Origin of the sequence: Nocardia veterana NBRC 100344 (assembly GCF_000308855.1) — a bacterium.
In the GTDB taxonomy this organism is placed as follows: Bacteria; Actinomycetota; Actinomycetes; order Mycobacteriales; family Mycobacteriaceae; genus Nocardia; species Nocardia veterana.
On the sequence record NZ_BAGM01000203.1, the window covers coordinates 1 to 52,826 of the forward strand.

49 protein-coding genes and 2 pseudogenes are annotated in these 52,826 nt (G+C 66.3%); 22 read left to right on the forward strand and 29 right to left on the reverse strand.

What is annotated here, in order from left to right; all coding sequences use genetic code 11:
- Window positions 1–308 (reverse strand): biotin/lipoyl-containing protein (locus ON37_RS28060; protein ID WP_305082373.1); only part of this gene is annotated, 308 nt, incomplete at its 3' end.
- A 411-nt stretch (window positions 309–719) separates the two neighbouring features.
- Here ON37_RS28060 and ON37_RS28065 point away from each other — a divergent pair.
- The gene (locus ON37_RS28065; protein WP_040723771.1) at window positions 720–1,070 is read left to right on the forward strand and encodes a hypothetical protein; all 351 of its coding nucleotides are present in this window, start codon (window positions 720–722) and stop codon (window positions 1,068–1,070) included.
- A 94-nt stretch (window positions 1,071–1,164) separates the two neighbouring features.
- Here ON37_RS28065 and ON37_RS28070 read toward each other — a convergent pair whose 3' ends face one another.
- Both ON37_RS28070 and ON37_RS28075 read right to left on the reverse strand, forming a co-directional pair.
- Window positions 1,165–2,673, reverse strand: a complete 1,509-nt coding sequence (locus tag ON37_RS28070; protein ID WP_040723772.1) for a leucyl aminopeptidase — start codon at window positions 2,671–2,673, stop codon at window positions 1,165–1,167.
- A 116-nt stretch (window positions 2,674–2,789) separates the two neighbouring features.
- The gene (locus ON37_RS28075) at window positions 2,790–3,452 is read right to left on the reverse strand and encodes a phosphate signaling complex PhoU family protein (RefSeq protein WP_040723773.1); all 663 of its coding nucleotides are present in this window, start codon (window positions 3,450–3,452) and stop codon (window positions 2,790–2,792) included.
- 126 nt (window positions 3,453–3,578) lie between these two features.
- Between ON37_RS28075 and ON37_RS28080 the strand changes: the two genes are divergently transcribed.
- The 3 genes from ON37_RS28080 (at window position 3,579) to ON37_RS28090 (ending at window position 5,979) form a co-directional block, all read left to right on the forward strand.
- Window positions 3,579–4,670 carry a ParA family protein gene (locus ON37_RS28080; RefSeq protein WP_306306519.1) on the forward strand — a complete coding sequence of 364 codons (1,092 nt, stop codon included), beginning with the start codon at window positions 3,579–3,581 and terminating at the stop codon, window positions 4,668–4,670.
- A gap of 102 nt (window positions 4,671–4,772) precedes the next feature.
- Window positions 4,773–5,597, forward strand: a complete 825-nt coding sequence (locus ON37_RS28085) for a class I SAM-dependent methyltransferase (protein ID WP_040723774.1) — start codon at window positions 4,773–4,775, stop codon at window positions 5,595–5,597.
- Between the two features lie 91 nt (window positions 5,598–5,688).
- Window positions 5,689–5,979, forward strand: coding sequence for a hypothetical protein (locus tag ON37_RS28090; RefSeq protein ID WP_040723775.1), 291 nt, complete (start codon window positions 5,689–5,691; stop codon window positions 5,977–5,979).
- A gap of 113 nt (window positions 5,980–6,092) precedes the next feature.
- Here the strand turns inward: ON37_RS28090 and ON37_RS28095 are convergent, their stop codons facing one another.
- From ON37_RS28095 to ON37_RS31305, 4 genes are all read right to left on the reverse strand, one after another.
- Window positions 6,093–6,632 carry a dihydrofolate reductase family protein gene (locus ON37_RS28095; RefSeq protein ID WP_040723777.1) on the reverse strand — a complete coding sequence of 180 codons (540 nt, stop codon included), beginning with the start codon at window positions 6,630–6,632 and terminating at the stop codon, window positions 6,093–6,095.
- A 2-nt stretch (window positions 6,633–6,634) separates the two neighbouring features.
- Window positions 6,635–7,552 (reverse strand): helix-turn-helix domain-containing protein, encoded by a 918-nt coding sequence (locus tag ON37_RS28100; protein ID WP_245553545.1) that lies wholly within the window; start codon window positions 7,550–7,552, stop codon window positions 6,635–6,637.
- 62 nt (window positions 7,553–7,614) lie between these two features.
- Window positions 7,615–8,808 (reverse strand): glycoside hydrolase family 19 protein, encoded by a 1,194-nt coding sequence (locus ON37_RS31300; RefSeq protein WP_051032214.1) that lies wholly within the window; start codon window positions 8,806–8,808, stop codon window positions 7,615–7,617.
- A gap of 56 nt (window positions 8,809–8,864) precedes the next feature.
- Window positions 8,865–9,317, reverse strand: a complete 453-nt coding sequence (locus tag ON37_RS31305) for a DUF1707 SHOCT-like domain-containing protein (RefSeq protein ID WP_245553546.1) — start codon at window positions 9,315–9,317, stop codon at window positions 8,865–8,867.
- Window positions 9,318–9,604: 287 nt separating this feature from the next.
- On the opposite strand from ON37_RS31305, the gene ON37_RS28115 reads away from it, so the two are divergent.
- Complete coding sequence (locus tag ON37_RS28115; protein ID WP_040723812.1) at window positions 9,605–10,657, forward strand: mechanosensitive ion channel family protein; 1,053 nt, start codon at window positions 9,605–9,607, stop codon at window positions 10,655–10,657.
- 47 nt (window positions 10,658–10,704) lie between these two features.
- Window positions 10,705–11,559 carry a TIGR03621 family F420-dependent LLM class oxidoreductase gene (locus ON37_RS28120; protein WP_040723779.1) on the forward strand — a complete coding sequence of 285 codons (855 nt, stop codon included), beginning with the start codon at window positions 10,705–10,707 and terminating at the stop codon, window positions 11,557–11,559.
- Window positions 11,560–11,579: 20 nt separating this feature from the next.
- On the opposite strand, the gene ON37_RS28125 is transcribed toward ON37_RS28120, so the two are convergent.
- Entirely contained in the window at window positions 11,580–12,323 is a 744-nt protein-coding gene (locus ON37_RS28125) for an SGNH/GDSL hydrolase family protein (RefSeq protein ID WP_040723813.1), read from the reverse strand.
- Between the two features lie 117 nt (window positions 12,324–12,440).
- On the reverse strand, window positions 12,441–13,097 hold the full coding sequence (locus tag ON37_RS28130; RefSeq protein ID WP_040723780.1) for an antibiotic biosynthesis monooxygenase family protein: 657 nt from the start codon (window positions 13,095–13,097) through the stop codon (window positions 12,441–12,443).
- Window positions 13,098–13,289: 192 nt separating this feature from the next.
- On the opposite strand from ON37_RS28130, the gene ON37_RS28135 reads away from it, so the two are divergent.
- From ON37_RS28135 to ON37_RS28145, 3 genes are all read left to right on the forward strand, one after another.
- Window positions 13,290–15,218, forward strand: a complete 1,929-nt coding sequence (locus ON37_RS28135; RefSeq protein WP_040723781.1) for a UvrD-helicase domain-containing protein — start codon at window positions 13,290–13,292, stop codon at window positions 15,216–15,218.
- A 131-nt stretch (window positions 15,219–15,349) separates the two neighbouring features.
- A complete protein-coding gene (locus tag ON37_RS28140) occupies window positions 15,350–16,141 on the forward strand; it encodes a hypothetical protein (RefSeq protein ID WP_157171646.1) in 792 nt (263 codons plus the stop codon).
- A gap of 110 nt (window positions 16,142–16,251) precedes the next feature.
- Entirely contained in the window at window positions 16,252–16,773 is a 522-nt protein-coding gene (locus ON37_RS28145; protein ID WP_157171647.1) for an alpha/beta-hydrolase N-terminal domain-containing protein, read from the forward strand.
- A 51-nt stretch (window positions 16,774–16,824) separates the two neighbouring features.
- Here ON37_RS28145 and ON37_RS28150 read toward each other — a convergent pair whose 3' ends face one another.
- Window positions 16,825–18,939 (reverse strand): oxidoreductase, encoded by a 2,115-nt coding sequence (locus tag ON37_RS28150; protein WP_040723783.1) that lies wholly within the window; start codon window positions 18,937–18,939, stop codon window positions 16,825–16,827.
- Between the two features lie 94 nt (window positions 18,940–19,033).
- On the reverse strand, window positions 19,034–19,543 hold the full coding sequence (locus ON37_RS28155) for a gluconokinase (protein ID WP_040723784.1): 510 nt from the start codon (window positions 19,541–19,543) through the stop codon (window positions 19,034–19,036).
- 379 nt (window positions 19,544–19,922) lie between these two features.
- Here ON37_RS28155 and ON37_RS28160 point away from each other — a divergent pair, with 379 nt between their 5' ends.
- Together ON37_RS28160 and ON37_RS28165 are read left to right on the forward strand one after the other, a co-directional pair.
- The gene (locus ON37_RS28160) at window positions 19,923–21,095 is read left to right on the forward strand and encodes an aminoglycoside phosphotransferase family protein (RefSeq protein ID WP_040723786.1); all 1,173 of its coding nucleotides are present in this window, start codon (window positions 19,923–19,925) and stop codon (window positions 21,093–21,095) included.
- Between the two features lie 193 nt (window positions 21,096–21,288).
- Window positions 21,289–22,566 (forward strand): cytochrome P450 family protein, encoded by a 1,278-nt coding sequence (locus ON37_RS28165; RefSeq protein ID WP_040723787.1) that lies wholly within the window; start codon window positions 21,289–21,291, stop codon window positions 22,564–22,566.
- Window positions 22,567–22,703: 137 nt separating this feature from the next.
- On the opposite strand, the gene ON37_RS28170 is transcribed toward ON37_RS28165, so the two are convergent.
- Window positions 22,704–23,096 (reverse strand): hypothetical protein, encoded by a 393-nt coding sequence (locus ON37_RS28170; RefSeq protein ID WP_157171648.1) that lies wholly within the window; start codon window positions 23,094–23,096, stop codon window positions 22,704–22,706.
- Here ON37_RS28170 and ON37_RS33290 point away from each other — a divergent pair.
- A complete protein-coding gene (locus ON37_RS33290; protein WP_157171649.1) occupies window positions 23,089–23,331 on the forward strand; it encodes a hypothetical protein in 243 nt (80 codons plus the stop codon). The two genes, ON37_RS28170 and ON37_RS33290, sit on opposite strands and share 8 nt — an antisense overlap.
- A 64-nt stretch (window positions 23,332–23,395) precedes the next feature.
- Here the strand turns inward: ON37_RS33290 and ON37_RS28175 are convergent, their stop codons facing one another.
- Both ON37_RS28175 and ON37_RS28180 read right to left on the reverse strand, forming a co-directional pair.
- Entirely contained in the window at window positions 23,396–26,668 is a 3,273-nt protein-coding gene (locus ON37_RS28175; protein WP_040723816.1) for an arabinosyltransferase domain-containing protein, read from the reverse strand.
- Window positions 26,669–26,856: 188 nt separating this feature from the next.
- A complete protein-coding gene (locus ON37_RS28180) occupies window positions 26,857–27,669 on the reverse strand; it encodes a PIG-L family deacetylase (protein ID WP_040723790.1) in 813 nt (270 codons plus the stop codon).
- Window positions 27,670–28,118: 449 nt separating this feature from the next.
- On the opposite strand from ON37_RS28180, the gene ON37_RS31310 reads away from it, so the two are divergent.
- Window positions 28,119–28,949 carry a CE1 family esterase gene (locus tag ON37_RS31310; RefSeq protein ID WP_157171650.1) on the forward strand — a complete coding sequence of 277 codons (831 nt, stop codon included), beginning with the start codon at window positions 28,119–28,121 and terminating at the stop codon, window positions 28,947–28,949.
- Window positions 28,950–29,343: 394 nt separating this feature from the next.
- Here the strand turns inward: ON37_RS31310 and ON37_RS33295 are convergent, their stop codons facing one another.
- From ON37_RS33295 to ON37_RS28200, 4 genes are read right to left on the reverse strand one after another with little or no spacing between them, the layout of a single operon-like run.
- Window positions 29,344–29,874 carry a hypothetical protein gene (locus ON37_RS33295; RefSeq protein ID WP_157171651.1) on the reverse strand — a complete coding sequence of 177 codons (531 nt, stop codon included), beginning with the start codon at window positions 29,872–29,874 and terminating at the stop codon, window positions 29,344–29,346.
- The gene (locus tag ON37_RS28190; protein ID WP_245553547.1) at window positions 29,874–31,166 is read right to left on the reverse strand and encodes a hypothetical protein; all 1,293 of its coding nucleotides are present in this window, start codon (window positions 31,164–31,166) and stop codon (window positions 29,874–29,876) included. Before ON37_RS28190 ends, ON37_RS33295 begins: the two co-directional genes overlap by 1 nt.
- Window positions 31,167–31,469, reverse strand: a complete 303-nt coding sequence (locus tag ON37_RS28195; RefSeq protein ID WP_040723791.1) for a WXG100 family type VII secretion target — start codon at window positions 31,467–31,469, stop codon at window positions 31,167–31,169.
- Between the two features lie 4 nt (window positions 31,470–31,473).
- Window positions 31,474–31,818 (reverse strand): WXG100 family type VII secretion target, encoded by a 345-nt coding sequence (locus tag ON37_RS28200; RefSeq protein WP_245553548.1) that lies wholly within the window; start codon window positions 31,816–31,818, stop codon window positions 31,474–31,476.
- Between the two features lie 286 nt (window positions 31,819–32,104).
- On the opposite strand from ON37_RS28200, the gene ON37_RS28205 reads away from it, so the two are divergent.
- Window positions 32,105–32,683 carry a hypothetical protein gene (locus tag ON37_RS28205; RefSeq protein ID WP_157171652.1) on the forward strand — a complete coding sequence of 193 codons (579 nt, stop codon included), beginning with the start codon at window positions 32,105–32,107 and terminating at the stop codon, window positions 32,681–32,683.
- Between the two features lie 75 nt (window positions 32,684–32,758).
- Here ON37_RS28205 and ON37_RS28210 read toward each other — a convergent pair whose 3' ends face one another.
- Together ON37_RS28210 and ON37_RS28215 are read right to left on the reverse strand one after the other, a co-directional pair.
- Window positions 32,759–33,625 (reverse strand): NAD(P)H-binding protein, encoded by an 867-nt coding sequence (locus tag ON37_RS28210; RefSeq protein ID WP_040723795.1) that lies wholly within the window; start codon window positions 33,623–33,625, stop codon window positions 32,759–32,761.
- Entirely contained in the window at window positions 33,622–34,086 is a 465-nt protein-coding gene (locus ON37_RS28215; RefSeq protein ID WP_217999969.1) for a nuclear transport factor 2 family protein, read from the reverse strand. Before ON37_RS28215 ends, ON37_RS28210 begins: the two co-directional genes overlap by 4 nt.
- Window positions 34,087–34,189: 103 nt before the next feature.
- On the opposite strand from ON37_RS28215, the gene ON37_RS28220 reads away from it, so the two are divergent.
- Entirely contained in the window at window positions 34,190–35,059 is an 870-nt protein-coding gene (locus tag ON37_RS28220) for a helix-turn-helix transcriptional regulator (RefSeq protein ID WP_040723821.1), read from the forward strand.
- On the opposite strand, the gene ON37_RS28225 is transcribed toward ON37_RS28220, so the two are convergent.
- Window positions 35,036–35,656 carry a LysE family translocator gene (locus ON37_RS28225; RefSeq protein ID WP_051032220.1) on the reverse strand — a complete coding sequence of 207 codons (621 nt, stop codon included), beginning with the start codon at window positions 35,654–35,656 and terminating at the stop codon, window positions 35,036–35,038. The two genes, ON37_RS28220 and ON37_RS28225, sit on opposite strands and share 24 nt — an antisense overlap.
- A 123-nt stretch (window positions 35,657–35,779) precedes the next feature.
- Here ON37_RS28225 and ON37_RS28230 point away from each other — a divergent pair, with 123 nt between their 5' ends.
- On the forward strand, window positions 35,780–36,604 hold the full coding sequence (locus ON37_RS28230; protein ID WP_040723796.1) for an MBL fold metallo-hydrolase: 825 nt from the start codon (window positions 35,780–35,782) through the stop codon (window positions 36,602–36,604).
- A gap of 36 nt (window positions 36,605–36,640) precedes the next feature.
- Here ON37_RS28230 and ON37_RS28235 read toward each other — a convergent pair whose 3' ends face one another.
- The 8 genes and pseudogenes from ON37_RS28235 to ON37_RS33310 all read right to left on the reverse strand — a co-directional run bounded on the left by ON37_RS28235 (window position 36,641) and on the right by ON37_RS33310 (window position 42,289).
- Window positions 36,641–36,871 carry a hypothetical protein gene (locus tag ON37_RS28235; RefSeq protein ID WP_040723798.1) on the reverse strand — a complete coding sequence of 77 codons (231 nt, stop codon included), beginning with the start codon at window positions 36,869–36,871 and terminating at the stop codon, window positions 36,641–36,643.
- A gap of 110 nt (window positions 36,872–36,981) precedes the next feature.
- On the reverse strand, window positions 36,982–37,368 hold the full coding sequence (locus tag ON37_RS28240; protein WP_040723799.1) for a hypothetical protein: 387 nt from the start codon (window positions 37,366–37,368) through the stop codon (window positions 36,982–36,984).
- Entirely contained in the window at window positions 37,353–39,227 is a 1,875-nt protein-coding gene (locus ON37_RS28245; protein ID WP_373282093.1) for a hypothetical protein, read from the reverse strand. Before ON37_RS28245 ends, ON37_RS28240 begins: the two co-directional genes overlap by 16 nt.
- A gap of 123 nt (window positions 39,228–39,350) precedes the next feature.
- Window positions 39,351–39,767: pseudogene (locus tag ON37_RS34785) on the reverse strand (AAA family ATPase); the annotation flags it as partial.
- Window positions 39,768–39,974: 207 nt separating this feature from the next.
- Window positions 39,975–40,550 (reverse strand): DUF4352 domain-containing protein, encoded by a 576-nt coding sequence (locus ON37_RS28250; protein WP_040723800.1) that lies wholly within the window; start codon window positions 40,548–40,550, stop codon window positions 39,975–39,977.
- A gap of 133 nt (window positions 40,551–40,683) precedes the next feature.
- Window positions 40,684–41,121, reverse strand: coding sequence for a DUF4189 domain-containing protein (locus ON37_RS33300; RefSeq protein ID WP_157171653.1), 438 nt, complete (start codon window positions 41,119–41,121; stop codon window positions 40,684–40,686).
- Between the two features lie 121 nt (window positions 41,122–41,242).
- Window positions 41,243–41,905 carry a DUF8020 domain-containing protein gene (locus ON37_RS33305; protein WP_040723802.1) on the reverse strand — a complete coding sequence of 221 codons (663 nt, stop codon included), beginning with the start codon at window positions 41,903–41,905 and terminating at the stop codon, window positions 41,243–41,245.
- 69 nt (window positions 41,906–41,974) lie between these two features.
- The gene (locus tag ON37_RS33310) at window positions 41,975–42,289 is read right to left on the reverse strand and encodes a hypothetical protein (RefSeq protein ID WP_157171654.1); all 315 of its coding nucleotides are present in this window, start codon (window positions 42,287–42,289) and stop codon (window positions 41,975–41,977) included.
- A 170-nt stretch (window positions 42,290–42,459) separates the two neighbouring features.
- On the opposite strand from ON37_RS33310, the gene ON37_RS28270 reads away from it, so the two are divergent.
- The 6 genes and pseudogenes from ON37_RS28270 to ON37_RS33315 form a co-directional block, all read left to right on the forward strand.
- Window positions 42,460–44,487, forward strand: a complete 2,028-nt coding sequence (locus ON37_RS28270; protein ID WP_051032222.1) for an N-6 DNA methylase — start codon at window positions 42,460–42,462, stop codon at window positions 44,485–44,487.
- Window positions 44,484–46,478, forward strand: a complete 1,995-nt coding sequence (locus ON37_RS28275) for a type I restriction-modification system subunit M (protein ID WP_040723804.1) — start codon at window positions 44,484–44,486, stop codon at window positions 46,476–46,478. The genes ON37_RS28270 and ON37_RS28275 overlap by 4 nt, the downstream gene beginning before the upstream one ends.
- Entirely contained in the window at window positions 46,475–47,749 is a 1,275-nt protein-coding gene (locus ON37_RS32185; protein WP_083893355.1) for a restriction endonuclease subunit S, read from the forward strand. The genes ON37_RS28275 and ON37_RS32185 overlap by 4 nt, the downstream gene beginning before the upstream one ends.
- Window positions 47,750–47,753: 4 nt before the next feature.
- Window positions 47,754–50,921, forward strand: coding sequence for a type I restriction endonuclease subunit R (locus tag ON37_RS28280; RefSeq protein WP_040723806.1), 3,168 nt, complete (start codon window positions 47,754–47,756; stop codon window positions 50,919–50,921).
- A gap of 28 nt (window positions 50,922–50,949) precedes the next feature.
- Window positions 50,950–52,530: a serine/threonine-protein kinase gene (locus ON37_RS28285; protein WP_040723807.1), complete on the forward strand. Its 1,581-nt coding sequence runs from the start codon at window positions 50,950–50,952 to the stop codon at window positions 52,528–52,530.
- Window positions 52,523–52,826, forward strand: a pseudogene (locus ON37_RS33315) (hypothetical protein); the annotation flags it as partial. The gene ON37_RS28285 and the pseudogene ON37_RS33315, both read left to right, overlap by 8 nt.

A 52,826-nucleotide genomic window follows, 5' to 3' on the forward strand; every position in this document is an offset into this window, starting at 1 on the left:
GCCGATTCGGCCGGGGCCTGCTGCGCGGGCGCCTCCTGCGCCGGGGCCGGCGTGGATGCGGGCGCCTCGCCCGCGTCGCCGATCACGCCCAGTTCGCCGCCGACCTCGACGACGTCGTCCTCCTGGGCCACGATCTTGGTGAGCACACCGGCTGCGGGGGACGGGATTTCGGTGTCGACCTTGTCGGTGGACACTTCGAGCAGGGGCTCGTCGACCTCGACCGTGTCTCCTTCCTGCTTCAGCCACCTGGTCACAGTGCCCTCGGTGACGCTCTCACCAAGAGCTGGCATCTGGACGGAGAAGGCCATGTCCGTTGACTCCTCTAACTGCTCGACGGGTTCACAACAGTTCGTCTCTCGGCGGGGGAACGCCGCGGGTCGCGGCGAGCACCCGATTGCCACCGAACATTCCTGTGGCACCGGAGATCCGTGCGGTTCTTGTTCCGGTTCTCCATCCTTGCACTCGCCGTTGCGATACGTACCACAGGGCGGGCCGTCCGCGGCGCCGTGGCGATTTCACAGCATCGTTCCGACGGCGGAGAGCTGCCTCGATAACGATCTCGGCTATCGGCGTGTCTGGTTCGACACTCCGCGCCGAACGAGCGGGTGCGGAGCGCCTCGGTCCCCGAAGCTGGGCATCCGCCCGAAATGCCCGACAGCTGGCACTATCGATACGTCGGGAGTGCGCACACCCGACATCCGGACAGGAGGTAGGTGGCCGTGGGGTTGCTCGATCGTTTCCGCGGCGGCCGCCCGGGCAGGCGCGCCGACGCCGCCGATATCGGTTATCTGGCCGAGTGGACGCGCTCGCACGTCGGCGTGGAAGCGTATATCGAACCCAAAACGACAGTGACCGATGTCACAGCGGTTCTTATCGCCGCCGATGGGGAATGGACCCGCCGGGTCGTGGGTGAACGCGGCGCGCGGCAATTGTCGAGCCGACTCGGTATCCCGGTGTACGACGTCGGCCGCACCGGCTATCCGCAACGCATGCGCGACTACGACGCGCGTAAGCGCATCGAGCGTAAGCGTGCGCTGGAAGCGGAGTTGCGCGACCTCTCACCGGAGTAGGCGGCAGCCGCCACTGCCTCGGGCGCCGTGGGGATCGGACGCTCCGGCCGGCCGCGCGGGTCGCGGCCGGTCGGAGCGAATCCTGTTGCGCTGCTTACTCGCCCGCGATGTCGGTGAGCACCGCGACCAGCGTCCGCACCGGAACGCCGGTGCCGCCCTTGCCGATGTAGCCGAACGGGCCACCGGTGTTGTAGGCCGGGCCCGCGACATCCAGGTGCGCCCACTGCACCCCCTCGGGCACGAACTCCTTGAGGTAGGTGCCCGCGACGAGCATGCCGCCCCAGCGGTGCGGGGACACGTTGGCCATATCGGCGACCTTCGAGTTCAGATCCGCGCGCAGTTCGCTGGGCAGCGGCATCGGCCAGCCGTTCTCGCCGACCTCTTGCGAGATCCGGGCGACCCGGTCGCGGAACTCCTCGGTACCCATCACGCCGGGGGTCCGCGTGCCCAGTGCCACCATCTGGGCGCCGGTCAGCGTCGCGACGTCGATCAGATAGTCCGGCTCGTCCTCGCCGGCGCGCACGATGGCGTCGGCCAGAATCAGGCGGCCTTCGGCGTCGGTGTTGATGACCTCGATGGTCGTGCCGCCGTACTGGGTCAGCACGTCACCGGGCCGCTGCGCCGTCGCCGACGGCATGTTCTCCGCCATCGGAACGGTGGCGACGACCGTGATCGGCAGGCCGAGCCGGGCCGCCACCAGCGTGGTCGCGATGACCGCCGCGGCGCCACCCATATCGGAGGTCATGTTCTCCATATTCGCCGCCGGCTTGATCGAGATGCCGCCGGTGTCGAAGGTGATGCCCTTACCGATCAGGGCGACCTTCTTCTCACCGCCGGCGTACGTGATGCGGATCAGTCGCGGCGGCCGCGAGGACCCCTGCCCGACGCCGATGATGCCGCCGAAGCCGGCCTCGGCGAGTTGCTTCTCGTCGAGGATTTCCACCTCGAGCCCGGCCGCACGAGCCAGTTCGGCTGCGCGGTCCGCGAATTCGGCCGGGTACAGCGCGTTCGGGGGAGTGTTGACGAAATCGCGTGCGGTGGCGACCGCTTCGGCGACGGCCTGTGCGCGAAACAGTTCCTCCTCGCCCACATCGGGGGACGGGACCAGGAATTCGACCCGCTGCACCGGCTGGTCACCGGGCTTCGGCGCGGACTTGTCGGATTTGAAGGCGGTGAAGGTGTACGCGCCCAGATAGAAGCCTTCGGCGGCGGCGCCCAGATCGAGTCCGGACAGCGTCGTGACCGCGGTGCCCGAACCGGCGAGCGAGCGGGCGGCGGCACCTGCGGATTTGCGGATCTGTTCCGGATCGAGTGCGTCCGGAGCGCCCAGGCCGACCGCGAGCACACTCGTCGCGCCCAGCCCGTCCGGCGCGGGGATCCGGGTCAGCTCCTCGGCCTTGCCCTTGGCCCCCACGGCCAGCAGCGCCGCCAGCAACCGATCACGGGTGTCGCTGTCGAGCACTCCGTCGAAGATGTCGGCAGCGGCGATCTCCGGCCCGTCGTCGGTGGACAGAAGTCCGATCACGAGGACATCGGTGTCGGGGCCGATGCTCTCGGTACGTGCCAGTTCCGGGCCGAGTGAACGATCTGCAACAGCTGTCATGCGCCCAGGTTACTGGGTGCAGCCGCGGTCCTTCCCGGGTGCTCGCGGCGCGGGACGGGACCGTCCGGTGCGGTGCCGCGCCGGCGCGTCCGGTGGGCGGCGGCCCGCCGATCCGGCTACTCCTCGTCGGTCTGCGCGGACAGCGGCACGCCGGTGTGGAAGAACCGGATCAGGCGTCCGATGCGGACGCAATGTGCCGCACAGCGCTCGAAATGGTGTGCCAGCAGCGCTGTTTCGACGGCCATCGCATTGCCGTACTCCCAGTCCGGCTCGGCGACCGCGCGTAGCAGCTGCTGGTGGATCCGATCGACCGCCGGGTCCGGCGGGATCAGGGTGGTATCGGGTTGCACCTGCTGTGCGGTGATCACGGCGATGGCGGCGCCGGTGAGGCCGACGAGGGCGGCGGCCATCGCCGACAGCTGCCGGGTGATCGCGGCCGGTGCCACCGGGTCGGGGAACTTGCGCACCACACCGTCGGCGACCCGGCTCAGTCCGCCCGCGATGCCCGACAGATCTTCCGCGATCTGGATGGCGGTCACCACATTTCGCAGATCGCGGGCGACCGGTGCCTCCAAGGCGAGCAGGATCACCGACCGGTCCTCACATCTGGCATGCTCGGCCTGGATCTGTTCCTCGAGTGCGAAGACCTCGTAGGCGGCGGTCAGATCGGCGTTCTCGATCGCCACCGCGGCCCGCTCGGCCGCCTCGTGTGCCAGCTGCGCCATATGGGCGAGCTCATCGGTGAGCGCCGCGAGCTCGGAGGAGAATTTCGTTCGCACCCTGGTATCTTCGCCGCCCGGCCCGCCGAACGTGCAATATCGCAGGAAAACTCGTCCGATATCCGGCCGGCCCGGTGGTGTCGTGCAGTCCCACACCGAGTGTCGATCACTAGTCTGTACCGAACCGTGCCGACGGTTGTGCGATTGGAGGGTCTCGGGCTGGTGGAGTTGCGAAGCGAGGCACTGTCCGAACAGCGCACGAGTCCGGCGGCGGGCTCGCTCGGCGCGGCGCGGCCGCTGATCTCCGATGCCGCTGCGGCCGAGGACGATGGTTTCGACTGGCTGGGCCGGGCCCGTGCCGGACGCGTACTGCACTTGGAACGGCCGCAACGGATCTGGGAGCGAGATCGGACGCCCGGCCGCTCGCGTCCGTATGTGGTGGCCACCTTCAACCTGAAGGGGGGTGTCGGAAAGACGACCACCACGGCGGCCCTGGCCGAGATTCTGTCGGCGGAGTTCGACAAGCGCGTGCTGCTGATCGATCTGGATCCGCAGGCGAATCTCACGGCCATGATGGTCGGCGAAAACCGGGCCGTGGAACTGGATTCCGTCGACCGCACGCTCGCCGCCATCTTCGCTGCCGCGCTGGCCGGTGCGCCCGCACCCGATGTGCGGGCGCTGATCCAGCGGGAGGTGTCGGCCATGCGCACGGTGACCACGGTCGATCTGCTGCCCGCCTCCCCGAAACTGATTGCGCTGCAGGACGAGATGCCGTCGCTGCGGCACTGTGAGCCGACCGCGGTCCTGGCCGAGGCGTTGTCGGGCGTGCTCGCGGACTACGACTACGTGTTCGTCGACTGTCCGCCGAATCTGGGCCCGATCACCCAGAACGGATTACGACTGTCCGATGGGTACGTCATCCCGACCATCCCGGACATCATGTCCACCTACGGTATTCCGCCGGTGCAGGCGCATCTGCGCCACCTCGCCGCGCGGTGGGGCGCGCCGCTGGAGGAACTCGGCGTCGTGGTGACCAAATATCGGCGCTCGTCGGCGGTGCACCGCAGCACGCTGGAGATTCTGCAGGCGAATCGCACGCTGCCGCGCCTGTTCCCGACCCGTATCCCGGATTCCAACCAGATCGCCGCCGCGGCCGCCTTCACCGATTTCGGCAGTCTGCGCCGGAAGTACGGCACGGGCGGGCAGTTCCTGGCGCTGCGGGAATTGACCGCGGATTTCCTCGCCACCACCCGCATCACGCTGGCCTGGGGTCGTTGAGCAGACGAGCCGATAATGCCCATGATGTCAACTTTGCATTGACGAGTCGATAGTTGTCAACCAGTGGTTGACGATACGGTGTGTCGGTTCTACCGTGGGCGCATGGCTTCCTCCGAACCGTCTCCCCGGATCGTCACCCCCGAACAGCGCCGCGCGACCGGAGCGTCCTTCGGCGTCGATGCCGCCCGTTACGACCGCACTCGCCCGCGTTACCCGCAGGCCATGATCGACCGGATCGTGGCGGCGAGTCCGGGGCCGGCGTTCCTGAACGTCGGCTGCGGCACCGGGATCGAGGCGCGGCAGTTCCGGGCGGCCGGCTGCGCCGTGCTCGGGGTCGAACCCGACGTGCGAATGGCCGACTTCGCGCGTCGCGACGGGGTCGACGTCGAGGTGGCGCGGTTCGAGGAGTGGGATACGGCGGGCCGCCGCTTCGATGCGGTGGTGTCCGGGACGGCCTGGCATTGGCTGGATCCCGCGGCCGGCGCCGCGAAGGCCGCCGAGTCCTTGCGTCCGGGCGGACGATTGGCGCTGTTCTGGCATGTCTTTCATCTGCCGCCCGCCGTGGTCGCGGCCTTCGCGGAGGTCTACAACCGGCTGCTGCCGGATTCGCCGTTCCGCGTACCCGCCGGCGCCGTGCAGGCAATGGAACATTACGAGCCGATATTCACCAACTCGGGCAACGGGATTCGGGACACCGGCGAGTTCGGGGCGGTGCAGCGGTGGCACTACGACTGGGAGCATCGCTACACCCGCGCCGAGTGGCTGGATCAGATGCCCACGCAGGGCACGTTGACCCAGGCTCCGGTGGAGATCGTCGCCGAGGTCCTCGCCGGTGTCGGCGCCGCCATCGACGAGATGGGCGGGAGTTTCACGATGCCGTACACCACCGTCGTCGTCACGGCCGCCCGGGAACCGGCCGCGCTATGAGGTAGCTCACATCACGATCGTCGGGGAACCACGACGGCCCGGGGACGTCCAAAGTCATGACGGACAACATCTTTCGAGACTAGGAATCGTCATGAGACGTACCACGGCTGCACTTCTCACCGCCGCCGCGATCGCCGGCTTCGGCCTGATGGCCGGGCAGGCGACGGCGGCTGCGTCGGCCCCCGCCCGGCATCAGGTGGTCGATCCATCCGAGCGGAACGGCTGCCCGCCGCCGCCGACCGGTCCGGACGGTCGTCCGTTGCCGCCGCCGCGGGGACTGGACGGTAGACCGCTACCGCCGCCGACCGGCGCCGACGGCAAGCCGTGTCCGCCACCGCTGGGTCCCGACGGTCGGCCCTTGCCGCCGCCGCCCGGCGCCTGATCGCGTGACCGCGCTGAGCCCACGACGGTCGCCGCGCCCCTCGTGTGCTCAGCGCCTGTCCACGTCGGCGGGGCGGTCCTGCCGGTGGACGGCGGCTGCGCCGTCGCCCGAGCCTATTCCGGACGCACGACAGCGAAACGCGCACAAGCGAATTCGCCGTTGCGGGCGAGTTCGGTGAGTTCGAGTTCGAGGCGCCGGGGCAGCAGTGGCTGTCCCGCCCCGATGGTGACCGGTGCGATGGAGACGGTCACCTCGTCGAGCAGACCGTGGTCGGCGAACTGACCGGCCAGATCGCCGCCACCGACGATCCAGATGCCCTTGTCGCCGGCGGCCGCCGCCATCTCCTTGTGTACGACGGTGACCGGTTCCTGGGTGAACCGCACGTCGGCGCCGTCGGTCCGGGCGGGGAACTGCCGGTGGGTGAAGACCCAGACCGGCATCGGATAGGGCCAGTCCATTTCCGGATGGTTGTCGAGGATCCACTGATATGTGCTGGCCCCCATGGCCATTGCGCCGATCTTGGCGATGAAACTGTCGTATCCCATCGGTCCGTCACTGTCGACTCGGCGCGTGAGCAGCCAGTCCAGTGAATGGTCCGGAGTCGCGATGAATCCGTCGAGGGTGGTGGCGGTGTAGTACACGGTCCGGGTCATTCTCATCCTCTCCTGCGCAACCACATGATCGGGTCGCCCTGATCGTTTTCCGTTGTGCGGTCGGGTAGTTCGCTGCGGATCCATTGCCGGGCCAGCAGTCGCCGGTAGGCGGAGTAGGTCAGCACGTGCGCGACGACCGAGCCGAGGACGAAACTCTCCGGCGGCTCGCACAGCGCGTCGATGAGAGTGTCGTCCCAGCCACCACGCCGATCGATCTCGCGGACCGTATCGAGCCACCGCGGGGCGACATCGTCGAGCCGGCGGACCAGTTCGGGCAGGTCGTCGCCGCCGCGCTCGGGTTGATCGGCGCCGTCGATGGAGGCCAGCCAGACCTCCTTGGTCCAGATCACCAGATCGAGGACGGTCGCGATCGAGGCGTCCGGCCCGTCCCAGGACAGGACGGCGCGGGTGTCGCGCTGCCGTCGATACTGTGCCTCGTCGAGGTCCTCGGCCATTTCCAGCAATTCGCGGGTGTCGGCCACATCGTGGTGCAGCAGTAGCGATGTCGGATCCATATCGTGCCTACCTCTCGGTTCCCCCTCCACCCACAGCGACATGGGCGGATGGAAGTGGATTCCGTTCACGGCCGGTAACCACCGCGGCCGGGCCTGCGCGGGTGTGGCGCTCGGCGGATGTCCGAAGGCCCGGCTGTAGGCGCGGCTGAACCCCTCCACCGAGTCGTAGCCGGCCGCGAACGCCACATCCGTGACGGCGGCGCCGCTTCCGAGCTGCCACGCGGCCCGCTCCAGTAGTACCCGCCGGCGCATCGCCACCGGCGACTCTCCGGTGCCGCGGGCGAACTGCCGGGAGAAGTGATACGGCGAGGCGAATGCTCCCCGTGCCATGTCGTGCAGTGTGGTGTTGTTCTCATCCAGTACGGAATCGAGCAGTTCTCGTAGTCGGTCGCGTCCGGTGGTCACGCGGTTCAGTCTGGTCCGCCGGAGCGGTGGCGCGCTTGACCGATCTTGCGCATGTCGGTTCGCTAGTCCGCGTCGAGGACGTCGCGCGCCTTGTCGTAAAGACGGTGCCGTTCGTGCGCGCCTATGCTCCCGCCGTTGACTCTGTGGGTGACTTCGTCGAAGCCCTTTTTCTCGAGCACCTTATTGAGATCCTTGTTCTCCCAATACCACGCGGCGGTGTCGAAGGCGTGGTCCGGGTCGTCGGCCTTGTCCGGATGCGCGACCAGATCGATGCCGATGGCCTTGCCGGCTGCCTCGTAGTTCGAGCGGCCGGTGAGCTGCAGGGCGCCACGGCCGTGATAGCGGGAGCCGTCCCCGGGATGGGTATTGCCCAGCGAACGCCCGACTGCGGTCTGCGGGCCGTAGTTGTGGTCGAAGTAGGCGCGGTCCCCGTATTCGTCCAGGGTTCTCAGCCCAGCGGTCTCGTGCAGCACCTGCGCAAGGAACGCGGCCTCGCGGTCGGGTGTGGTGATCTCGGCCGACAGCATCGCCTTGTTCAAATACGGTAGGTATTTTGCCAACGTTCCATCGGGGACGCTTGCAATGCCGGCTGCGGAATTCGTCTTCGGCACAAGTGCTTTCAGATCATTCAGGGTCAACGGGCCCATCGCGTCCCCGGTCGACTCGTTCGTGCCGGCGACGGCCTCGTACTTCTTCGCGATCTTTCGCAGCGAGGTCCGCAGCCGCTCGATGAGTCCTACTTCCACGCTCGTGGACAGCGGCCCCGTTCCCACTGCGTGCAGTGCGGACCGTAGTTCGCACACCTCGTCCCAGATCTCGCGATTGAGTTCGGTGCCCATTGTCGCCGCGTCGGCCACCTTGGCGGCGATGTCCCGGTGCCGGCTGACCAAGCCCTGGGTCACGCCGCGGATCTTGTCCACGGTGGCGTTGTGTGCTGTAGCGACCAGGGATTTGTCGATGGTGTCGTCCAGTCCGGTCGTGCGCAGCACCTGGTTCACGTCGGGAACCGCCGCCTTGTCACCGACGCCGAGGTGGTCGACCATCGCCTGGAACAGCGCCCGCACCAGACCGGTCGTATGCCGCAACGCGGGCCTGGCGCGAGGTGGCGCCGGCAGGTCGACGGTCCAGCCCGTCCAGCCGTAGGTCGGGCAGATCGTGGCGTCGTCGGGGCCGGCGGCCTGCGGTGACGTCGCCCGCTCCTGGGCAGCCGCTTCGGCCAGGATGCGTGAAGTGGGTACGACCCGCTCGACGCCCATGCTGTCATGCTGGCACGATCGCGCGGTGGTTCTCAGCTATGAGAACGGCCGGACACTCAGATCCGGTGGTGCCGGTGTCCCCCGAATCCGGGTGGGCCGAATCCGCGCTGACTGCGGATGAACAGGAAGAACAGCACCGGAAAGACGAAGAACGGAACCATATGCGTGGTCGCGGCGACCGCGACCGCGAAGACCAGGACGGCGACCACGAGGGCCGGCACGAACGCACGCGGTCGGGACCGGCGAGGCGGCGGCAACGCCGGTGCCGGGGGTGCCGGGCGCGGCAGATCGGCGAAGAGTTCGAGCAGGTCGGCGGCGGTCTTGGCGGCATAGGCGCGGCGCACTCGCTCGTCGTATTCGTCGAGATCCAGCCGCCCGGCGGCGAAATGGTCGCCGAGCGCGGCCGCGGCCCGCTCGCGTTCGGCCGTGCCGACCCGGACACCGGGCGGCCCGAACACCGCGGGATCGAAATCGGTCATGGCAACCGCCTCACCGGTGGAACGAATCACGATGCTCCCAGGGTAGGCCGGTTTCCGGCGGTACGCCTGCGCCGACGGGCGTATTCGCGGCTACATCCCGCGGCGGACTCCTTCCTGCCGAGCACCGCCGGGGAGACCACGGCATCGTCGGCGCACTGATACCCGAAACCGTTGCGGCGAAACAGCATTCGCCGCGTTCTGCCAGGTCGCGCACCTGTCGGATTTCGCACAACCGCAGGTGACTGCGCGCGCCGGAGTCGGTCGGTACCGTGGCTGGTCGAGCATCGAGATACAGCCGTCGCAAGGGAGTGGAAGCCTTGGAGGAGGTAATTCGACCGCTGGTGGTTTTCGCGGTGACCCTCGCGGTCACCATCGCCACCGGTCTACTGGCCGATCGCTTGCTGTGCCGCGCGGCCGGCAGACACCCGCAGAACCGACTGCCCAGCCTGCTGCGCCGGGTACATATGCCGTTGCAGGTCTTCCTGGCGACACTCGCGCTGCATTTCACCTACCCGCTGGCGCAGATCCAGTTGCGGCGCGACGACGTGGTCCTCAATGTGCTCGCCGCCATGGCGATCCTGTCCGCCGCCTGGGTGGTGATGCGGGCCGTCGACGCGGTCGCCGAGAACACGCTGGACAAATACGCCCGCCGCACCCATGACGTCGCCAAGGTGCGGCGGCTGCACACCCAGTTGACGTTGGTGCGGCGGATCATCACCACCGTGCTCGCGATCACGACCGCGGCCGTCGCGATCCTGCTGCTGTTCCCGAACCTGCGCACGCTCGGCACCTCGCTGCTGGCCTCGGCCGGGATCATCGGGGTGATCGCCGGTGTCGCGGCCCAGTCGACGCTCGGCAATCTCGTGGCCGGTCTGCAGATCGCGTTCGGCGATTCGGTGAAGATCGGCGACACCGTCGTGGTCGAGGGGGAGTGGGGCACGATCGAGGAGATCACCCTGTCGTTTCTCACGGTGCGCATCTGGGACGACCGCCGGCTCACCATGCCGGTGTCGTACTTCAATTCCAAGCCCTACGAGAACTGGTCCAAGGGCGGGCCGCAGATCACCGGCACGGTATTCCTGTACCTGGACACCAGCACGCCCGTGGCCGCGTTGCGCGAACATCTGGGCGAGTATCTGCGCACCCGCGACGACTGGGACGGCCGCACCTGGAATCTGCTGGTGACCGACAGCACGCCGACCGGTATTCAGGTGCGCGCGTCGATGTCGGCTCGTAATCCGGACGACGTGTGGACACTGCGCTGCGCGGTGCGCGAGGAGCTGCTGGCCTGGCTGGGCCGAGAACATCCGAACGCGCTGCCCAGGATTCCCGCCAGTGTGGTGGAGCGGACGCCCGCGATGGCGGAGTAGACGATTCGACGGGCGCCGGTGTCGGCGGCTGCGTATAGGGTTTCGGCGTGCGCGATTTCCGCTTCGGTGTCAATTTTCTGAGCCCCGGTTCCGCCGACGAGTGGGCAGCCAAATGCCGGCGGGCCGAAACCCTCGGCTACGACGTGCTGTTGGTGCCGGACCATCTCGAGATGCCCGCCCCCTTCCCGTCGGTTCTCGCCGCGGCGCAGGCGACCGAACGGCCACGGGTCGGTACCTTCGTCCTGAACGCGGCCTTCTGGAATCCCGTACTGCTGGCCCGCGATGTCGTGAGTACCGCCCGGCTCAGCGCCGGCCGCCTCGAGCTCGGGCTCGGCACCGGTTATGTGCGCGCCGAATTCGACGAAGCGGGAATCGACTTCGGCACCCCGCGTACCCGGGTCGACCATCTCGAACGGACCCTCGTCGAACTCGATCGCCTGCTGCCGGATCCGCGACCTACCATCCTGCTCGGCGGCAGCGGCAACCGGATGCTGCGGCTGGCGGCCCGTCATGCCGACATCATCGCCTTCACCGGCGCGGAACCCGTCCCCGGCAGTACCGACGGCAGCATTCGGCTGTCGACCGCCGCCACGGTGGACGAGCGGGTGGCCGCCGCGCGCCGCTTCACCGCCGAATTCGACCGCGATCCCGAGTTCAACATCCTGATCCAACAGGTCGTCACCACCTCCGACCGCGCCGCGGCGGCCGCCGAAATCGCTTCCCACGCAGACCATTTGACGCCCGAGGAAGTGCTCGACCTGCCCACCTTCCTGATCGGCACCACCACCGAAATGGCCGACCAGTTGCGCCGGCGTCGCGAACGCTTCGGCTTCTCGTACGTGACGGTGCTGGAACCGGCGGTGGAGGATTTCGCGCCGGTGATCGCCGAACTGCGCGGGTGACACCTGGCCGCGCGCCCGGGTCAGGCGAGTACCCGGCGCAGTTGCGGTCGCTTCGGCAGGCGTCCGTCTCCGGTCGAGACGCCGCGCATCCGCCGCCACAACCACGGCCGTACGGTCGCTGCGACCCAGGCGATTTCTCCGATCACACCACCGGCGCGGTAGGACTCGGCGTCGGCGGATGCCTCGGCCCAGCTGTGGTCCGCGCCGTCGAGACCGAGTGCTTCCGCGGCCGCGAGGGCGAACCGGTCGTGGCCGCGGGGTGAGCCGTGTAACCGGTCCGCGCTCCACATCCGCAGGTCGGTCATCGACGGCGCGCCGAACAGGTCGACCAGGCACAGGTCGTAGCGGTCGGCGCACAACCGGATCCGGTCGTTCACGAGGTCGATCCGCGGGCCGATCAGCCGGGCCGCCAGCGGCACGATGCGCCGGGCGTCGGGGAACGTGGTCGTGACGACCGTGGCACCGCCGGCGCGCAATTTCGCGTACAGCTCCTCCATGATGTCGAGTGCGGCGGCGAAATCGCCGCCCGGTGCCGTGACGTCGTTCATGCCCGCGCAGATCCCGACCAGATCCGGATCCATGGCGAGCGCCGCGTCGAGCTGTTCGTCCCGGACCTGGGCGAGCCGGCGGCCGCGGACGGCGAGGTTGGCGTAGGCGATATCCGGATTGTCCTCGGCGAGTCGGGTGGCCAGGCGGTCGGCCCAGCCACGCAGGCCCCCGTGGGCGTCACCGTCCCACAGTCCCTCGGTCTGGCTGTCTCCCATGGCCACGAACCGCTCGTACCGGATACGCGACGGGGACCCGTCCTCGCGTGGTGCCGAGGGCGATGTCGGCATGGCAGACCTCCGGAATCCATGGGACGGTACCGATCATTACCGTCGCTAACGGCCCACCAGGTTACCCGCAGCCGAGAAGCCGGCCACCATCCGGAACAGTCCCGGATCGGCGACGACGAAGTCCGGTACGCCGGCGACGCGCTGCCGGAAGCGGGGATCCTCGATCGCCGCCCGCCAGGCCTGGGCGCTGTCCCAGTGCGCGACGTTCACCAGCTGGAAATGGGTATCGGCGGCGATCGCCCGGTGCAGTCGGCTGTCCCGGAAGCCGGGCGCCTTGCTCATCAATTCCGCGCGGTCGACCCAGTCGGTCAGGAATCCGTCGATCCGGTCGGGCGGGATTTCGAAGACGTTCACGAACGTGATGCCCGGCTCCGCATCGGAACGGTCCGGCTGCGAACCGAATTCGGCCGCAACCCGATACCACCCGCCGCGCACCGTGGCGTAGTCGTTCGCGGTGGCCGCGGACGCGGTGAACGCGGGATTCGCCAGCGCTCGGTCGCGCGCTTCGACACTGTCCCACCGAGCCACGTTGACCAGACCCAACCGGGTCTCCGGCCGCAGGCGCCGATGGAGTCGCGCAGCTCGGAAACCCGGGGCGGTGTGGACGAGTGCGACGCGCTCGCGCCACCGCTCGACAGCCTCGTCGATCCGATCTTCCGGTAACTCCCACGTGTCGATCAGGGTGATTCCGTCAGCAATCATCGCACCATCCTGAAACCTCGAGTGCGGTGGAGGTCAACAGTGGTGTGGGTCACCACGTGCGGATGTTCTTCCGTCGTAACCCCTGCACGGGTGCGGACAATGTAATACCTTGGTGGACAGAGCTTTTGGCGGCCATGGTGCGGCGGCTCGATCAGGGTCCCCGGCCGGCTGGGCTGGTAAGGGGGAACTGCGATGTCCGATATCGCCTTCGAACAGCGTCGTCATCGGATCGAGCACACGCTCCGCGAACAGGTGGTGCTGACGCCGGCCTGGCGGCGATTCCTCTCGGTTCCGCTGCTGCGCGACGGCTGGCACGTCCTGATCGAACGCGAGAACAGCAGATCGGATCGGTTCGATGCCTATGCTGTCGGTCCCGGCGGCGTTTTCGCGCTGGTACTCACCGATGTGGTCCCCGCCGCCGCGGACCTTCGCCGGATCCGCTGGCGCGCCGAGGAGACATTCGCCAACCTCACCGCGGGGCGGAAAAGGTATGTGCCGCACATGATCGAGATCCTGCTGCTGATGGCTCAGGCGCCGCCGACCCCGGCCGAAGCGCGCTACATCGCGGTCGATCCGGCAACGATCGCGAAACGCCTGTTCGCCGAGGCGACACTGTCGAAGCAGCATGCGCGGCAGATCGCGATGACGGTCGCCGAGCGCAACTCCTGGTTCACGCTGCTGTCCGCCGAGCCGGTCGCCACCGAAACCGTCACGGGTGAAGGACTTTTCGACACCGCCACACTCCGGGCGAACGAGCGCGCCCGAGCGCTGCGGCGACCGTTCCGGGAATGGATGATCTACCTCGATCCGGATCAGCTCGATCTGGTCTACCGGAACTACAGCGGCCCGGCGCGCATCAGTGGCCCGGCGGGAACCGGCAAAACCGTTGTCGCCCTGCACCGGATGGCACGCCTGTCGAAGCAGGGCGGCGGGCGGCAACTGTTCACCAGCTTCGTGCGTACCCTGCCGACCTATCACGAATCGGGTTTCCGCCGGCTCGCGCCGCATGCCGGCGAACGGGTCGAGTTCCTCGGCCTGCACGCCTGGACCACACAATTCCTGCGCAACCGCGACATCGGCTGCCGTCTCCGCACCGGAGACAACGCGTTCTATCACGCCTGGCGCACGGCCCGGACCCATCTCGAACCCATCGAACCGAATCCGAGCTACTGGAAGGACGAGCTGCACCGGGTCATCAAGGGGCAGGGCATCGACGATCCGGAGATCTACCTGAAGATCGACCGGGTGGGCCGGAATCGGCTGCGGCTGGACCGATCTCGCCGCGAGCTCGTCTGGAATCATCTCTACCTGCCGTACCAGGCGGCGTTGCAGGATCTGGACATCGTCGACTTCAACGACGTGATCGACCTCGCCGTCGAGGAGTTGCGCGCCGCGCCGCTCGACGATCCCTACGATCTGGTCGTGGTCGACGAGGTTCAGGACTTCACCCTCATGGAGCTGAAGCTGGTGCACCAGATCGCCGGTGGCACCTCGACCGCACCGCTGCTGCTGGTCGGTGACGGGCAGCAACAGGTCTATCCCGGTGGATGGCGGCTCTCCGACGCCGGGATCCCGATCGTCGGTCGTGGCGCGGTCCTACGCACCAATTACCGCAACCGAGCGGCGGTCCACGACTACGCCAAGCGGGTCGATGCCACCAACCGTGTCGACGATCTGGACGGCGGCCCCGGCTTCCTGCTGCGCGACAGCGAGGTGGTCCTGCCCGGTGGCACCGTCGTCACCCGGACCTTCTCCCGGTCCCGGGCCGAGGTCGAGGTGATCGAGGCACTGACCGCCTTCGGCGGCACCGATGCGGCTGTCGTCACCGATACCAACCGGCAGGCCGAACGAGTGCTGGCCGCCCTGCATCGAAGGAAGGTTGCGGCGATCTCCCTTGCCCAGTACGACGGCACCCAGCACGACGCCGTGAAGGTCGGCACCGTTCATCGCGCCAAAGGAATGGACTTCGCCGCCGTCTTCCACCTCACCGACGCCCCCACCGCACCCATCGACCGATTGCGCGGCAGCGAACGCGACCGCGCCGAACTCGCCGCCCGGCAGACCATGGTCGCGCTGACCCGCGCGCGGGACCACATCTGGATCGGCTTCCTGCGCGACTGACGATCGAGGCGCCGGAACGGGGCCTACCTGCATGTCCACGCAGCGCAACATCGGTTTGTGCGTGCAACGGGTGCGAGCGGATCCCGTAGCGGGTCGGTTTTTCTCATCTCCATCGGTTACCTTCGGCATCCATGACCGACGCATCACGGGGTCGGGCCGCGCCCGAGCCGAAGCCCGCCGCACCGTCCCGAGCCCATCACCGACGCCCGGGCCGGGTGCGGCATGTGCTGGCCTCGGTGGCGCTGGCGGCGCTGACCGCGACGGTGCCGCTGGCCTTCGCCCCGGCCATGCCGGCGTCGGCGGCGGTGACGAAATCCGGAATCGAGAACGCCGCGGCCCGGGACGCGGTCGAAGACCTGGTCGGCGACCACCCGTGGTCGGTGGCCGTACCGGCCGATTTCGCGGCCGAGGCCGGATACCGCCCGGTCGTCGAGGACGGGTTGATGGTCGACCCCGACGGCGACTGCTCGTCGCCGATTCAGCTGCCGACGGAGTTCACCGAGGCGTGTAAGGCGCACGATCTGGGCTACGACATGCTCCGCTACGCCGAGCAGCGGCGCCAGCCCCTGCATCCCTGGGCCCGGCAGGCGATCGACGCCACATTGCAGCGGCGCATGCACGACGCCTGCGCCACTCGCGGCGACACTGCCGCCCGGGCCCGCTGCGACGTCGTGGCCACGGTCGCCACGACCGGCGTCGACCTGAACTCCCGGCGCCAGAACTACGCGACGCCGGACCCGGAATATCTTTTCGGAACCCAGCTTTCGGGTGAACATCTCGACAACCAGCTGCTGCGGGTCGGCGGGCCCGTGACCCTGGCTGCGGTGCTGGTGGCCGGGGCCGGTCTGGCAGCGTGGCGGCGGATGCGGTCGAGCCGGAGCGCGCCCGCCGGTGCCGTGCCGGAAGCCGGTGCCGCCGCATGACCACAGTCGCCCCACGCCCCCTCACGCCGCACTCGGTGGTGCCGAAGGCGCCGAATCCGCCCGTGCCGAAGACACCGAATCCGCCCGTGCCGAAGGCGCAGGACCGGCCGGTGCTTAAGGCACAGAAACGCCGGGTGCCGAAGGAACAGAACTCGCCCGTGCGCCGGCATCCGCACCTGCTGACCCGGCCGCGGATCGATACGGTCGTCGCGGTCACCCTCGCCGTCGTGCTGTCGCTGCTTCCATCCGTGCTGCCTCGGACCTCCGCATCCCAGGCCATCCTCACCGGGGTGCCGGTCGCCCTGGCCATCGGGATCGCCGGATTGACGCGAACGGCGCTGGGCCGCTGGGGTTTCGACGTCGACGCGCGGTTCGGCCGGCACCGCGTGCCGGTGCTGCTGGTCTGTGGTTTCGTGGTGACGGCCGCACTGGTGCGAGCCGCGGCATGGCAGAACGGGCTGCACGCGGTCATGGGTATGGCGCCGACCGGCGCGGCCTACTGGTTGCGGTGCGCGCTGGGTGCGGCGCTGGTCGTGGTACTGCTGGTCGGGCTCGGCCGCGCGATCCGCTGGCTCGTGCGCGCCTGCCTGCGTCTCGTGCTGCGGCCCGCGGGGCGGACAGCGGGGCACTAGCCCGGTACGACGTCGCCCGCGACCGGACGCTGCGTGACCGCGACGGTGCTGTCAGATCGCGGTGGCCACTCGCCATGCGCCGTGCATCGCCCCTTCGATATATCCCACCTCGGCCGCGTCGCCGATTACATGCACCTCGGGGACCACGCCGGCAAGTGCCTCGGCCAGCGGCGCCCGGGCCGACACACCCGACGCCACGATGACCATGTCCGCCGGCGCGGTGCGAGTCTCGTCGCCGACGCGAAACACGACGTGCCCCTCGGTGATTCGCTCCACCGTCGCTTCGCGAACGATCCGGACCCCGGCCTCGCCCGCGCGCCGGACCGCGGTCCAGCGTCGGGGCATGGCCATCGGCACCCCGAGTTGGCGACCTTCCTCGAGCAGGGTGACGTGGCGTCCGCGCTCGGCCAGGAACTCCGACAGTTCCAATCCCACCAGCGAACCGCCGATCACCACGACGTCGCGGCCGACCGGCAGCACCCGCCGGGTGACGGCCCGGATCATGGCCGGGCTCCCGGTGATCCCGGACAGCTTGCCCAGTCTCGCGACGGTCCGCAGCAGTGTCGGCACCCGGGACAGATCACCGACACCGGTCAGCAAGGCACGCAATGTATCACCGGTGTGCACATGCGGGAGATCGGCACCGGGGACGGGCGGCCGGTCGCGCGCCGCGCCCGTCGCCACGACGACCACATCGGGTCCTAACGCCCGGATCGAGGCAACCGTCGCCTCGCTCCGCAACCTGACGTCGACGCCGGCGTGCTCGACCTGGAGCCGCAGCCACTCCAGCAGGCGCTGGTTGTCGGGCGTGGTGAGGCCGGAGAACCAGAGCGTGCCGCCGAGCCGATCGGCCTTGTCCAGCACCGTGACTCGGTGCCCGCGTTCGGCCGCGATGCGAGCCGCTTCGAGCCCGCCCGGGCCGGCGCCCACGACGACCACGTGTTTCGCAGTGCTGCTGGGCACCAGCGGTAGCAGTTTCTCGTTGCCCAGCGCCGGGTTCACCGCGCACACCGGCGTGTCGTCCCAGAAGTTCTCCTGCACGCACACATAGCAATTGATGCAGGGCCGGATGTGTTCCGGCGTCCCGGCCGCGAGCTTGTTCACCAGATCCGGGTCGGCGAGCAGCTGCCGTCCCATCGCGACGAAATCGGCCCGGCCGTCGGCGATCGCCCGCTCACCGATGTCCGGCAGCACCCGGCCCACGGTGATCACCGGAATGGACACCGCCTTCTTCACCGCGGCCGCCAACTCGGTGTAGGCCCCGACCCGGTCGGGCAGCGGCCCATCGGTGAAGTTGGCGAACGGATTTCGGCCCCAGCCGGTGACGTGGACGGCGTGTGCCCCGGCCGCCTCGAACAGCACCGCGGCCGCCGCCGCTTCCGCGGTGGTCAGTGCGCCCTCCTCGCCGAACTCCTGCCCGGCGATTCGGACCAGGATGGCCAGTGAATCGCCCACCTCGGCCGCGACCGCGCGGATGACCTCCACTGCCGCCCGCGCCCGATTCGCGAGTGAGCCGCCGTAGCCGTCGGTGCGCCGGTTGTCCGCCCGGCTCAGGAAGGCGCCGAGGATGTAGCCGTGCGCGCAGTGAATTTCGACGGCGTCGGCGCCGGCGGCCCGCACTCGACCGGCAGCCTCCACGAAACATCGGACCAGCCAGTCGATATCGTCTGCTGTGGCCTCCCGGTAGCTGGCCTGTTTGCCGCCGGTGACGGCGGCCAGCTTCCGTAGTTCGTCGGCGGTGTTGTCGGCCAGGGCGGACAGATCCGCGCGGCCGGTGGGGATCGACGGAACCAGCAGCGGACGATCGTGCACGGTATCGATGCGGGCGACCTTGCCGTGATGGGTCATCTGGACGCACAGTTTGCCGCCGGCGGCGTGGACCGCGTCGGCGAGCGCCCGCAGGCCCGGAACGAAGCGATCCTCGGACAGTCCCGGCTCCTTGGTGCTCGCGCATCCGACCGGATAGGCCACCGCGCAGCAGCCGGTGATGATCAGCCCGGTTCCACCGGCCGCGCGGGCGGCGAAATGGTCGATATCGGCCTGGCCGATCTCACCGTCCTCGCACAGGTTCATATCCATCGCCGGCAGGACGACGCGGTTGCGCACGGTCATCGGGCCGATGGTCCCGGGAGCGAGCAGGTGCGGGAAGGTCTGATTGCGGGGCACGGGGAGAAGCTAGAACTCCGGTCGGGGTCGTAGTGCCCACCTCCCGATCAGCGAGACAGACCGCCGCCGACCCCGACCCGCTGCCGGCGCGGAGTTACCCGCGGTCATGCAGCAGCGTGGCCGCCTGCGCGGCGAGTTCGTCCGGGGTCCGGTCGGTGTTCAGGACGGCGCCGGACTCGTCGGGCGCCAACGGCTCCAGCGCCTGTAATTGCGAATCGACGAGGGACACCGGCATGTAATGGCCACGCCGGTGTGTCATCCGCTCGATCAGCTGATCCCGGCTCGCGGCCAGATGCAGGAAGAAGATGTCGGGCGCCGCCGTGCGCAGGGTGTCGCGATACCTGCGCCGCAGCGCCGAACACGCCATCACGCCGCCGCTGTTGTCACTCGTCCGATCGTGCAGCCAGCGCCCGACCGCCGCGAGCCAGGGCGCACGATCGGCATCGGTCAGCGGAATCCCGGCGGACATCTTGGCGATATTGGCGGGGGAGTGGAAATCGTCCGCATCCGCGAACGCGACGCCGAGCCGATCGGCGAGCAGGTGGCCGACCGTCGTCTTGCCCGTGCCGGAAACCCCCATCACCACTACGCACGGTGGCCGCATACGTCCCTCCCTTCCGGTGGCTCGGGCGCGCCGCGTTCTCGTCGAGGATAGTGCGCCGTCGGCGAACAGCGACCGGTGCGGACCGCCGCGGGCCATTTGCCCGGCCGAGGACGTGCCCGACGCACAGGAAGCCCCCGGCGCCGAGAATCGACCGATCGGGTCCGTTCGCGGGGTGTTCCGGGCCCAACTGGCAGTGTGAAAGAGATCGCCGCGCAACCGGACTTGTCCGTATCTTCTCCGTGCAAGCGGCGGTAACGCCGGTATTCCGTTGTCTTACAACGTATTCGATGGGGATAGGGTAGTGTGCTTCCGGCGCCGCAGTCGGTGGGGGCCGTTCGCTCGGATAATCGTTGTCTTACATCGGAATCGAGATACGTGCGTGAATCACAAGCTCTGGTTGCTCGGTCGATCCGTCACCGTCGGGACCCGGATGCTCGGCGAGAAGATCCGGGGACCCCGGTTGCGTTCCCGCGACGACGTACCGATCTCCGGTGATCGCCTCAGCACCGAGTGGTTGACGGCGGTGCTGTGTCGCGACGTTCCCGGCGCCGAGGTAACGGGTTTCACCACCTCCGGCGGCAGCAGCGGCACCTCGACGCGAACGGCGATCCGGGTCGAATACAACGAGGCGGGCGCTCGCGCGCAGTTGCCGACCGAGCTGTTCGCCAAGACCACAACCAGTTTCAGCCAGCGAATCCTGCTGGGCGGCGGGAAGATGATCGACGGGGAGACGCGCTTCTTCCGCGACTTCCGGCCCCTCGTCGATATCGAGGCGCCGATCGGGTACTGGGGCGCCTCCGATCCGGCCTCCTGGCGATCGATCGCGCTGATGGAGGACATCGCCGCGACCCGCGGCACCGTTTTCAGCGAGCCCACCGCATCGATCACCCGCGAGCAGGCCGAGGATCTGGTACGCAACCTCGCTCGTCTGCACGGCACCTTCTGGGAAGCGGAGTCCATCGCGGCACTCAACACCCCGGCGTTCATGCTCGACGTGTATCTGTCCGCGATCGATATGAAGAAGCGGTGCGAGGTAGGCCTGCGCCGGGCGGAGGAGGTCGTGCCGCCGGCCCTGCACGGCAGCAGTGAACGATTGTGGGCGGGCGTCGAGCGGGCGGTCGCCATCGCGACCGAACAGGTCCCACCGACGTTGCTACACGGCGATCCGCACATCGGGCAGACCTATGTGACCGGCGACGGCCGGATGGGTTTCGTCGACTGGCAGGTCGTCATGCGCGGCGGCTGGGCACATGATTTCGCGTACACCGTCAATTCCGGCTGCGAGCCGGACGACCGCCGCGCGTGGGAGAAGGATCTGCTCGCGGCGTATCTCGACGAGTTGGGGCGGGCCGGCGGTAAACCGCCGTCGTTCGACGATGCCTGGCTGCTCTACCGTCAGCAGGGCCTGTTCGCCTACGCCGCATGGGCTTTCACGATCGGCCGCGCGAGCTATCAGCCCCGGATGCAGTCGACCGAGACGTGTCTGACCTTGCTGCGGCGTATCACCACGGCGATCGACGATCACGATTCGCTGACCGCGCTGGGTGTCTGAATCTCTGGCGTCGCAGCGCTGCGACCGGCCCGAGGAAACACGTTCCGCCGTCATTGTTTGCCATGAAAACTCATGCGCTGCCTGGTGTTCGGTCCGGCCAGGGTCGTCCGATGCGATCACCGCAGCCACGCCGCCGCGCCGAATCCCGCGATGCGGTTCGACCGAGCGCGCGATACGACAACCGGAGTAGTCGATGAATACCTCGCAGTTCCCGGCCCACCCGTCCAAATGCCCGGTCGTCCACGGCTCGCCGACCAGTTCCGACGGCCCGCGGGTGACGTTGTACACGCCGGACTTCTCCGACGACCCGCACCGGATGTACCGCGATATGCGCAGTCGGTACGGTTCCCTGGTGCCCGTCGAGTTGGCGCCGCACGTGCCCGCCACGCTGGTGATCGGATATCACACCGCGGTAAGGATTCTCAACGATCCCGAACACTTCCCGGCGGACCCGCGAACCTGGCAGCAGACCGTACCGGCGGACTGCCCGATTCTGCCGCTGCTGGAATGGCGTCCGATGGCCAGTAGAAGTTCGGGAGCGGATTTCCATCGTTACCGCCAGGCCATCACGGCGGCGATCGACGCGGTCGATCTGCACTCGCTGCGCGCGGCCGTCGAGAAGACGGCGATTCCGCTGATCAACGGGTTCTGCCAGGACGGTCAGGCGGAACTGATCACGCAGTACATCTACCCGCTCGCCTTCGAACTGGTGAACTTCATGCTCGGCTGCCCGCCGGAGATCGGCGCGCAGGTCGCGGCCGGTACCGCCGCGCTGCTGGAGGGGGTCGACGCGGAGCAGGGCAACCGGATCCTGGGTGAGGCGCTGATGAGTCTGGTGCGGCTCAAACGAGCCCAGCCCGGCGACGACATGACCTCGGTGCTACAGCAACACGCCGCGGCGCTCGACGATACCGAGGTCTCCCATCACGTCTCGCAAATCTACGGTACGGGAATCGAATTCGAGCTGAACCTGATCGCCAACACCCTGCTGCTGGTGCTGAGCGACGATCGTTTCGGCGGCAGTGTGCTGGGCGGAAACCTGTCCTCCCGCGACGCGGTGGACGAAGTGCTGTTCGACGACCCGCCGCTGGCGAATCTCCTGGTCACCTACCCGCGCCAGCCCGTGCTGATCGACGGGGTCTGGCTGCCGGCCAACCAGCCGGTGGTGATCAGCATGGCCGCCTGCAACAACGATCCCGCGATTCGCCGCGACGATATGACCGGAAACCGGTCCCATTTGGCCTGGGGTATCGGACCGCATGCCTGCCCGGCGCAATCGCTGGCATACCTCATCGCGCAGGATGCGATCGATCAACTCCTGGACGCGCTACCCGAGATCCAGCTCGTGGACGCCGACGATGTCCCGAGCTGGCGGCCGGGTCCCTTCCACCGCGCCCTGACGGCACTGCCGGTGACCTTTCCCCCGACTCAGCCGCTGAATCTGGACAACAAGCCGGTCCAGGTGCGCTGAGCCCGGACGGATTTCCCGGGCCGTTCCTACTCCGACATGGAGTCGACGGCTTTGCCGATCCGGTCGAGATTCGGTGCTGTTGGTGGAGATGTCGACCCCGGCCTGCCGAGCGGTGGCGGGATCGATACAGACGTCGGTCATGGTGAGCCCTGTCGGAAGAACGCTTCGCACGGATGATAGCGAGGCGAGATCGGTTCGTCGGAATTCGGTTGCAGCAGTGCGAAACCCACGACGAGCGCATAGCCGGCGGCAAGGATCGCCGCCGGTACGGCGACGACGATCGCGGGGATCTTCACCGCCGCCGAGGAGAAGCGCGCGGCCGAAGCGATGAACACCACCGCAGCGGCGGCGGCCACGATCAACAGCGCGACGGCGGACCAGCTCGCCACGGCGGCGAACGCCGGAACGGGAACCTGTCGCGCACAATGGGATTCGCGCAGCGCAGCGGTCCGCTCGTCCAGCTTCCGGTCGGCCGATATCAGCAGGAGGACGGCGGCTGCGAAGCAGAGCAGGAAGGCTGAGGTGGACACGATCGCGGAGCGTTTCAACTACCAGGTCTCCTTGGGGCGGGATGATCCGAACATTCTGGGTGCCGCCGTCCTGATTCGAGAATCCGATCCGGTCGGTGAGGCTGAAATCTCTGCCATTGGTGGTGTGCTGGGAATAGCGGATGTCACCATTGGGCAGGACCGCGGTGACCACCGCCGTGATGTGCTCGGCCCGGTTCGTAGCCGCCGACGTGCTGCGTGTGCTCCCAGTAGATGAGATCCCAGGTTTCGCGCCCGCCGCCGCGACCTCCTGCGCACCGCAGTGGTCGGCCTGTCTCGGCCTACCAGGTGTAGATATGGCCGGGTGACCAGAGCCCGCCGTGGGTTTCCTGGCGGACCGCCGGTGTTGCCGGCACCGCCGAGGTGTCGATCGGGGAGAGGCGTTGCAGCTCACCCCAATCCTGATCCCAGTTGTATCGGAGGTAGGTGGCCAAGGTTTGCGAGCGCAACAACTGCTGGCTCCAGCCCAGCGGGCCGCCCCCGGAGTGGCTCTCCCACAGGGTCGTTTCCTGGGCGCCGACACGGTTGGGCATGATTCGCCACCGCGGAACCTGGGCGATGCCGTCCTTGTGATCGAACGGGCGCTGGCACGGGAATTGCAGGCCCACAGCCCAATCCAGCAAGACCGGCTGCTTCGAGCCGACGACGTCCGCCAAGGTCTGCGTCCGCGGGATGCGGGGCGGGGTCAGCGCCACCCAGCGCTGCGGATCGAGATTGTGATCCTTCGCCACGATCCGGACGACGTCGGCCCGCTCGGGGATTCGGTCCAGCGGGACGCGCAGATTCCGCCAGGACGGTGCCGGGCCGATATCGATCGGCGCAACCCGTCCCAGCGGGCGAGCGCTCGTCGCGGAGTCGGCGGTGCCGTATTCGATTTCCACCGGCTCTCCGCCGACGTAGCTGTTGTCCGGTCCCGATGCCTGGATCCGGCCCGCCGCCGTGATCGCGATGATGTCACTGCGCTCGTGCCGCGCGGGCAGCCGATACCAGCCGGTGACGAGATCGGCCGGTTCCTGCTGTCCGTAGGTGCCGAGCTCCGGCGTGGTCGCCGCATCGAGACCGTAAGGCAAAGGGGCGCCGCCGGTTTGGGTGCCCGAGTCACCGTTTCGGTTGCCGACGCTGGACCCGTTGCCGAAGGATGCGGCGATGCTACTGGTCTCCTCCTTCTCGTCGGGGGAGCGCACGTCGCCGACACCGTCCGGCACGAAGCCGTGGGCGCCACCGGTGAAGGTGGAGAACTGGTCGCCGGTCAGTGGCGTCAACATCGAGGCATTGGGATCGGTCTCGACCACCACTTTGTCGGCGAGTCCGCACGGATCACCCATGGCCGCACGGATATTCGAGGAGGCGAGCGAGAAGCCCGGGTACTGCCGCACGGCCCCGGCGGCGAACGACACGACCTCGAAGACCACCAGAATCGCGGCGGCCGCGGTCAACGGCGGGAATTTCGCCAACCGCCAGGCCCGCGGTGAAATGCGATGCGGCGTGCCGGGTTTCGGTGCCCGCACGTGCCACCAGATCGCGAGCAGCAGACACAGTGCGGCGATGACCAGGAATATCGCGCTGAACCCGACACCCAGGACCGAGGGCGACTCGTGCCACCACGGGATCCCGAAACTCGACACCCACCACCACTCGTTCACACTGGTGAAGATCTGCGCCAGCGCCAGCGACACCACCGCGGCGAACAGCGCTCGGTTGCGCGGCGAGCGCATCACCCGCGGCCCCACCGCGACTGCCGTCAATACCGCCACCGATCCGGCCAGACCGGCGTAGACGCCGTTGTGGTGGGTGTACTTGGTCGGGCAGGTCGCCATCAGGACCATCGCCCCGAAGGTGATGCCGAGCAGCCGTCGCGCCGGGCCGGCCGCCGTGAACGGGATGCGACCGCCCTTGCGCAGCAGGACGAAGATGCAGACCAACAAGCCAGTCCACATCGCGACCATGCCGAACCGGCGAGCGATCGAACCGTCGGCCGAGGGCATGAACAGCCACTGATAGTTCAGATAGTCGTTGTACCAGGGATCGGAGGGACCGACGATGTTGTGCACACGCTGCATTTCGAACATCGCCGAGAGTGGTTCGACGGCGAAGGCGAACGCCAGCACCAGCATTCCCGCCGCGAGCAGCGGGGCCAGCAGCGCTCCGTAGGCCCGGATCCAGGTGCCGCGCGCCACCGCAACCCCGGGGTGTGCACCGGCCAGTTCCCGAGCGCGCGGGATTCCGAAACCCACCGCCGAACGCAGTCCGGCCAGCAGCGGCGCCACACAGATGATCCCGGACGGCGCCGCCGTGAAACTGAACGCGGCGACGAGAACGGCCAGCGCGTAGGGCAGCAGCCGGTGTGTGGCGATGGCGCGCTCCACCAGGCACCAGGTGAGCAGCACACAGACCGCGACCACCGGCTCCGGTCGCAGCCCGTTGTTGTAGGGCAGCCACACCGCCAGGAAGATCAGCGCGCCGGTCCACACCGCCACCCGATCGTGACGCACCGCGACCCCGAGCCGCGGAATCACCTCCCGGCTCAGTGCCAACCAGGTGAGCATCGCCGCCAGCAACGTCGGCAATCGCACCCACGGGCTGGCGACGCTGATCTCCGACAGGTGCGCGATGATGTCGTAAGGCGGTGTGCCGACCGGGTTTTCGGGCACGCCGAAGAACCGGAAGTAGTTGGCCATATAGCCGGAGACCAGCGACGTGCGGGCCATGCCGAACTGGTAGCCGTCATCGGAGGTGGTGGCACCGATGAAATGCCATCCCACGAGGGTGGCGAGCACGACGAAGTCCACCCCGGTGAACCGCAACCACCGGTGCGCGAGCAGCCGCCGCAGCCGCCGCCCGTCGGCTCGATCCAGCCGGTGCAGCGCCACGAGTGCAACCAGAGTGAACACCACGGCCAGTACTTCCGCGGCCCGCTTGCCGAACGTCGGGACCACGGAGAACCGGCTGTCCACCTGCGCGACGACCTTGGGGCCGCCCGGGGACGGGAGGTCGCTGAAGATTCCGACCACCTGGGGCCGCCAGTCGCCGGGCGGCAGGTCGGCGGCGGTCACCTCGGTGCCCGGCACGTCGATCTCGGTCGAGGACATATCCGCGTGCACGGTCACCGTGCCATCGGCGACCGCGTCGACGGGCACGCTGAGCAGCGCCTGATTGCGCAACACCACGTCGAATTGCGCGGGCCTGCCGTCCTGCGCCGGTCGCACCCGCGCGACGAACCCGTATTTCTCCAACTGTGGCGCACCGGCGGGCAGCGTCGACACCGCCACCCCACCGTGTGCGCTCAACTGCGCGATCGACCGGCCGGGGATCGTCGCGTCGAACGTCAGCGGCGCGTAGGCGACCAGCGGTGCGGTGACGCTGCGCGGCGAATCCTGCTGCGGCCACGACACGGTGGTGTGGTCCACCTGCACCGGCAACAGCGGCACCGCGACCGCGCACAACGCGCCCAGCAGCCCGGCGATGAGGGCGATCAGCGTGACCCGTCTGTCCCGCCGGCCACCCGAGGTTGTGGTTTGCGCACCTACCCCGAGCGGCCCGTCCGCCCTCACCATCGTGTCGACCACGGTCGCCGATGCTAACGTGACGATTCCGTTATCCGCGATTTCGTCCGATGATGCACAGGGTGCGCTCAGGAAACCCGGGTCCGGCCGACGCCGGGGTGGCGGGACCGAAATCGGGCGTGACCTGCGTTGCCGGCGGCGGCTGCTGTCATCTCATCCGATTCGCACCGGTGGGACGATCAGCGCAGGCCCGCGAAGAGATCGGTTTCCTGCGCCGGTGCCGAGTCGACCCGGTTGAGGTGACGGACGAAGGTCTCGGTTCCGAAGATCATCTGCTGGAACTCGGACGGCAGTCGCAGAAACGGCACGCTGTCGCTCTGGCTGCTGTGCGCCTCCAGCGCCTTCACCTTGCTCTGCACATACGGTGCCACCTCGAGCACCGCGGTGATCCGGTCCATCGGCGTGCCGAAATCCGCCGGCGGCTCGAAGTCGACCAACCCCTGCGCCTGCAGCGCCGTGAACACCTCGAGTGAACTCTCCCGAGGAATCGCCGTGTAGTAGAGCTTGGCCGGGATCCCGGTATCGACCGCCGCCGCGACCGCGATTCGATTGGCCTGGATATGGTCGGGATGTCCGTAATTTCCGTTCTCGTCGTACGTCACCACCACCTGCGGCCGATACTGCCGCATCAGCTCGCCGAGCCGCGCCGCCGCCTGGTCGACGGGAGCGTTCCAGAACGCCTCCGGATCGCGGTTGGCGTCCCACCCGTCCATCCCGGAATCGCGATATCCGAGCAGCTCGACATGCTCGATACCCAGGATGCCCGCCGATTCCTGCAACTCCCGAAGCCGCAGTTCGCGCACCGCCGCCGGATCGTGCCCCGGCTCTCCGGGCTTGATCCCGCCCGGCGCATCACCCTGCTCCCCGTTGGTGCAGGTCACAAGAACCGTCCGGATTCCCTCGGCGGCATATTTCGCGAAAACCCCACCCGTACTGATGACTTCATCGTCCGGATGAGCGTGTACGGCCATGATCGTCAGCTGCTCGGTCATGAGGTCCCGTCTATGTCCTGGGTGGTTGGGTGTTCGTACTCTACGGAGCAACACCGACAAGGTTCGGGGGATTCCGCCGGGACGCGTCTCCCGGGCGTGCAGGGGGGAACCGCTGGTTCGGCGGTCGGACGGGCAGGGAAGCCCGCACAACCGGGGAGCTAGCTCGCGCAGATCGTCTGCGTTGTGGCCCGCTCGGCGGTCTTCGGGCCGCCGGTCCTGGAATGCGCCACGGCCGCAGGCGAATTGCGCGTTGCCACCGTGTCGGATGATGTCGGTTGCGGCTGCTGATTGGGAGTCGAAACAAAAGCCCCCAATCCACTGCGAACCACCGGATTCGACGATAACTTCCAAGTTGTAGTTTCAATTCCCCTGGCGGGCAGGAGTATTCGTTGCGCAGAATCCGCATGTCCAGGCCGATGGGCCGAGCCACGGCCGGTCTCATCACAATCGTGTCCGCCGTTGTCGCGCTCGCGCTGCCGGGCGCCGTCGCGGCCGCCGAGCCCACCCCGGAGGCCGCGCCCGCGGCCTGCTCGCTGGCGCCGGTCTCGAAGTCCGTCGACATCACCATGCCCGATGGTGTGCGGACCTACCTGCTTCGGGTCCCCAACGGGCTGACCGGTCCGGCGCCGCTGCTGATCGGACTGCACGGCGGCGGGAGCAACCCGAGCACCTATGAAACCCAATCCGGCTGGACACCGTTCGCCGCGCAGCAGAAATTCATCGTCGCCTATCCCAAGGGCGGCAAGAAGGACGTCCCCGACCCCAACCGCAGCTGGTACTTCGAAAACGGCGACAGAACAGACGTCAACTTCATCCTGCAGGTCATCGCCGACATCAAATCCGCCCACTGCGTCGATTCGAAGCGGGTATACATCGCCGGCCACTCCAACGGCGGCCAGATGACCTCACGAATGGCATGCGCCGCATCCGCCCAACTCGGCGCGGTGGCGATGTACGCCGGCGGTTCCCACGGCGGATGCGAAGACGGCGTCCCGATCCGCAAACTCTCCTTCGGCTTCTTCACCGCCGACAACGACTTCACCCAGGCTCCCGTCTTCGCCGCCCACCTGCAATGGCGCGGCACCATCGGCTGCAGCAACGACGCCGCCACCGAAACCGGCCCCGAAATCGCCGAAGGCTACCGGTACTCCTGCGAACAGGGCGCAAATGTGGTGTGGCGCAAATACAAAGCGGGCGGACACGACCTACCGAGTGGTGATCGCGGCGCGGACCTCCGCAACCGCATGTGGCAACTGTTCCAGAACCACCCACTACCGTGAGGTCAGCAGCCCCGTCCGAGTAGGCGCTGTACAGCCGCCAACCCGACAGTTGCGTTCTGCGTCATCGCAGCGGGATCGATCGTCGCCGCGACGTCGAGAACCGGATACTCATTCATCCCCTCCATGCCGTCAGTTGTCGAGCGACGGCGAAATCCCCGCCGCCGACAATAATCGACCACTCCGTTTCGGGTGCCCTCCCTTCCCTTCTTCAGTGCCTCGAGGTGGTCTTGCAGGTAGTGGCTCAAATGCAAAGGGGGCCACGACCTGCCCGGCGATGATCACTGTCGTGAGGTGGGAATGCGGTACTCGGTCTACTCGCAGGGGTACTGCGGTCAGGAGAAGCTCCGGAGGTGAGCAAGCCGAGACGTGCCTTCCCGCGCCGCAGGGCACCGTCTCAATCGTTGATGTCATCCGAATCGGGGTCGTGTCGTAGGGAGCTCGGGCGGGATGGCCAATTCGGGGGAGTGACGCGTTGGCCGGTCCAAGGATCGATCGGAACAATTTCGAAGAGCGATCGGTTGGCGATCCCCGAAGTATTCCACAGGGTCAGGCCTCCGATCCGAACTTCTGGTGAATAATCTTGTCTGTCGGGTTCTGTGACGAGAATCCAGCCGTTCTTGAACCCCAGACGGAATGCCCCAGTCTTGAAGAACACTGCAGAAACGATTCGAGAATCCAAGAACTCTTCGACCTGCGGTCGATTCCAGTAGTCGATGCGATGTCTGGTAGGGGATTCCTTTGCGAGCGATTTAACCGACAGCTCGGCCTCGTACCCGACAAGGATTCGGAAATCTTCACCATCTAGAATGAGTTCCAAGTGGTCGGGCGTCCAGTCTATTCGCGACACAGACCTTCCGCGCAACGGTTTGAGCAGCCAACGGTCGTCGTGCTCGACGATGGCCGGAGGCCTCCGATCAGCTTCCATCACTCCTCCAGCTCGTCCAAGATATTGCCGATACTATCCTCGGATGGAGATCCGTCCGGCATCTTTACGTAGACTTCACCATCGTCCAAATCGACGACAACATCCGGATTTCTGGAAGCGCCGTTCCCGCGCCACGCGCCCTGGGCTTTGATCTTGTGAATTGCGTCTTTCACGGCTTGCGGAGGGACACCGTAGTGCTGTGCAATTTTGTTGACCTTGGTGGTCATCGACGCTGTGGTGAACGCACCCGTCGGGCTGTCGGGGTTGATGTCCTCCGAGTCGTCGATCAGGATCTTCATCGCGATGATGGCGGCGAGGTTTGCGGCGACCTTTTCGAGGTCGCTGGGCACCGCGTCGAACGCTTTGATGGTGACCGCGGCCGCCGCAACCAGTGCTGTATAGCCGAAGATTTCGGCGAGGGCACTGGCCGAGAAGGCTTCCTCGATCGCGCCGATGGTGGCGGTGACCGCGCCTGCGATTGCCTCACCGGAAACCTCGACGGACATGCCGACAGTGAAGACGGCGAGTGCGACTCCCGCGACAGCCGCGGCGGCGACGCCGGCTTCCAGCCAGTTGATCTTGTGTGCGGTGTCCTGGCCGAACGAGAGGGTGGCGTCGTGGTACTTGCCGACCGGTGCCGCCACATTCTGTGCAGCGGTTGCTACGGAGTCGGCGCCGCTTTTGAGAGTATTGAAATGGTCTTGGATGTGTTGACGGTTGGTCGCGTCATCCATCCCGTCGAACAGCGCGGAGATGGTTGAGATCTGGGCGGCAGCGCCGGTGACGGTTTCGTGAGAGGCGAAGGTACTCCACGTCGCGTGCGCGGTCTTCAACTTCGCCGCGTCGCCATTCGGGAGTTTGTGGAACTTGTCGATTACCTGTGCGACGAGTTTGTCAAAAAAGGCTTTTACGCCGCCACTGTGCTCGAATCCGAGGCCGTTGTCGTGAACCGAGGTGGGGATGTCGACTTTGTACTCACCGACCTGGCTGATGTTCGGTTTCGGCGGTGGTGGATCGGATTTGTTGGCGACGCCCCAGTTGTAACCTTGTGCGTACAGAACAGCGCCGTAATTGGTGAGTGCATTGGCGAGGCTGGCCGACGTCTGTAGTGTTTTGCGAGCGGCGTCGTCGTAGATCCGGCCCCATTCTGCGCATCCGGTGGCGTCACCCGCCATCCCGACGCAAGACCCCTTGACGGCGTCGTGGACCGGCTTGTCGGCTTTGCGCAAATCCTCTGCGAGTTGCTGACATTTCTTGGCGGCGTCGTAGTAGGTCTGCCAATCGACATTCATCTATTGCCCGCTTTGCAGCATCCGGCGATTGAGCTCCAGGGCACGGGTGTATGCTGCGTGCGCCTGCTTGGCGGCGTCGCTCATCTCGCGGACGCCGTCGACGAGTTCCTTTGCCCCGCTCATCCATTCGCGGTGCGCGTCATCGTAGGCGCGCGCGGCAAGCCCCTCCCAGCCGGAGCCCTGCAATGAGGCAGCGCGCTGTTCGATGTCGGCGAGGTGATCGCCGAGGAAGCCGGCCAGCCCGGATAGTCGGGCGATGATCTGATCGAGATGGTCGAGGTCGACCGAGAACTGTGAAGCCATGAGGCTACGTCCAGTTCAATTTCGGGATGTTCAGCGCCGCAGCAGTGTTCGCATCCACAGACCGGAACGTGTCGGCGGTGACGCCCAACTTCTCAGCCATCGTGGCCAATGCCTGGAAGATCCGTCGGCCGCCGTCATGAACCTCGGACCAGCCCTCGGAGAATTCATCGGCGTAGTCGCCGGTCCAGCTGCCGTTCAATAGTTCGGCGACGTCCGTGGCTGCGGAATCCAAGGCGCTGGACAAGGTGTCGGCCAAGCCGTAGATGTAGATTCCGACATCGCGAACCTGCTCTGGAACAACCGAAAAGCCCTGGCCGGGCACCGGAACATTTCCCCCACTGTCACTCACGAGGCGATGCTAAACGACGGGCCACCGCCCGTCTACCGTGACTGAGTCACCTTGGGTCGGCGAAACGGCGGATTACGACGAACGAACCTCCCGGCATCAGCCTTGCCCTGGACCACGACCACCTGGGTTTGCAACTCGATACACCAACAGCGGTTTCACGGCGGACGATGGCTCCGAGACGGATGGTCGGGCCACGCCGGCCTTCGGAAACACCTTGACCGGATTGCCTAGATCGGACGACCTGTGGCACGCTCTTCCCGCTCATTTCTACGAGGGGGAGACTTCGATGCGTTTGCGTGTGCTCATTTTCTTGTTCGCGCTCATCGGGATCGGTATCGGCGGCGTGTTCGCGTGGAAGAAGGTCTTCGGTACCACCGTCGACCGGCAGACCGAGCTGGCCAATGTCGTCTGCGGCACGATGGGCGCGAAGGTGAAGAACACCGCCGACTACCGCGGCGGCTCGACACCGCACACACTGGCGGTCTTCGTGCAGAGCAACGAGGGTTATTCGAGCGAGCGGATCGTCGACACCACCACCCACGACACGACGCTCTCCGATGCGCAACGCAGCAAGGCGATTTCGGAGATCCAGCTCGTGGCGTGTGTGGATCGCGACGGCGAACAGGCGTTGGGCCGAGACTGCGATTTCGACGGCGGCAAGAGCCTGGCGGTGTATCGCCCCGGCTATCACGTCCGCGTCTACGAACCCAAGACCCATCACCTGGTCGCCGACAAGCGTGTCGAGGCCGAGTCGGCGGACAAATTCCGTTGCCCGACTATGCATTTCGATCCGGGCGACCACAAGATCTACCTCGATCCGGATGACGCCGCGTTGGCGGCGGTGCTGACACCGCTGGTGCGCTGATCCCTAGCGGCGGTGCCAGGGCCTGCTCTCCGTGAGCAGGCCCTATCGGCACGGAAGTGCCCCCGCGGCAATCGATTACGAGGCATCCGCCGCGATCGCGAATTCGTCACGATGGGCAATCACGAAGTCCCGGAGCGATCGCGGTCTACGCCCGGTGACCTCGGCAACGGTGGTCGTGACCCGTTCCTCGGCTCCCGCCGCGATTCGCCGCTCGACCTGAGCCAGCACGGTCGCCATATCCTCGGGTAGTCCCGGTGCGATGCGGCGAGCGAGTTCGGGCACTGTCAATCGGACGTGGCGGACCGGCCGCGACGGTCGCAACAGGTCGTTGAGCGTCCGAGCGACGTCGTCGTAGGTCAGCACCTCCGGCCCGGTGATCACATAGTCCCGGTTCGGGGGAGTGTCGGCGAGCAGGGCCCGCACCCCCACGGCGGCGATATCGGCCGCGTCCACGAACCCGATCCCGCGTCCCTCGGTTGCGCTCGGCAATTCCGCCCGGGTGCGCAGGCCCCTAGCCATGTGGTGGTTGGCGACGACGAGATTCTGCATGAACCACGACGGCCGCAGCACGGCCCATTCCGGCATCTCGGTCACCAGCCGCCGAGCCCGGTCGAGTCCGGGAGCTTCCGCCGGGATCACATCGGAGCTGAGGAAGACCACGCGCCGCACCTTCGCTGCGCGTGCGCTGTCCAGGAACTGCTCGATCTGCCCCGACGGATCCCGGACACCGACCGGGGCGACGAGATAGACCCGGTCGATCCCGGTGAGCGCGGGTAGATAGGTATCGGAGTCGTGCCAGTCGAACCGGACATGATCGCCGCCCTGCTCGGCGGACGGGGACCGTGTCGCGGTGCGCACTCGGGCGCCGGCGGCGCGGAGACCGAGGGCCACCTGGCGACCGGTGTTGCCGGTCGCGCCGGTCACGAGGAATCGTGATGTCATGCCTTGCCCTCCGCGCGTCCCAGCTCGGCGAGCAGCTCGGGCAGCGTCCCGGTCGCGACCGCGGCGGCCACCGGGCTCCAATAGTCGCGCCAGGCAACGATTTTGCCGTGCCGCGCCCGGATCACCGCGATGTAGGACAGCTCGTAGGTCGCGCCGGTGCGGACCGTCGTGCCGCGTGCGGTGAACTCGGCGACGATCACCTCCGGATCGGTGGTCTCGTGGACCGCGACGGCCGGGAACTCCCGGATGGCCAGCCGCTGCGGATAGTCGATCAGATAGTCGTGCAGTGCGGCTTGTCCGTGCACTCGCTCGGGTGCCCCGGCGGTGGCGAAGGGGAATTCCAATTCCGCATCGGCGGCGAAGAGTTCGAGAAAGCTCGGCATATCGGCGGCGAGCAGCAGGTCCAGTCCGTGTTCGAACAGGTCCCGCGCGTTCCGCCGCTCGGTATCGGTAGTGGTCACGGGTTCCAGGTTCGCTCGGTGGCGCATGTCGCGGAACGGCCGGTGCAACCCCGGACTACCAGTCCGTTGCTCGGCGGTCCGGGTAGCGAGCACAGTGGACGACGTGGACAAATACGTGCTCGCGGACTTCCTGCGCCGGCGAAGGGCACGAGTGAGCCCCGGCGCCGTCGGTCTCACTCCGGAGCCCGGGCGGCGCCGACGCACGCCCGGCCTGCGCCGAGAGGAGGTTGCCTGGCTGGCCGGAATTTCCGCCAACTATTACGAGCGGCTCGAGCAAGCACGCGCGCCCCGCCCGTCACCGCAGGTACTGGCCGCGCTCGCGCGGGCGTTGCGGCTCGGTCCCGACGAACAGCGCTATCTGACCCGGCTCGCCGGTCATGAACTGGGCCAATCGGGTATCCCCGACGATGACGTACCGGCGGGTGTCCGCCAACTGCTGCAGCGCATCGAACTCCCGGCCTATGTGCTGAACCCGCGGTACGACGTACTGGCCTGGAATGCGGCGGCAGTCGCCCTGTTCGGGGATTTCGACGCGGAGCGCAATCTCCTGCGACTGGCGTTCGGAACCATCTCGCCCGCCGTCTCCTGCGGTTCCGCCGACGGTGAGGCGTACTTCGTCCGGCAGGCCGTCGCCGACCTGCGCACAGCGGCCGTCCGGTATCCGGACGATCCGCGCATACCCGAGCTGATCGAGTGGTTGTCCGCCCGCGACAACGACTTTCGCGCCGGCTGGACAGCCCACGAGGTTGCCCCCGCGTCCAGCATGTGGAAGCGATTCGAACACCCCGAGCTGGGGACGATCGAACTGGACGCCCAAACGTTGGCGGTGCCCGGGCGAGACCAACGCCTCGTCATCTACTCGGCCGAACCCGGCTCCCCGGCGGCCGAGGCACTTCGCCGACTGTCGCCGCAGCGAGCGCCGGCCGCCATCGACGACTCCGCGCGGAAACTACGCCCGGCTCTCGTTGAGTAGGGCCACCCCGAAGCCTCCGAGCGCGGCGCCGCCGGCGCGCAGCAGATTTCTGGTGAGCCTGGCGTTGCTCACCAGGGAGCGAGTGGCGCCGAACAGGAAGGCATAGCCGAGGAGGGAGCAGAACCCGAGTCCGGCGAAGACGACCCCGAGCAGGAACCCGTCGAGCGAGGAGCCGGCCTCGGCGAGGAACTGCGGAATCACGCTGGCGAAGACCAGAACGGTCTTCGGGTTCGACAGATCGCACAGCAGCCCCTCGCGGAAACCGCGGAGCAGCCCGCCCTGTTGCCCGCTACTCGTCTGCTGCGGCACCGGAAGCTCTTTGGTGAGAACAAGTTTCACCGCGAGATAGAGCAAATACGCCGCCCCCGCGATACGGACCAGCCCGAACGCGGTGTGCGACGCCGCGAGCAGCGCCGTCAATCCGGCGACGGACGCCATCGCCCACACCAGATCCGCCGCCAGAACGCCACACGCGGTGGCGACGGCCGCCGGACGTCCACGCACCAGCGCATTCTTCATCGTCAGCACCACGGCCGGCCCCGGAATCACGACCAGCAGGGCCGCGAGGGCGGTGAAAGCCAAGAGGTGGGAAGCCATATCGGCATTGTGGCATGCGCTTGCGACCAGCGGAGACGATGTCGGCTCACCGCCATGCCCTGATCATCGGCCTTCCGGCAAGCACTTGACCTCAACCCCAGTTCAGGTTGCACGGTCGTCGATATGACCATCTGGATCTGCGACGGCTGCGGCCTCGAACACGACGACTCCACAGCACCGCCCACCGAGGGCTGTGTGCTCGCCAGCGACGCGGTGACCGACGAGGAACGAGGTGACCTCGGACCGCACGGCAACTGGACCACCCATGCCGACCTCGCCCGTCAACCGCACACCACCCAGCACCGCGACCACGGCCGCGGCGTCCACAGCCTCCGGCGCGAACCACGACTGGCGATCGGCCACTGGTCGTTCCTCGCCCGCACCGACCACGGAAACCTGCTGTGGGACCCACCCGCCTATATCGACCCCGTCGTCGTCGGCATGGTCCGAGCCCTCGGCGGCGTCGCGGCGATAGCCACCAGCCACCCCCACATGTTCGCGGCCCAGGTGAGCTGGAGCCACGAGTTCGGACACGTCCCCGTGCTGGTCAACGCCAACGACAAGGAGTGGATCGCCCGCCACGACCCGGTGATCAGCTACTGGGCCGGAACCGAAAACCCGTTGCCGGGAATCACTCTCATCGAAGTGGGCGGCCACATGAAGGGCAGCTCGGTAGCACTCACCGCCGACGGCACCCTCCTGACCGGCGACACCATCGCCGGCACCCTTGTGCCGAACTGGGTCTCGTTCCAGAGAAACTTCCCGAGACACGTCCCGATGTCGGCCGCCGTGGTGCGCCGCATCGTCGCCCGGCTCGACGAGTACTCCTACGACCGGCTGTACACGTTGGGCGGGGATACGATCGATCACGATGCCAAGGAAGTGGTGCGACGCTCGGCGGAGCGGCATATTCGTTGGGTTACAGGAGAATTCGATCACCTGACCTGATGGTGCCTGCCCGCGTGGCCGAGCAGGCGGGCCCGCTCATCCGACGCAATGAGCAGGCGGCGCCGGGCTCCAGCTGCCGATGCACCCCGCACCGATATACGCGAGTAGGTCGATCACGGCCGACCCGGTCTGGAGGACCACCGGCTCGGTCGCCGTTGCCTGGGGAACGCTGTGCTCCAACCGAATTCCGGTTTCGGCGCCGGCGACACCGGCGGAGACGGCGCCGAAGGCGGTGACTGCGACAGTGAGGGCGGCAAGGCGCTTCATCGGGCTTCCTCTCGAACAACTGCAATCGCTACCCGCGTGTCCCGATATCTCACGCCTACTGTTGACGCGGCAAATCAGGACACGTTGTAGCGCAACGGTTACCGGCTCGTTCAGGTATGTGCGCGCACCGCCGCGTCGATCGCTGCCACTACACGCTCAGAACTTTCTTGCCACCGCCGCAACTGCTGCACGGTCGGGTTCAGTTCGTAGTCGTGATGATGAGTGACGACCGACAGCTCCGCCCACAGGACACGCGCCTCGCCGGCAGCCTGCGCACCGATGTACTTGGGAAGCACCAGCAGCTGGGCACGCCGGGTTACCGAGACCATCCGTGGCGATACCGATTTCCACAGTTCTTCGATGGCGTGCTCGACGGCAATGCGCAGCATCCATGCTGATGCCCTCGGCCAGAGGCCGTCCAGGTCGGCCGTGGCGTCGGTGATGAGCATGTCGGCAGTGCCGAGCCTGGAGCGGACGACGGTCAGTTGCTGAGCCATGCCGTAATCCTCTCCGCGCGATTGATGAGGTCTTCGAGGTCGCCGCGGGTGCTGCCGTGCGCGCCGCGATTACATGCCTCGATTACCGACGATGCCCACGGGGCGAGTTCCCGGTCCAGGCGTGCGAGGGCCGCGGCTTCTTTCGTTCGGTCCAGAAACAGGGCGAGTGCGAGCTTCTGTTTGGTTCGTTCGGCCGCCGCGAGCTGCTCGTCGATGGCGATCTGACTGAGACCATTCTCGCCCAGTATCTTTCGGACTTTTGCAGTGCTGGCGGACTCGATCGCTTGTCGGCAGCACAATGCGATCAGCTCATTGGCTTCGTCCTTGGGCAACCGGGGCGTCGACTGCAATGCGCGGGCATCGGCGAGGTTGCGGCGGATCGGGTCGACCGACACTCGGACTTCGACGACTGACCTCTCCCGGCGCTGTACATCGAGAATGGTCGCCGGAATATGCAGGCGGCGCACTGCTTCGGACAACCGCAAGTCGTGTGTGAAAACGACTACCTGCCGGGATCGCGCCACCTCGTCCAGCACTCGGGCCAACCCGTCGACCTTGGCGGGGTCCATGGACTGAACCGGGTCGTCGATCACCAGGAACCGGAACGGACTCTGCGCCGCCGTGGCACGCGGCAGGAACAGCGACAACCCCAGCGAGTGCAGTTCGCCCTGGCTCATCACTCCCAGTGCGGCACCGGCCACACCGTCGACCGTCACATCCAGGCTCACCCGGCGCTGCTGCGCACTGCCCGTCAGCACGACTCCACCGAGCTCGACATTGCTTTGCTGACGCAGCGTGGTCCAAATATGTTGCGAGAGCTCGGCCAATGGTCGCATGCGCTCGGTACGCAGTCCGGCGGCTGCATTCTTGAGCCATGCCTCCGCAGCCTTCACGGTCTTCAGTTCATCGGCCGCGGTTGCGGTCGAAGTAGCTCGCTCCACCCAGGCGGCGATCCGTACCGCCAATGGCGCCCAGACCGTGTCCAGGCGGGACAGCTCGGCGTGCGCTCGCCCCTGCAGGTCCGACAGCGCAACGGTGAGTCGTTGGTAGTGCTCGCGCATCAGTGTCGGCAGCTGTGCGGCATCTGCGGTTCGCAAATCCGCCCATGCCCGCCACTCTCGCAGCGTGTCACCGGCATCGATGGGGCAACTCGACAATGCTTGCGGGACAGGTTGAATCAGGCTGCGTGCCTCGGACACCGCCGCGTTGTGCGCACGCCTGGCCGCCGCGAGGTCGGCGGTGCGCCGTCGGATATCGGCGATTTTCCGGCCTGTCCGCTCCCTCCACTGCGCGTCCAGTTGCCCTTCCCCGCATACCGGGCAGAGGCAATCGTCGGCGGCGTAGGTGGCGGCGAGGTCCAGGATCTCCAGAATCGCCGTGTCCGCGTCGGCTTCTGCTGTCGCCGCACCGGTCAATTGTGCTGCGGCGGCGTCGAGACGGCTGGTGGCCTCCACCAGCAGAGTTGAGTCGGGGAGCCCGAGCGCGGCAATGCCGCTGAGGGCCGTCGCGGGGCCGGAAGCATCCTCTTCGGCACCGAGCACCGCCTGAGAGATGGCGGACAGGTTGTTGATTCGCCGGTCGAGCAGCTCGAACACCGCGCGCGCACGGTCGTCGTCGACGGCCGACAATTCCGCCAGCAAAGCCTCTTTGCCTTGTTTGACTTCCTTGGCGGCCTTGTCGATCTCGAGTCGCCGCCGCTGCAGGTTCTGCAACGCGACGCTGAGATCGTCGAGACCGAGCAGGCGGTGCAGCGCGTCGTACATCGCGGTCGGCGTGCCGTCGATCAGTGAGCCCAGCTCGCTGTAGGACAAGAATGGACGGAACAATTCCAGCGGCCGGGCAAGGTCGGCGCGGTCCAACGGCATCGGCTCACCCGTTTTGCGGCGGGTGGTCCAGCTGCCGTCGTCGAGTCCCGCTCCGGCGCTCCAGGTACCGGTGATGGTGAGCGGGTTCTCTGCGGACTCGGTCTGCAGTTCGACTTCGATGGCTGGTGCCTCGCCGTCGTGCAGATTCCGCCAGCCATCACGCCAGATTCGGCCGCGGTCGGACCATCGCTTGTTGTCGCCGGTGATCGCGAACTCCGCGGCCTCGGCGAAACTGGATTTGCCGCAACCATTTCGGCCGACGACGAGCGTCAGGCCGGGCGCGGGCTGGAGGTCCAGCGTCGTCTTCGGTCCGATACCTCGGAAGCCGTTCACCGTGATCGATCGCAGGAACATCCCGGCCAGTACCCCGCCGGATCCGGGGCCGGCGGGGGCGGTGTCGGGGAAGGCCGCCAGTATGGTTGCGGCCACTTCCGGAGAGACCGACCCATCGGCGGAAATCTCGTCGGACACCAGATCGCGCAGGCGCTCGGCATCCCCGTCGGACACTCCGTCGGTGGACAGCGTGTTCTGCATAGAAAATCCCCCAATCAATGCGAATGCTTATGTCGCACAGGCGAGGAAGGCATGCTCGCCGAACTGCGCGAGAAGTGAAAGTTTATCGAGAAGTGGGTGGCCGAGGGACGTGTTCGAGCGTCGGCGTCCTCGTGGCAACCCTCGGGCGGATGCGGCCACGGCTCGATGCTGCCGGGCATGGTCGCGTCCGGGACGCGAAAGTGCCGCCTACTTCACCGCGACGCGAGCGCCGCCGGAAAACGCGGAGTCGTGGAACTCGATCGCTGCGACCTGAGTGCCCTTCGGCACATCGAATGCGATCGTCACGGAGATCTTGTTGCCCGGATTGATCTCGGTCGACAGATCCTTGTTCAGATTGATCTCGGCGCCGGTGTCGTTGCCGTAGAGCCGGCCTTGGTCGTCGACGAGTTTCTGATTGTCGCCGAAGTAGGTTTGGGGACGGTCCCCGATGTTGGTGACATCGATGTGGACCAGGATGTACTCGCCCTGAGCCTGTTTGCGCAGGTACGGGTTATCGCCGACCTCCGAAACCGGAGGAGCGAGGCTGGTGACCACGAAGGCGAACTTGCCGTCGCGCACTTCCGAACCCAGCGGCGCCGCCGTGGTTCGCTCGGCCTCCTGTTTCGAGGCTTCGTGCGCTACGCCCCCGATGAGTGCGGCGCATCCGCCGAACAGCAGCAGTATGCAGGCGGCGAATCCGCCGAGAACCCAGGGCCAGACGCGCCTCTTCCTCGGCGGCGGCGGGTAGTAGGGCGGGTGTTGAGGTGGGACCGGAGCGGTCATCGTGATTCCGTTCTGCCGCCGAGAAGTCTCAGCGGCGTGTCGTGTTCGATCGTGGCGGAACGATTGCGGGGTTGTCGCGCAATGGGTTTCATGTCGCGCCCACAAGGCATGAGGGAACGGGCGTTCCCCGCGATCAGTACTGGCAGTCCGACCACCACACGGTGACCCCCAGCCCCGGGTTCTTCATGATCGCGTCGAAATCCGCCTCGCTGAGGCTGTTGCCGATCGACCACGAGTAGGTGCTGCCGATCGCGTCCCCATCGGAATACCGGGTGCCGGTGGCGACCGCACCGCATCGACCGCTCGGATACACCAGGACCAGCCGGCAGTCGTGTGCCGGCGCGCTGGAGCCGGCCGGCGGGGGCACCCGGTGGTCGCAGTCGGCCAGCGCGGTGTTCTTCGCCTCCTCGACGTCGGTGTAGTTGCGGGAGGCGTTGAGCAAGCCGTTGCTGGTGGAGACGGCGACCGCGGTCCAGCGGATCTCGTCCGCGTGGGCGGGGCCGGCGACCAGCGCGGTGCCGCCGACGGCGGCGCAGGCGAGGAGGAGACCGGTGGCAAGCGAAAGTTTCATCATGATGACTTTCGTTGTGATTGAAAGGTTTTCGTCGACAGCTGGCGCGGCGTGAGGAGCGGATCGTCGACAGGTTCGTTCCGCGGCGTCCGGCGCCGTGGAAGCGGCTGGGCTCGAGGGGCTACCAGCAGTACTGGTACTCACCGCTGCCGTGGCACTCCTGCTGGTAGTCCCACTGGTCCGGCACATCCGAGTTCGGGATCGCCGCACCGGCAGCACCTCCGATAGCCATGCCGCCGAGGACGCCGACGAGCAGGCCAACCGGCAGCGTGATCGGAATGAGCAGCCCCATGGTGGCGATGCCGACGACGATGCCGAGCAGCGCGCCACCGATTCCGCCGAGCGCGGCCCCGATTCCCATCCCGGCTTCGATGCTGCGCTGACGCGGAGAGGTCTTGCGCCAGTGGCCGATCGGGCTCGCGGCCACATCGGCGACCAGCTTGGTGCCGTCGCTCTCGACGCGGGGGTGGAGATCGACAACGTGGTCGCCGAGCTGCAGTTGCAGGGGCAGGCTCGCAACCTGTGTGCCGTCCGTGGCGATCACATTGATGGCGTCCGCCGTGACATCGAACCGGCCACCACTCAGTTCGGCGGTGAGCGTCTTACCGTCGGCGCCGCGGTCGACGTTGTACGCCACGCCACGGTCCTCGCCGTGCACACTGCCGGGCAGGACCGGTGCCGACGCATTCGGTTGGGTCGCCGGCTCGGCATCCGCTGTGCCGCAAGTTATTCCGACAGCCGCCACAGTCAGGGCGGCGGTTGCGGCGAACTTCTTGATCCTCATCGTGTTTTCCTTCGTTCGGCTCGTCGAGGCGAGTCGGTTTCTCGGTCGGGTCGCCGACGGACCTGGTGGTTACGCCGAGAGCGGCGTCTTTCGTTCCTGGCTGGTGAGGTGCCATCCGCGGCACAGCGGGCAGAGGTACGTGCGCTGCTCGCGACGGTGTGGCTTCTCGCGACTGACGTGAGCGAGTGCCAGTTCGGCATCCTCGTGGTCGAAGTAGGTCCGCTTCCCGGACTCGCAGTGCGACAACGACATTCGGATCAGTCGAGGCAACCGCCGCAGTTCTTCTCCGGTGCAACGCGTGAAGGGCCGCGTGCCCTTGGCGCTGCGCCGGCTGCGGCCGTGGCAATGGCAGTGCGAGTCGTGGTGGTCCTGGTGCTTGCTCATCTGCGGCTCCGAAGTACGCGGCCGGAAGTTGGACTTCTGCTCCCGGGTTCGGTCCGCGAGCTGATGTACACAAGCTAGATGGCAGTGAAAACATTGTCAATCACCGATTCGGTGATTGACTTTGAGTTACATGTAAGCGAAGCTTGCCCATGTACACGGAAGGGAGAGGTATGCCGAAGCCCGCATCGCCTGTCACGGCCTCCGAGATCTCCCGGCTGGCCGGTGTGACCCGAGCGACCGTAAGCAACTGGCGCCGTAGGTACGCCGACTTCCCCGGCCCGATCGGCGGGACCGAGTCGCGGCCTGTCTTCGACCTGCATCAGGTGCAGGGATGGCTGACCGAACATGGTGTGGAGGCGCCGCAATCGCCGACCATCGAACTGCGAACCTATCTGCGCTCGCAGGCCGAGCCGAGCGATGTCGCGCACCTGATGGAATCGCTCAGCTGGACCGGCGCGGGCTGGGCGCCCCGCTCGTCGGCATCCGTGTCCGGGCCTGTGCTGAAGATGTTGCAGCGCGCTGCCGACGCCGAAGGCAGCCGGACCGCTCTGGATGTCTTGGCAGAGCGTGGATTGGAGGACGCACCCGCAACGGGCGTTTACCAGACCCCCGCACCGCTCGCGGCGCTCATGGCCGAACTGGCCGGAGACCCTGCCTCGCAACGGCTTCGAAGCGTGTTGGACCCCGCGTGCGGTAGCGGTTCACTGCTGCTGGCGGCGGCCCAGGCCGGCGCGACGGAACTGTACGGCCAGGATGTGGTGCCCGTGCAGGTGCAGCGCACCCGTCTTGCCTTGGAGTCGGTGACAGGGCTGGAGCCGACGGTGTATGCCGGTGACACCATGTCCGACGACGCTTTTCCGGGCCTCGAGGCGGACGCGGTGCTGTGCAATCCGCCGTACTCCGATCGTGAATGGGGTGCGGACGAACTCGCGCTGGATCCACGCTGGCAATACGGCGTTCCGCCACGCGGCGAATCCGAGCTCGCGTGGGTCCAGCATGCGCTTGCGCACGTGAAACCCGGCGGAACGGCGGTTCTGTTGCTCCCGCCCGCCGTGGCCTCTCGCGCTTCGGGCCGCCGGATTCGGGCTGAGCTGTTGCGCTCGGGCGCGCTCCGGGCTGTGATCGGTTTCGCGCCCGGCGCCGCTCAGCCGCGGCATGTCGGCCTGCAACTGTGGGTGCTTCGGCGCCCGGAAACCATTGATTCCGTTGCGGATACGATGCTGTTCATCGATGCCTCGGCGGTCGATGACGGTTCGGGTGGCGGCCTTGACTGGGAGGTACTCGGTCGCACCGTTCTCGATTCGTGGCGGTCGTTCGACAGCGGGTCCGTCGAAGCGGCCACCGTGCCCGGTGTGGCAGCAGCGGTTCGGGTCATGGAAGTGCTCGACGAGAGTGTCGATCTGACCCCGGCCCGCTATGTTCGGTCGTCGTTCGACCCGGCATTGCTGTCGACCGAAGTCGAGGACGCCGTTCGCGAATTGAGCAGGGACGTAGCGGCACTCGCGGACCTGGTGAGCGATCTCGGCACCTGGCAGCAGGCAGGTGGAAAGCCTTGGCGCACGGCCACCGTGGCCGATCTGGCCGGTGGCGGTGCACTGCAGTGGTTCCGGGCTTCCCCGCCGCGACCGAAACAGACCGCCCCGGCGGATGATCACCGGCCGATCCTCACCGCAACCGACGTCGTGACAGGCCACCCGCCGTCGGGCAGCTTCGCCACATCCGAACCCACCGAGATGGTGGTCGTCGCCGCCGGTGACGTGCTGATCCCCGCGGTCCGCAGCGACTCGAGCGGGGCCCGCAGCGCACGCGTCGCCGGTGCCGAGGACGACGGAGCGGTGCTCGGCCCGCACGTGTATCTGCTGCGGCCCGATACGCAGCGACTGAATTCGTGGTTCGTCGCGGGATTCGTCAACAGTGCGGAGAACGCGTCCACCACTCGCACATCGACGATCCGCTTCGATCCTTCGCGGTTGCGGATACCGTTGCTGCCGTTGCGTGAGCAGCAGCGTTACGGCACGGCCTTCCAGCGACTGTACGAGCTGCGGGCATCGGCTCGCCGCGTCGGCGATGCGAGCGAACACGCGATCGGACTGGTGGCATCCGGTCTCACCGCCGGGGCGCTCGAGCCGGCGAGTAACACAACGCAGTCCGAAGACGTTGAGACAACGAAGCAGAAGATTCCAGGAGGCAATAAGTGAACACCAGCAAGCACACCGAGCTTGCCAATCACGCCTGGTCGGTCGCCGATCTACTGCGCGGTGACTACAAGCAGTCCGATTACGGCAAGGTGATTCTGCCGTTCACCGTGCTGCGCCGACTGGAGTGCGTACTGGAACCGACCCGCGACAAGGTGCGCGAGACCGTCGAGCGGTTCGAAGGCCAGGACATCGACGTCGACAGCTTCCTGCGCCGCGCCTCGGGCAACAGCTTCTACAACGTGACCGACCTGCGGCTGAAGACGGTGCTCGGCGACCCCTCGCACCTGGCGAAGAACCTGCAGGCCTACGTCGGCGGCTTCTCCGAGAACGCACGCGAGGTGCTGGACCGCTACGAGTTCAACCAGCAGATCAAACGCCTCGACAGCGCCAACCTCCTCTACAAGGTGACCGGCAAGTTCGCCGACCTCGACCTGCGCCCCGAGGTGGTCTCGAACCACAACATGGGGTACGTCTTCGAGGAACTGATCCGGCGCTTCGCCGAACAGTCGAACGAGACCGCGGGTGAGCACTTCACGCCCCGCGAAGTGATCGAGCTGATGGTGAACCTCCTCGTCGCCCCCGACGCCGACCTGCTCAGCGTCCCCGGCGTGGTGCGCACGGTCCTGGACCCCGCCTGCGGCACCGGTGGCATGCTCAGCGCCGCCGAGGAACACATCAAACAGATGAACCCGCAGGCCAAGGTGGAGGTCTACGGCCAGGAACTCAACCCCGAGTCCTGGGCCATCTGCCGCTCCGACCTGATGATCAAGGGCCAGAACCCCGACCACATCGTCTTCGGCAACTCCTTCAGCGACGACGGCCACAAGAACGTGAAGGCTGACTACCTACTCGCCAACCCGCCCTTCGGTGTGGAGTGGAAGAAGGTCAAGGAAGAGGTCGAGTGGGAGTATAAGAATCTCGGCGACGCGGGACGTTTTGGCGCTGGCCTACCCCGGATCAACGATGGATCGCTGTTGTTCCTGCAGCACATGATCTCCAAGATGAAGCCCGCCGAGGTGGGCGGTACCGGCGGTAGCCGAGTTGCCATCGTCTTCAACGGTTCTCCGCTGTTCACCGGCGCCGCCGAATCCGGCGAATCCAACATTCGCCGCTGGATCATCGAAAACGACTGGCTGGAAGCCGTTGTGGCGCTGCCGGATCAGCTGTTCTACAACACGGGTATCTCGACGTACTTCTGGATCCTCACCAACCGTAAGTCTCCTGAGCATCGCGGGAAGGTGGTGCTCTTGGATGCCCGTGAATATTGGTCAAAGATGCGGAAGTCGCTGGGGGACAAGCGGAAATACCTTACGCGCGAGCACATCGAGGAGATCACTCGGCTGTACGGGAACGCCGTGCAGGTTGCCGGCGATCCCGAGCATCCACTGCATGGCAAGGTGAAGGTCTTCCGGAATTCCGAATTCGGATACCGGCGGATCACCGTCGAGCGGCCGTTGCGCTTGCGGTTCGAGCTGACTGCCGAGGCACTGGACCGGCTTGCCGAGGCTGCCCCTGTTCGCAAGCAATACAGTGACCCTGAGGTTTTCCGAAAACTGTTGGCCCCCTTGGTTGGTTCTTCCTGGGGCAAGAAGACCGACGCCATCACGGCGCTCAAGGACGCGGTCGCTGGTGCTGGTGAGCCGTGGCCCGCTGGTGCGCCCTTTGCGAAGGCGTTCCGCGACGCCCTCGGCGTGCGGGACCCCGAAGGCGAAATCCAACTCGTCAAGGGCGCCCCTGAGGCCGACGCCGACCTCCGTGACTTCGAGAACGTGCCGTTGGACGAAGACGTCGACGACTACCTCGCCCGCGAAGTCCTACCGCATGTCCCGGATGCATGGATCGACCACGCTAAAACCAAGATCGGGTACGAGATTCCGTTCACTCGTCATTTCTACGTTTACAACCCCCCGCGTCCCCTGGAGGAGATTGATGCTGAACTGAAGGAACTCGAGGCTGAAATCCAGCAATTGCTTGGCGAGGTGACAAAATGACTTGGGTAGATACGCGGCTCAAGCATGTATGTGTCGATGCGGGGCAATATGGATTAAATATCAGTGCCGATAATTACGTGGAGTTCGGCACCCGCCTGATCAGGACGTCGGATATTTCTTCGAATGGCGGCCTCAGTGCAGAAGGGGGCGTATACGTGGACATCCCCCTGGAGGCGCGTCACAGTCTTCGAAAAGGAGACATCCTCCTATCCCGAAGCGGAACACTGGGCAGGTCATTCCTTGTTCCTCCTGAAGCGGAAGGTCAAACGTTTGCTGGCTTCCTGGTTCGGTTTCGGCCGAAGGTGTCGGTAGATCCGCGATATCTGCACTACGCAACCATATCGGAATCCTTTCAGGGTGTCGTCAAGTCGGAGGCGGTCTCCTCAACGATTCAGAACTTCAATGCTGAACGATACGCGAACGTCAGTATCAGGATTCCGTCGCTAGAGGAGCAGCGCCGCATCGCCGACTTCCTCGACGCCGAAACCTCCCGCGTCGATGAACTTGTTGCGTTGCGGCAGCGCCAGATTGAATTACTGGAAGAGCGAGAACTTGCCGTCATCGGCGACATGTTGTCCGGAAACGCGGTATCCGGCCGGAGGTACTCGACCGGGTGGAGGTGGCTCCCGTCGATACCTTCGGAATGGGAAGTTGGCCCAGTTTACGCATATTTCTACACGGCCCTCGGAAAGATGCTTAACCAGGAGCGCGCATCCGGCCTTAACCAAAAACCATATCTGAGGAACGCGAATGTCCACTGGTACGAAATCGATTCCGATGATATGGCGACGATGGATTTCGATCCCGAAGAACGCGCACGCTATTCGCTAGAGCCTGGAGATCTCCTCGTCTGTGAAGGTGGTGCTGGCGTTGCAGAGGCTGCTGTTTGGGATGGTCGGATTGAGGAATGCTACTTCCAGAAATCGTTACACAGGGTACGTAAATCTAAAGAGTTGCCAGTGGAGTGGCTGATGTACTGGCTTCGGTTCGCAAAATCGTGTGGCGTATTCGAGTCGGACGGTAATATTGCCACGATTCCACACCTTACGGGCGAGCAGTTGCGAATGTATCGGATTCCGATTCCGAACTATGCCGAATCTCTGATCCGAGACACTCGCAGCTCGATTAACAAATTAAAAGATGCAATCACCACACAACGGCGCGCCCAGTCGTTGTTGGCTGAGCGCCGCCAAGCTCTGATAACCGCCGCAGTCACCGGACAATTCGACGTAACCACCGCCTCCGGGCGAAATCTCACACAGGGGGTATAGATCCGTGAGCCCGGTCCACGACGAGCACACCTTCGGTGTCGAAATCGTCGCCGCGATGGTGGAAAACGGTTGGCGACAAGGCAACCCGCACGAGTATCGGCCCGACCTCGGGCTCGATATGGGGGAGCTGCTCGCGTTCATCGAGTCCACTCAGCATGACGAGTGGGAGGACTTGCTCGGTGCCTACGGTGGCGACTCCGACGAGGCGCAGCGTGGGTTCGCTCGTGCCGTGGATCGGGAAATCGGCTCGAACGGACTTGTCGAGGTGCTGCGCTCAGGTGTTCGGGACCGCGGGGTTCGCATCCGCGTGGCGTACTTCAAACCGAATCTGGTGACATCCGAAGACGCGCTTGCCGAGTATAAGGCAAACCGGCTCACGGTCGTTCGCGAGTTGCCCTACGCGACAAAGCAGGCGGATGCGGGGCACCGTCTCGATCTCGCGTTGCTGCTCAACGGAATTCCGATCGCCACCGCCGAACTGAAGAACCCCCTCACCGGACAGAACGTCGAGCACGCAAAGAACCAGTACCGCACCGAGCGCGACGCCACCGAGCTGATCTTCACGCGTCGGGTAATCGCGAACTTCGCTGTCGACCCCGATCTAGTATTCGTAACCACTCAGCTCAGAGGCGCGAAAACTCGCTTCCTGCCGTTCAATACGGGATCGGAGGGTGCGGGAAAGCCTGGCGGTGCTGGCAACCCGATGCCGATAGAGCCAGGCAAGTACCCGACCTCGTACCTGTGGGAGCAGGTCTGGCACCCGGACAACTGGCTGGACATGTTGGAGCGGTTCGTACACATCCACGAGTCCAAGGGGGCGGGCGGGCGCGGCGCCAAAACCATCATCTTCCCTCGCTTCCACCAGTGGGATGCGGTGAAGAAGCTCACCGCACACGCGGCCATCCATGGTGCCGGTCACGACTACCTGGTCATGCACTCGGCGGGTTCGGGGAAGTCGAACACTATCGGCTGGCTCGCGCACCGCTTGAGCGACCTGCATACGCCCACGGACCCGTCCAAGTTGGACCCCGATGCCCGCGCGGCCGGATTGAAACCTGGCACACCAGTTTTCGACAAGACCATCATCATCACCGACCGCCGTAACCTCGACAGCCAGCTCAGCGAGACGGTCGGCGGCTTCGAGCGCGTCGCCGGCCTGGTGGTGAAGATCGACGACAAGCAGGGCGCGAAGTCCGAGAAGCTGGCGAAAGCTCTCTCGCAGGAAGAGGGCAAGATCATCACTGTCACTCTGCACACCTTCCCGGCGTTGTTGGATTATCTGCGCCGCTCTCCGACCGAACTGCTTGGCGGACGGTTCGCCATCATCGTCGACGAAGCACATTCCTCCCAGTCCGGTGATGCCGCGAAGGCAGTGCGGTCGGCGCTTCGCGATCTGGGTCTGGACCCTGAGGACGAGGAAGACGGCGCTGCCGAGCTCACCTTGGATGAGCGGCTGAAACAAAAGGCTGCGGAGCGTGGCAAGGCGCGGAATATCTCCTACTTCGCCTTCACCGCTACGCCGAAGTCCAAGACGCTGGAGAACTTCGGCACGCTGGTCGGCCAGAAGTACGAGCCGTTCCACACCTACTCCATGCGGCAGGCCATCGACGAGGGATTCATCCTCGACCCCCTGCGCAATTACGTCACCTACAAGACGTTCTATCGGTTGGTCAACGACAATCCGTCGGATTACGAAGTGCCGGAACGGAAAGCGAATGCGCTGCTGGCCCGGTTCGCGGTCATGCACCCGCATACCGTCGATCAGCATGCGCAGGTGATCGTCGAGCATTTCGTCGCCCACACCCGGCCACGCCTGGGAGGCCGCGCCAAGTCGATGGTGGTGACGGCTTCCCGGCACAGCGCCGTGGCGATGTCGAGGGCGATCAAGCGATACATCGAAGAGCGCGAGTACGACAAGCTCTACCCGGACATCGGCGTGCTCGTGGCATTTTCGGGGGCCCTCGACTACGAGGGTGAGGAAACGACCGAGCCGAAGGAGAACGACGGCCTCCCGGAATCTCAACTGCCCAAAGCATTCGGTTACACCCGTGCCGACGACGTGGCGACTCGCGCCGGCGGAAAAGGGCAGAAGGAATATCGGATCCTCGTTGTCGCAGAGAAGTACCAGACCGGCTTCGACCAGCCGCTGCTGACCACGATGTACGTCAACAAGACTCTGGCCGGTATCGCGGCGGTGCAGACGCTCTCGCGGCTCAACCGAACCCACGAGCGCAAAAGTCAGCAGGATCTTGTCGTCCTCGACTTCGTGAACGACGCCGAGAAGATCCGCGACGCCTTCCGACCGTACTACGAAGAAGCTCATACCCTGCCGACCGATCCGAACCTCCTGTATCTCGCGCAAGACCGGGTGATGTCCGCACAACTTCTGTCCACCAAGGAGATGCGGGAATTCGCCAACGCGTACTTGCTGGCAGAAGACCAAGCCGCCGGCTCACAGGCGAAGTGGCAGAAGTTGCACGCCGAGCTGTACCGGCTGCTCGCTCCCGCGGTCGAACGCTTCACCGAACTACTGGACAACGACGAGGAAGACGACGTCGAGAAGGCCGAGAACTTCCGGGCCGACCTCAACGACTACGTCCGCAAGTACGGCTTCCTAGCCCAGATCGTGCCCTACCAGGACAGCAGTCTCGAACTGCTGCACCTGTACGGTCGCCACCTGCTGAACCGACTCCCGCGCCGGTCGGACGGCGGAGTGGATATCGGTGACGTCGACCTGTCGCACATGCGATTGGTCAAGACCGGCGAGCACGACATCGGCCTGAATCCTGAAGGGCCCTCGGAACTTCGGGGCTTCGGCGACGGCACCGGAGCCGCCCAAGAACCGGAGAAGTCGCCGCTGTCGGAACTCATCGACGAGTTCAATAAGCGTCACGGCACCAGCTTTACCGAAGAGGACGCGGCGAAACCCTTCAACGAAGCCGCTGCCGAACCGCACGTGCAGTTGGCCGCGGTGGCCAACCATTCGGAGGAGGAGTTCGGCCGGGTCTTCGATCCCGTCTTCGAGGAAAAGATGATGGACCACTACGAAACCATCTCCAACCTCGGCAAACGGTACTTCAGCAAGTCCGACCCGGCGTTCAAGGAAACGCTGAATCGCCAGGCACGCAGCGCGGCATGGCGCATGATCAGAAGACAACAGGGCGTTGCCTGACAGCAGAACACGGGGATAGGGAACGGCGATGCGGGTGGAGCGGATCGACGGCCGCTACGAGCTGACCGAGCAAATCAGCTCCGGCGGAATGGGTTCGGTGTGGCGGGGATACGACGTCGTCCTCGATCGTGAGGTCGCGATCAAGCTGATCCGCGTCGACCAGGTGGTGACCAAGGCCCAGGCCGAGGAGTTCAGCCAGCGATTCCAACGCGAAGCCCGCGTCACAGCCCGCATCCGCCACCACGGAGTGCCGCAGGTCTACGACGCCGTCCTGGATGCTTCCTACGAGAACGTCTATCTCGTTATGGAACTCATCGACGGTACCCCGCTGCGCAACTACATCGATCCGTCGACTCCGCTCCCGCTGGCGTGGGTGGCGGCCGTCGCGGCGCAGATCGCCACGGTCTTGTCCCACGCACATGCCCTGCCCGTCGTGCACCGGGATCTGAAGCCGGACAACATTCTGGTGACCCGCGACGGGGCGGTGAAGGTCATCGACTTCGGCATCGCGGCCATGCTCGACCCGCACGCGAAGCGACTGACCTCGACCGGGCAGATCATCGGGACATTGCGGTACATGTCGCCGGAAAGCGTTCACGGCCTCCGAGTCACCCCACGCAGCGACCTCTACGCGCTCGGCTGCATCATGCATGAGATGGCCTGTGGTTCACCGATTTTCCCCAGCGAATCACAAGTCGAGCTCATGCACCTGCACGCCCACGTCGAGCCAACGCGGCTTCGCGAGCTGAGACCCGACGTGCCGGCCGAATTCGAACGGCTGGTGCTCGACTTGGTCCGCAAGGACCCGGCTGCCCGCCCGTCCGATGCCTACGCCGTCTACGAGCTGCTCCTCCCATTCCTGCCCGGTCCGGACTCGGCCGTACCACCAACCGAGCTCTACCTCTCCGGCTTCCCCGACCCGACCAGGGTGTTCCGTCGCCCCAACGCACCCCTCGAAACCGACCAGATCGAGCCGACTCGCTCTTTCCGTCAGGAGATGCCGCCGACCGCACCGCTGTCGGCCATGCACCTGCAAACCGCCATCGAAAACGCCGAGCGCCGCTACTACGAGCTGTGGGAAGAGCAACGCTTCGCGCAAGCCGCGGATGCACTCAGTTCGGTGATCGCCTGCGCGGGGGAGGTACACGGGCCCGACAATGCAAAGGTCCTTAACCTTCGAAGTCTGGTCGCGTATGCTCTTGAACTCAGCGGGGATCATCGAAGCGCGCGACGTGAATTCGATTCACTAGCAGTCGCTTACCGCCGTGTCGAAGGAAAGTTCAGCGAGACCGCCTGGGATTGTAGAGCGTCCTCGGCACGCTGCCGAATGGCGTTGGGGGACATCGAGGAAGGGTTGGCGGATATGGAGCAGCTCGTTGCCGAGGCGGTCGAACTGACGAGCGATGGGTCCGAGGTCGCTCTACGCTTGCGCGTCCAGTACGGCGAACTGCTCGCCGGCGCGGGGGATTTCGCGGGAGCCCGGAATGTGCTTCAACCCGCGTACGACGATGTGTGTCTGATCAAAGGCCCGGATGATGAACTGGCGGAGGAGGTCGCCGAAGTGCTCGCCGGGCTGCAACGCGGAGAGGTAGGCGTCGCCGATGAGTGACCTCAAGCTGGTCCGCATCTCTGGAGGCGCAGCTATCGAATCCGGCAGCTCAGTCGCTTTCGGAACGCCGCCTGCAAAGGACGATCGAGTCGAATATGGAGGTGCTGTTCGGCGTGCGGCGCTCGGGATCGATGAGACCGGATCGCCGATAATCTTCGAATACAAGAGGTCTCGCGACGAGAACGTCCTCACCAAGGCCTCTTCTACATGGATTGGCTCCTCGACCATCAAGGGTGCCGAAACGGCAGATTTTTATAGCATTGGGCGATGGGTAGCAAAAGTTGCTGGTAGCTTCT

Coding starts and splice junctions, on each gene's coding strand:
- ON37_RS28085 (WP_040723774.1), top strand. CDS start 4,773: ATGGCTTCCTCCGAACCGTCTCCCCGGATCGTCACCCCCGAACAGCGC.
- ON37_RS28175 (WP_040723816.1), bottom strand. CDS start 26,668: ATGGTGAGGGCGGACGGGCCGCTCGGGGTAGGTGCGCAAACCACAACC.
- ON37_RS28125 (WP_040723813.1), bottom strand. CDS start 12,323: ATGGGAGACAGCCAGACCGAGGGACTGTGGGACGGTGACGCCCACGGG.
- ON37_RS28190 (WP_245553547.1), bottom strand. CDS start 31,166: ATGAATGTCGATTGGCAGACCTACTACGACGCCGCCAAGAAATGTCAG.
- ON37_RS33310 (WP_157171654.1), bottom strand. CDS start 42,289: ATGAGCAAGCACCAGGACCACCACGACTCGCACTGCCATTGCCACGGC.
- ON37_RS28205 (WP_157171652.1), top strand. CDS start 32,105: ATGCGTTTGCGTGTGCTCATTTTCTTGTTCGCGCTCATCGGGATCGGT.
- ON37_RS28240 (WP_040723799.1), bottom strand. CDS start 37,368: ATGGCTCAGCAACTGACCGTCGTCCGCTCCAGGCTCGGCACTGCCGAC.
- ON37_RS28095 (WP_040723777.1), bottom strand. CDS start 6,632: ATGACCCGGACCGTGTACTACACCGCCACCACCCTCGACGGATTCATC.
- ON37_RS31300 (WP_051032214.1), bottom strand. CDS start 8,808: ATGGGCGTCGAGCGGGTCGTACCCACTTCACGCATCCTGGCCGAAGCG.
- ON37_RS28070 (WP_040723772.1), bottom strand. CDS start 2,673: ATGACAGCTGTTGCAGATCGTTCACTCGGCCCGGAACTGGCACGTACC.
- ON37_RS28210 (WP_040723795.1), bottom strand. CDS start 33,625: ATGACATCACGATTCCTCGTGACCGGCGCGACCGGCAACACCGGTCGC.
- ON37_RS33295 (WP_157171651.1), bottom strand. CDS start 29,874: ATGGAAGCTGATCGGAGGCCTCCGGCCATCGTCGAGCACGACGACCGT.
- ON37_RS28090 (WP_040723775.1), top strand. CDS start 5,689: ATGAGACGTACCACGGCTGCACTTCTCACCGCCGCCGCGATCGCCGGC.
- ON37_RS28270 (WP_051032222.1), top strand. CDS start 42,460: ATGCCGAAGCCCGCATCGCCTGTCACGGCCTCCGAGATCTCCCGGCTG.
- ON37_RS28230 (WP_040723796.1), top strand. CDS start 35,780: ATGACCATCTGGATCTGCGACGGCTGCGGCCTCGAACACGACGACTCC.
- ON37_RS32185 (WP_083893355.1), top strand. CDS start 46,475: ATGACTTGGGTAGATACGCGGCTCAAGCATGTATGTGTCGATGCGGGG.
- ON37_RS28235 (WP_040723798.1), bottom strand. CDS start 36,871: ATGAAGCGCCTTGCCGCCCTCACTGTCGCAGTCACCGCCTTCGGCGCC.
- ON37_RS33300 (WP_157171653.1), bottom strand. CDS start 41,121: ATGAAACTTTCGCTTGCCACCGGTCTCCTCCTCGCCTGCGCCGCCGTC.
- ON37_RS28285 (WP_040723807.1), top strand. CDS start 50,950: ATGCGGGTGGAGCGGATCGACGGCCGCTACGAGCTGACCGAGCAAATC.
- ON37_RS28165 (WP_040723787.1), top strand. CDS start 21,289: ATGAATACCTCGCAGTTCCCGGCCCACCCGTCCAAATGCCCGGTCGTC.
- ON37_RS28140 (WP_157171646.1), top strand. CDS start 15,350: ATGACCGACGCATCACGGGGTCGGGCCGCGCCCGAGCCGAAGCCCGCC.
- ON37_RS28130 (WP_040723780.1), bottom strand. CDS start 13,097: ATGATTGCTGACGGAATCACCCTGATCGACACGTGGGAGTTACCGGAA.
- ON37_RS33305 (WP_040723802.1), bottom strand. CDS start 41,905: ATGAGGATCAAGAAGTTCGCCGCAACCGCCGCCCTGACTGTGGCGGCT.
- ON37_RS28135 (WP_040723781.1), top strand. CDS start 13,290: ATGTCCGATATCGCCTTCGAACAGCGTCGTCATCGGATCGAGCACACG.
- ON37_RS28195 (WP_040723791.1), bottom strand. CDS start 31,469: ATGGCTTCACAGTTCTCGGTCGACCTCGACCATCTCGATCAGATCATC.
- ON37_RS28180 (WP_040723790.1), bottom strand. CDS start 27,669: ATGACCGAGCAGCTGACGATCATGGCCGTACACGCTCATCCGGACGAT.
- ON37_RS28155 (WP_040723784.1), bottom strand. CDS start 19,543: ATGCGGCCACCGTGCGTAGTGGTGATGGGGGTTTCCGGCACGGGCAAG.
- ON37_RS28225 (WP_051032220.1), bottom strand. CDS start 35,656: ATGGCTTCCCACCTCTTGGCTTTCACCGCCCTCGCGGCCCTGCTGGTC.
- ON37_RS28250 (WP_040723800.1), bottom strand. CDS start 40,550: ATGACCGCTCCGGTCCCACCTCAACACCCGCCCTACTACCCGCCGCCG.